The organism is Faecalispora jeddahensis (genome assembly GCF_000577335.1).
Classification (GTDB): Bacteria; Bacillota; Clostridia; order Oscillospirales; family Acutalibacteraceae; genus Faecalispora; species Faecalispora jeddahensis.
This window is the reverse complement of sequence record NZ_CBYL010000005.1, coordinates 57,672-115,342: the sequence shown is the minus strand read 5'-3', so window position 1 is coordinate 115,342 and position 57,671 is coordinate 57,672. Positions and strand designations below refer to the sequence as shown.

Genomic DNA, 57,671 nt, shown 5'->3' with positions numbered 1-57,671 from the left:
TGCGCAAGCTGGCGGCTGTGCCGTTCCATTTCTTTCAACTGCATCAGTTGAATTTTAAATTCATCGTATTCCCGCGGCAGAACAGGCAGAGTTTGATCCGAGATCAGAACCTGTCTCATGGCGTTCGAAATTTGGTTCATGATTTGCCTGGATTTTTTCTTTGCGGAACCGTAATAGATCAGACAGCTTAACAAAACGATCGCTGAGATTACGGCGATGGACGCAATATAGATGAACTTTTTCAAAGCAAGCCAGTTGAACTGTGTGTCGACAAAGGTACCGGAAATGCCCCAATAGGTATGTGTTTCTTCAATAATAAAACTTTTATAAATCCAATTGCTGAACATGCGATTGGCGATCCCGGTATCCAGAATATACAATACACTGAAGCTCAAAAAAATGGTGGCGATAACGATCAGAAATATCTTAGCCGGAGTATTCAGTTTATTTTTCAATTTTATAGCCGACCCCCCACACTGTTTTGATATATTTTGGATGCTCCGCAGAATCACACATTTTCTCGCGCAGGTGCCGAATATGCACCATGACCGTGTTGTTGCTGTTGCTGTAGTATTTTTCGCCCCAAACCTCCCGGAACAGCTCTTCTGAGCTTACTACATGTCCACGATTGGAACTGAGAACCCATAAAATTGAAAATTCCGTTGGCGTCAGTGACAGCGGCTTTTCGTTGAGCGTGCATTCGTGCGTATCCTGATTCAGGACCAGACCGGAAAAGGAGAGAACAGATTCTTCCGGTACCGTTTCACTGGAATTGTATCGGGTAAACCGGCGAAGCTGCGCTTTGATGCGGGCAACGAGTTCCAGGGGTTGGAATGGTTTTGTCACATAATCGTCTGCCCCAAGCGTCAGGCCGGTGATTTTATCCACTTCTTCCTCTTTTGCTGTCAGCATAATAATGGGGAAATTGTGTTTCTCCCGAATCTTCCGACAGAGGGAAAACCCATCGATGTCCGGCAGCATTACGTCGAGAATCGCAAGATCGATCTGTTCCGATTCCACGCTCCGGATGGCGTCCTCACCGTTATAGAATTTATGCACGGTAAATCCTTCGTTTTTTAAGTATACCTCTACTAAATCCGCTATGGTCTGCTCATCGTCTACGATTAAAATATCAGCGCCCATACGGTTCATCACTCCTTTTTCCGCCACGCTTTTATGATTTATCATAAGGTAAAGGGCAAAAGAGAGTCCTTTTGTTTTCCTTATGAAAGTCTTAAGATTTTATGAAGATAGTTTACATGATTGGACTTCTCTATTCACAATATATACGGAAGTGATGGAAAAAGCAATTTTGCGTGACTTAAATAATTCCCATATGGAGTATTACGCGAGAATGAACACGTTTGTGATTGCCTCCCATTCCGTTCAGAACCTGCAAATAGTTTACCACGGATTGTTTTACTATCGTTTCAGCATTTATTGAGCAACACCTGGGGCACAGAGTCACAATGATCTGCCTGACTGTCGGATTTGTTATCATGCTCAAGGGACTGCTGGTGCTGCCCTGATGCCCCTCCATCGACCAGATGTCTGGCAGAATTCGCTTCATTGACTTTTGCGGCGTTTGGTATTATGGTATCAACAGGTGTTAACGTTTAGAGATGGATAAAAGGGGAATTTGCCGCGATGAAAAAATCACTGCTGTTGCTTTGTTCCATTTTTCTTCTCAGTTTTGTTCTGAATGGCTGCACTCAGGGCGAATCCCCGGTTTCGTCTGCGGTTTTGAGCAGTGCGCCTGAAAGTTTCAGCGTCGTGCTCACAAAAGAAGAAATCTCAAAAGAGATTGTGTTTCGTAAGACTGCCGCTGCTGACGGAGACATTGTCTTGACTGGCGAACTGATTGAAAGAATTGAGGCGAAACACAGTCAAGGCCCATCCCCAAACGGATATGATATTACGTTTCATCTTACGGAAGAAGGCAGTAAACAGTTGGCCGAAGACAGTTCCGAAATCGTAAAAGAAGAACAGGAACTGTCTATTTGGGGAAAAGACGGAATTATTACCTCTGCGAAAATGACGGAACCGATTACAGATGGGACTTTTGTTTTGAGCGGTTCCTACGGCGAAGAGGAAGCGAGGCAGTACATGGATCAGTTTGCCAAATAATACTGAGCCAATCAGGTGGAATAAATAACCGCAATGAAAAGGGCGCCGGAGAATCCAGCGCCCTTTTTCATAGCAAAGGGATATCTTTTATTGAATGCCATTGACAATATATGAATTTTATGTTAATAATAAGAATGGTTTATACACATTGGTAGGATAATGTGTATAGTACTTTCGCGAATTTTCTCAATGAAGTTGTTCCAATATGAAATTCATTATTGGAGCAACTTCTTCTTTTTTGCCGACAAAGATTGCGACCAATAGAAGAATCAACAGTAATACCTCTAGAAATTTAATCACAGATTTTAAATTGAAGCTGGGAAGAAAATATTGAACTGTCTTGGTTTCGCTGATTTTTTCTTCATCCTTAGTGAACACGGTGTTATGGATTTTTTTGCAGATCACGATAGGATGAGAACTTGACTTCATAAAAATTCTCCTTTCTATGAGGAAGATGTTACGGGCTGACGTTTAAAAGAGTCCATGTTACTCACCTCCAATCCGATTTGATTTTTATATTTGAATAAAAATGACCAGTTCCTTTTTATTAGGAGTGACCTGGTCATGAATAGCACTCCGTACAGGAACAACTTGAGATTCATGGCTGTCAATACGGAGAATTTATTCAGTTTTTAGACTTGCGAATGAATCCCCTTACCAGGATTTTAAGCTTGACTGCTTTGAAAAGAGAACTCTATTTCATTTTTCAATAATAGAATCAGTATGCCTAAAGAGTATTATGTTTTCGAAATTATGTCAACGTGTATTCTGTCGAATTATGTTGACATAAATTTTTTTGTGTGCAAAAGAAAAAATGATTGACAAAATATGGAAATTAATTTATAATATACTTATATTCGCGGTATATCCGTTGTTATGGGTGTGTTCTCCGTAACAGGGGGCGGGGTGGTTGTACAGCCATCCCGCCCCTGTTTTTATATCTTAGAATGACAAACTCCCTCAGCCGGAATTCTTTCCGACAGAGGGAGTTTGAATTTGAAAGATGTTTTTACATTTGGGTAGCGCTGGATTGCGAAATGTTTTTAAGAGCCTCGCCCGCATTGTCCTGAAGATTGGGTTGAACAGAGATGTCCCCCAGTGCGACTACGCCCACTATAGTATTGTTCTCTACAATAGGCACTCTTCGAATTTGCTTTTCGCTCATCAATTTTGCAACCTCGTGTACATCCATTTCAGGGTTGCCTACCACAGGATTCTGGCTCATGATATCGCAGACCTTTTGCTGCTTTACATTCTGGCCTTTCGCAGCAGACCTTGTTGCGATATCCCTGTCGGTCACAATGCCAACTACCTTTTCCTGATCGCAGACAGGAATAGAGCCAATATTGTGCTGCTTCATCAGTTGAGCAGCTCTTTCGATGGAATCATCCGGATTCAGCTTGGTAACTTCTTTTGACATGATATTTCTAACTTTCATATCCATCACCTCTATCCTTATGTTTTCCACCAAATCTATTTTTATAATGGAATTGTAATTGCAACTGAAGAAATATTGAAAAAAAGAGGATCATCATGAATGATTTGAAGCTGCAGCTTGAGCGGCCCAATGAAAACTTTAATCTTCGAATAGCCATAAGAGCAAAAACGACTTCCTTTTGCCGGCCTGTTTTTTCTTTGCAAACACGATACAATCCGCTATAATAATCGTAGACAAACAGTTTGAAAATAGGCCCAATGAGTAGCTGCATAGATAGGATGTGATGTTGCAATGGTAATATATTATAGCTCAACAGGTAATTCCAAGCATGTTGCTTTCAAGCTGCACGAGGCATTTCATGGGGATTTCATAGACATCTGTGACTTTGAGGAGCCAACCTCATTTGACTTAGAAGATGGGGAGACACTGTTTCTGGTCACTTTCAATTGTTTTTGGGGAGTCTCAAACCGGATGGAATCCTTCCTTCGAGAAAGTGAATTTAGGAACGTCGGCAAAATAGTCGTAATCATGACATGCGGCGGATATCTGGGTGGCGGAGATGCCTCGGTAGAAAAGCTGTTTTTAGAAAAGGGGTTGCCGAAACCAACCGTTTACTCACTGGTTATGGTCACAAACTATTCTATACTGCATGATGTGCCGCCGTTGGATGCTCAAAAAAGGAAGCTGATGCATGCGGAAAATACCCTTCGTAACATCATTCAGGGGACACAAAAGCCCTATCACAGCAACTGGCTGATCCGGCAATTCACACCCATTGCTCGTGCTCAATACGAAAAATCTCGAATCACATCACCTTTCACTGTGGACAGCTCCTGCATCCATTGCGGACTGTGTGCGAAGAACTGTCCCTCTCATGCGATTGAAATGAAAGACGGAAAACCATTTTGGAAGCTCCCGAAATGTGATATCTGCTTACGCTGTCTGCATCACTGTCCGGTTGAAGCGATCAACTACGGTGATTCCACCCGGGATCGTTTGAGATATACTTATGATTCTTCTGTAGAAACTCCTATTACATAACTTATATTTTGTTTTGGAATAGAAGCATTTGAAATGATGGGATATCCGCTTGTTTGCGCCCCAAGACCCTGTTGTAAGCGGGTTTTCGCGTTTGTCCTGATAAGCACTTGCACCATTCGGCCCGCGAAATCAAATGATATCGCGGGCCGATTTTTACCTTCTATAAGGGATATTACCTGCAAATCAGCAGCCGACCCCGCTGTTTGCTTTATTTTGATAAGCGTTTATACGCCGTTTCTTTCACACTTCAGCCAATCAGATTTTTATAGTCAGCAGTTGACTTTTCGTGGCATGTGTGTTAAAGTAGACAGGTATTCAAAAATGTTACATTGCCTCACATGTTTTTGTAAGTCATTGATTCGTTTCATTGAGTTATAAAAGCGTGTGTTTTTTTGTGCGTTACAGATGCAATACTGACTCAGGTACCAGTGATAGAATAACGGTACGTCAGGTTCATTCTGAAAAAGACTGCGGCCCTGTTACAAATAGTGGCGGCAGCGGCGAAGTGCCTGTTCGTTTTCCTTCCATCGTTTCTGATCGCGAAGAGCCTGAACGAAGGCGGCAAGGTAATTTTTTAGTACGGAACGGAGTCTGAAAAGCAGCAGAAATCATGTGCTGTGAACGTCAGAACGTATAACGCAAACGGGATTCAAGGGCCGCCAATTTCAATGGGGTTGGCGGATTCTCTTGACACGAAGAAATATTAGATGAAATGGAGCTTTCATGATCACAAACTTTGAAAAATTTGGCTTTACGCCGGAACTGCTGCGGGGAATTGTAAAAATGGGATACTGTGATCCGTCCCCCGTACAGGAAGTCGCCATAGGGCCTATGCTGGAAAAACAGGATCTGTTGGTGCAGGCGCCTACCGGCACCGGAAAAACGGCTGCGTTTGGCCTTCCGATTCTGGAAAATGTGAATCCTGCCGACCGGCAGATTCAAGCTGTCATTCTTTGCCCCACGCGGGAACTGGCAGTGCAGACAACCGGTGTTCTGAAGCAGATGGCCACCTACAAGCAAGGGATTCGAGTTCTGGCGCTGTATGGCGGGGAACCGATTCAGCGTCAGATCATGGCGTTAAAACGCTGCCCGCAAATTATAGTGGCTACCCCCGGTCGCATGATGGATCATATGCGCCGCAGAACCACCCGGCTGAGCGGCGTCAATTGTATTGTGCTGGATGAGGCGGATCAGATGCTGGATATGGGATTCCGAGAGGATATCCATACCATTCTGCAGTGCGTTCCCACCGAACGGCAAACAGTGCTGTTTTCCGCAACCTTGTCCGATGAAATCAAAACGATCGCTGCACAGTATCAACAGGATACAAAGCAGATCTGCATTCAGCCCAATACTGCCAGCGCAAAGAAAGTGGAGCAGTTTTACTGCGAAGTCCGCGGCAACGCGAAATTTTCCGCGCTGCTGCAGCTGCTGCAAAAAAAGCAGTTCGATCTTTCTTTGGTTTTCGTCGCAACGAAAGTGATGGCCGGCGATCTGGCGTCTCAGCTGACGGAAGCCGGGTACCCGGCAGAGGCGATTCATGGCGACCTGCGCCAAAAGCAGCGGGATCAGGTCATGCGGCGCTATCGGGATGGCAAGGTAAATATTTTGGTCGCGACCGATGTTGCCGCCCGCGGCATTGACGTCGGGGGAATCGACGCGGTTGTGAACTACGACATTCCCGGCGATGCGGAAAGCTATGTACACCGGATTGGACGAACCGGCCGGGCAGATCGTACCGGGGTTGCATATACCTTTATCTACCCCAGAGAGCGAGGCAAGCTGCACGGAATTATCAGCAATACCAAAGCATCCATCGCACCCGTTGTACTGGATGTCAAGTCTGCTCTCCCTGAATTTTCAATGCTTCAAAAGCAGTATCAGAATGAGAGCCGGAACAAACGCAGAAACACGGGGAAGCCCTGGAACAAGAGCCGATCCTCGCACAGACCGGCATTTAAAGCCTGAATGTTTTGTCCCTCAAAATAAAAAAGCCTGCATCACAGCGAAAGCTCGCCGTGATGCAGGCTTTTTTGATTATAAATGGAATCTGCGCTGAATTTCCGTCCAGAGCGCTTTCCCTTCGAAAAACAGCAGGAATGCCAGAAAAACAATGGAGGCTCCAAAGCTGATGGCCGATGGGATGACGACACGAACCGCACCCGTCAGAATCAGGATAAAACAGACAATTCCCAGAACACAGTCGATAACAAGGTATAAAATATAATCCTGTGTATCGAGTCTGCGTGCTTTTGCCACGATCGTCATGGCGAGCAGGGCACAGGAGCAAAGAATGGGAAACACAAAATTCAGCGACCAGCCGCTGAAGCCCGTCAGAAAATCCCATAAAAACGCAATGAGCGTGACAATGATCACCTGCCAGAGGATATTCTTAGGCAGGTTCTTTCGCTTTTTGACGATGAGCGACACATCGATCCACAGACTTGCGATACCGGCGATCACAAACAGCGACCACCATCCGCCTGCAGGCATGATCAGGTTGATCATCACACAGATCGCCGCCGCGCACACACTGCCAAATGCGAGCCATGCAATAAGCACTCGGCTGACGGTTCGCCGGGGATTTGGCAGACGCGGGAACCGGTTGCCGGAGCCATCCGGAGTTCCGACCGGTTTGTTCTGGCAGAGCGGACAGCGAGTTTGCTCTCCGGGTAAATCCACTTTGCAATGTTCACACCGCAGCATATGCCGTCTCCTCTTCATTGTACTGTTCCAGATTGGAAACCACCTGTACAGAAATCCCCATCTCCGTCAGCTGGCGGAAAAAATGCCGCTGAATTCCGGTGTCCGCCAACTGCGAGGATACGCTGACAGCCAGGGTATCCCCAAAAGAGCAAAGACAGAGCTGCGGACGCTTGGTGCTGACGAACACATCGAATAATTGAATGTGTTTTGCTGCCTCTGCGGGTACCGCGACCCGGCCGATATTGGAGAAAGCCGCCGTGTCCCCGCCGTCCGCCCAAATTCCGCTGATGCGCAGGATCGGGATTTTCAACGGCAGGGGAATGGCCTTAATGAAGGGATTGTTTTCAAAGACCGAATACCGGCTGATGATCCCGTGCAGATTTTCCTGGGTCAGCTGCCGCCGGAAGGACTCGCGCACATTTGCCAGAACCTGAGCGAATTCCTGTCCGTCTTTTTGAAAATGGTGTGAAACCTGGATCACTCCAAAAAAATTTCGGGCCGTCTGTGCGGGAAAGAAGCGGCGAAGATCCACCGGCACGCTAATGATGACAGGGCGGTTTCGTTCCCGTACCGCCATTCCATCGTAAATGGAGCAAATCAGCAGTGTAACCAGGAATTCACTGAGTGTGGCGTCATTTTCATGGGCCTTTTGAAGTACTGCTTTGGCGGATAAAAATCCCTCTGTAATCCCGGTCCGGTTGCCGGGCAGGCGTTCCCCGCGAATCCGATAAGCCCGGTAATGTTTCATTTTCGGGACGGTTCCGGTTTTATCATAATATTTATAAAACGCATCCTGGTTTTTTTGATCGCGGGAAGCGTCATAATCGGCCAACCGTCCTGAAATTCGATACTTTTTTGCCAGATAAGCAAAGACCAGAGCGCGTAAAAACTGCATTGCGCCGGTACCATCTGCCAAAACGTGAAATACTTCCAGATTGATTCGCTTTTTATAATAGAGGACACGGAATAATAAGCCGGGCCCATCCTGATTGTAAATAGGGCTGCAAGCGGGAAGCGACTCCTTTTCGACCTGCGGACGGAGATTGCTTTCCTCCAGGTAGTACCAGAACAATCCTTTTTTCAGGATGGAACGGTATAAAGGAAACTCCTGAATGGTTTCTTCCAAAGCACTCTGTAAAATACCGCTGTCTACCGGTTCGGTCAGCTCACATACAAAGCGGAATACCTTCGTATCCCGCTTTGTACTGGTGGGCGGAAATATCTTGGCGGCGTTGTCCAGCCGGCTCCAATGTTTACGTTCTGCCATGGAGATTACCCTTTCGTAAAAAACCGTTGATGATCCGATAGGTTTGCTGCACCTGCTCAAACCGCGGCGGCAGCATCATATAAGCGTGAAGCGCATCCGGAATGCGGATGATCTGCACGTCATTCCCTGCGGCGCGCAGTTTTTCCCCATACGCTTCCCCCTCGTCCCTGAGCGGACAATACTCTGCGGTAATCAGCAGGGTACGGGGCTGCCGTGAGAAATCCGACGCCAGAAGCGGGGCAAAATAGGGATTGTTCAGATCGTCATCCAAGCTCCGATAAAGCTCGATAAAGCTTTGAATCCGTCTAGAGGTAAGAAGATAGTCCGTTCCGTTCTCCCGGATAGACGGAAAGGGAGACCGCTCACTGTGGTCATTGTACGTGGACGGATACAGAAGGATTTGCCGTTTGGGAAGAAACTCCCCCCGGTCCCGCGCCATCAAAGAAACGGCCGCGGCCAGATTGCCCCCGGCGCTGTCGCCGATCAGCGTGATGCTGTCCGGGTTCACACGCGGAATCCGGCCGAGAAAAAACTCGCGCGTTACCGCGTAGCAATCCTCTACAGCGGCGGGGAATTTGTGCTCCGGCGCCAGCCGGTAATCCACGGAGGCTATGGTGCAGTTGGTCGCTTTTGCAAGATCGGCACAAACGCCGGTATAGTTTTCGATTCCTCCGGTTACCCAGCCGCCGCCGTGAAAAAAGAGAAGAAGAGGGAGGGCTCTTTTTCTGCTCGGCGCAAAAAGGCGCACGGGAATAGCGCGGCCGTCGCAGAAAACCTTATGGTCCCACATCTTGTAATCTTTCGGTCTTCCCCGCAATCGGGAAGTAAGTATTTGAAACTGCCGTTCCATTTTATATGTTTTTTTCACATCCGGTTCTAAGGACGTAATTGCCTTAAGGGCCGCCCGCATTACCTTATTGATCGACAAGTATCTCACATCCCCCTATCAATGGCTGATCTGCGTCCGATGGTACCCGATTTCGAAATGTACCGGCGGCTCATGTCGTACAATCCACTTATAAACACAGCTTCGATATTGGAAATTATACCATAATTCGTATTTAATATCCAATCAGATGCCGCGCAAAAATAAGAATTACTGCTTAGGCTGTTTATGCTATACTAAATCTACAGGATAAGAGTCAACAAAATATCTGTTCAGAAATCGGTGAGATGCTTCTTCTTGAACTGCTGGCTGCCTCGGCCCCGGGCTGAGAGTATGAGGAATAGATGGATCACACCGGGATCATGATAAGGGAAATCGTAGAAAATCGGAAGGGGGATGGAAGCCCATGGTAGAAGTGTGTTTACCCGGAACAGGTGGGATGCTCCCGCTGGAAAATCGCTGGACGGCAAGCTGCTGGGGAGAGTTTCAGGGTACGGCGATCCTCATTGATTGCGGTGAGGGGACACAGATTGCCCTGAAAAAAGCGGGCTGCAAATTAAGCCGGCTGGAGCTGCTGCTCATTACCCATTTTCATGCGGATCATATCGCTGGATTGCCCGGACTGCTTCTGACCTTGGGCAACTATGGAAAAAAGACGCCGCTCACGATTGCCGGGCCTGCCGGGCTGGGGCAGGTGGTAGCGTCGCTGATGACCATAGCGCCGAATCTTCCCTATCCGATTGTGTTAAAAGAGTTGGATGGAGAGACTAGAGACTTTGATTTGTTCGGTATCCACTTTGCGTCCATGCATTTGCAGCATGGTATCCCTTGCCTGGGTTACCGCCTGACTTTGAAACGGAAGCCGATCTTTAACCCGGACAAGGCAAAGGAACTGGGCGTGCCTCTGCACTATTACAAAACCCTGCATGCCGGTCAACCGGTTGTACTGGACAACGGCAATCGAATTTTACCTTACATGGTGCTCGATGGGGAGCGTCGCCCGATCAGTATCTGCTACTGCACAGATACCCAGCCGATTGAGGAGATTTCCAGCTTCGCCCATGGTGCGGATTTATTTGTCTGTGAGGGAATGTATGGGGACGAGGCCATGAGCGAAAAGATGCAGGAAAAAGGGCATATGATCTTTTCGGATAGCGCCAGACTGGCCCAACGTGCTGAAGTAAAGCAGCTGTGGCTGACCCATTTCAGCCCTGCCATGAAAGAGCCGGAGCAGTATCTGGATGCAGCCATGTCCATTTTTGAACATACAGCGGTCGGCTATGATGGCATTCGCACAACGCTTGGGCCATAAAAAGGGAGTCAGAGAAGGATCAAGGCGGACAGTATCGGAACCAGCGAGGGTAACCGGTACGGCGCAAGAAAGAGGAAGCAGATGTTCATCTGCTTCCTCTTTCTTCTAGGTATGTTCTCTAACGATGATTTTTTGGACAGTCCGGCCCAAAAGAAACATCAAAATGAATACATTTACTGATGCACGGAAAACCAGGCCGCTTTGGCGAGCGGCCTGGTTGCTTTTTGGAAACTACATGTTGAAAAGATGCACACATCTTTATAAAGCTTCCCTGACTTTCGTGAAAAAGAAAAGGAAGCATGATGAAGTTCGGCGACATCTTGGAAAAGTACGGTCAATCGAATAAAAGCCTCGCTGCCCGCTGGTTTTTACCAGAGACAGCAGAGCTCTTTTTGTTATGCGATGCACTCTGGTCTGGCGGTTTGCCGTTCAGGTTCAGATGAAATTTATGATTTAGAATAACCGCTGTTGACAAATTGACTATTCTGCGTTACTATATAGCGGTAGTAAGCAATACTGAATACCGGTGCTGCTGAATAGCAAGGAGTGATTGTACTGGAAAACTTAACGGAAATGCTCAAAGGTGTGCTTGAGGGCTGCGTCCTTGAAATAATAAGCCGCAAAGAAACCTATGGCTACGAAATCACGCGGCGCCTGAACGCCCTCGGCTTTACGGATGTTGTGGATGGAACGGTATATACCATACTGGTTCGGCTTGAAAAAAACAAGCTGGTAGAGATCAGCAAAAAGGCCTCCGACGTGGGGCCGCCGCGAAAGTTTTTTACGCTCAACGACGCGGGGCGCGAGGAACTGCAGAAGTTTTGGGAGAAATGGGAGTTCGTATCATCGAGAATGAACGAGCTGAAGGAGAAAAAATAATGAATTTTTGGGATAGGATCACAGGAAACGACATGACGAAAGAAATGCGGGCTTTTGAATTGCGGGCCAAGAAGCTGCCGGCTGATTATCAGGAAGCATGGGAAAAAATTAATTTGAATCTTTGGCCGCACACGGATTTCACCGGCCGCAACCTCATGCCGATTCTTGACGGTGTGCTCGGCCTGCTCGAAGAAGGGGCGGCGAACGGCGAGAGTGTCCGGGAAGTCTTGGGCGACGATATTAAAGGCTTCTGTTCATCGCTGGCCGGCGAAGAAGGGGCAAAGTCGTTGCGCGACAGGTGGCGTGATCAGCTCAACCATACTATCGCCAAAAAATTAGGCAAATAGGAGGATATCATGAACATACAAGAGATTATCGAAAGCAAAAAAGAGTGGCGGGCGCACATGGCGCGTGTCAAAGCGCTCCCGCAGGAGTATCAGATCGTTTATAAAAAGATTCAAAAATATCTCTTTCGGGTCGGCCCTGTTGAGATGGCCGATGGGATAACCGACGGAACGGGCTTATTCTCGGGAATTGTCGATCTTTTTGAAGAGGGAGCGGCTTTGGGGAAAGGTGTTCTCGAAGTGACGGGCCGCGACGTAGCGGCTTTCTGCGACGATCTGATCCAAGATTCCAAAACGAACGCCGATATCTATCAGGAATCTGTCAACCGCGACGTTTATAATGCCATAAAAAAAGATATGGATAAAAAAGGGGGAGATCGGGGTGGAAAAAGCAATTGAAGTAAAAGGGCTGAAAAAGTCCTACAAACACCTCCCTGTACTGAAGGGTGTGGATTTTGAGGTGGAACGGGGTACAATTTTTGCCCTGCTCGGCTCTAACGGAGCCGGCAAGACCACGATTGTCAAAATCCTTACCACGCTGCTCAAACCAGACGGCGGCACTGCCGTCGTCAACGGCTTCGATGTTGCGGCAAAGCCGGATGATGTGCGGCAGTCGATCAGCCTGACCGGGCAGTTTGCCGCCGTGGATGAGATTCTGACCGGGAGGGAAAACCTTATCATGATCGCCAGGCTGCGGCATCTTGAAAATCCCCGTCAAATCGCGGATGATCTGCTGAAACGCTTTGGCCTGACCGATGCCGCGGACCGCAGGGTGTCTACTTATTCGGGCGGCATGCGCCGCAGGCTCGATATTGCCATGAGCCTGATCGGAAAGCCGCAGCTTATTTTCCTCGACGAACCGACCACCGGGCTTGACCCCGAGGCGCGCATCGAAGTCTGGAAGATCGTCAATGAGCTTGCCGACGGCGGTACGACGGTCTTTCTGACCACGCAGTATCTGGAGGAGGCCGAGCAACTTGCCGACCAGATCGCCATTCTGCATGAGGGCAGGATTATTGTAAGCGGCACGCTGGAGGAACTGAAAAAGCTGTTCCCGCCCGCCAAGGTGGAGTATGTGGAAAAACAGCCGACGCTCGAGGAGATTTTCCTTGCGATTATCGGCAAAAAGGAGGAAGCGTAGGAATGAAAAACCATTTTTTCAGTGACATGAATGTGATGATGGGACGTTCCATGCGCCACATCACCCGCAGCATGGATACCATTATCACGGTCTGTCTTACTCCGATCGCAATGATGCTGCTGTTCGTCTACGTATTGGGCGGCGCGATCCAAACCGGCACGGACAACTATGTGAATTATCTGCTGCCCGGCATCCTGCTGATGGCGATCGCGAGCGGCATCGCCTACACGGCTTTCCGCCTGTTTACGGATATGCAGAGCGGCATCTTCGAGCGATTCCACTCAATGCCGATTGCACGCTCAAGCGCGCTGTGGGGGCATGTGCTGACCTCGCTGGTATCCAACGCAATTTCGGTTGTCGTCATTATCCTTGTGGCGCTGATTATGGGCTTCCGCTCCTCGGCGGGGGTTCTGTCCTGGCTGGCCGTAGCTGGTATCCTCGTGCTTGTAATACTGGCACTGACCTGGATCGCGGTGATTCCTGGGCTGACTGCAAAATCGGTGGACGGCGCGAGCGCCTTTTCCTACCCGCTGATCTTTCTGCCGTTCATCAGCTCGGCGTTTGTGCCGACTGAATCGATGCCGGGCCCTGTCCGCGCTTTTGCGGAGCACCAGCCGGTGACCTCCATCGTCAACGCCATCCGCGCGTTATTATCTAATCAGCCCGTCGGCAATGATATCTGGAGCGCTCTTGTGTGGTGTTTGGGGATTCTTGTGGTGGCGTATGCTTTCGCCATGCTGGCTTATAAACGGAAAACAGCGTGAGAAATCAATCGGCACAATAGTGAATGAATCGGTTGAGGCAATCGCACCGCTTTTCGACGACGATTTCCGTTGTGGGAGAATCGAGAAATTAAAGATGGGCAGAAATGCAGTAAGGTATTTTAACATTTTTGATGGACTCCGTTGCTTATCAGATCATCAATAGTCATTACCTTGATCAAGAGAGGTCACCTGCAATAATGCCTTATAGCAGAACCCGCAGGGGAACACTGTAAAAAGTGTATCCAGCGGGTTTTGTTAGAATGGAAAATTTCACTCCTTTTGTGGTACAATGATTTTGGTTAGGTTCAGGGCAACTGCAAGGAATAAGTCCCCATCCTTTACAGAGGCAGGCAAACAAAATTTACTGAGGTAAGTATATGAACAATATTTATGATGATATGGACTTTTTTGATCAGTACGCGAAGATGTCGCGGAGCCGGCAGGGCTTATCCGGAGCAGGAGAATGGCATCAATTCAAAGCCTTGTTTCCGGATTTGAGCGGCAAAAGCGTACTCGATCTTGGGTGCGGTTACGGCTGGCACTGTAAATATGCGGTGGAATGCGGTGCAAAGCAGGTGCTGGGCATCGACTTGAGCGAAAAAATGATACAGGAAGCAAACGAAAAAAACGCTGACCCAAAAATCACCTATCGGGTCTGCGGGCTGGATGAATATGATTATCCAACCGATTCTTACGACTGTGTCATTTCCAATCTGGTGCTTCATTATTTTGCAGATATTGATTCTATTTTGAGAAAGATATATTCAACGCTGAAATCGGATGGCGTTTTTCTCCTTAATATCGAACATCCCGTCTTTACAGCGGGTGTGAACCAGGATTGGATTTACGATTCAGACGGCAAACCGCAGTATTGGCCGGTGGATGATTACTTTTATCCCGGAGAAAGAGTTACCCGTTTCCTTGGAAAAACGGTCATAAAGCAGCATCATACACTGACGCAGATTCTGATGGGGCTAATTAGAGCCGGATTTCGGCTGGAAGTGGTTGAAGAAGCGATGCCGAGCGCCGATAGCATAAAGATTCCGGGCATGTCCGATGAAATGCGCCGCCCGATGATGTTGCTGATCAAGGCCCTGAAACGGGGATAATAAAAAAGAATGAGGCAGACAATCGGGAATAATAATCGCAGGATTATATGGATCGAAGGAGGATTTGTGTGGACGTTCAGACAATATTGCAGGAACTGGAATCATTGGGTACGGAGCGAACAAAGAAGGTATATCTGCAGCAGGGGGCGCACGAGCCGCTTTACGGAGTCGCGACGGGTGCGATGAAACCGATTGTCCGGAAAATCAAGATCGATCAAGCGCTTGCGGAGGAGCTTTACGTGACCGGCAACTATGACGCCATGTATCTGGCCGGTATGATTGCCAACTCCAAAACCATGACGGAAGCGGATTTTGACCGATGGATGGAAAGCGCGTATTTTTACATGATCTCTGATTTTATCGTGGCGGTGACGCTTGCGGAAACGGACATTGCGCAGGCCGTTTCCGACCGGTGGATTGCAAGCGGCAAAGAATTGTATGTATCCGCCGGGTACAGCTGCTATTGCTGGCTGATCGGCAACCGCAAGGATGAGGAGTTCGACAGGGAAAAGCTGAACGCGATGCTCGAAACGGTGAAAAATACGATTCATGACAGCCCTGACCGGGCCAAATATGCGATGAACAATTTTGTTGCAACCGTAGGCGTTTCCTATCTTCCGCTGCATGAAGAGGCGCTGGCTGTTGCCGACGCTATCGGAGCCGTGGAAGGATTTGGGGGCAAAGCGAAATTCAATATCCCTGTGGCCGCAGAGGAAATCCGAAAGGCGGCGGCCAAAGGGCGGCTGGGCTTCAAGCGCAGGAATGTCCGGTGTTAGGCACGATTTCATCACTTGGTTTATCAGACATTGAAAGATACTGTGCAGATTATTTGGATGAATGGTTTAAAATTGATCATTGCAAAGCGGGAAAGGGTGATAGCGTTTGAAAATGGTATCATTTCATGGCGACGTTCATATTTGTACGGAAAGCTTCGGTTCGCCGGGCAATCCGGCGGTACTACTCATCATGGGCGCGGCAAGCTCCATGATATGGTGGGAAACTGAATTTTGCGAAAAGCTGGCGGACAAAGGCTTTTATGTCATTCGTTACGATAACCGGGACACAGGCAAATCTACCTGCTATCCGCCGGGCGAGCCGGGGTATACTTTTGAAGATTTGGCTGACGACGCAATAGCTGTTTTGGATGCTTACGAAATCGACAAGGCCATTATCATGGGCATGTCAATGGGCGGGATGCTGACACAGATGATTGCTCTCCGGTATCCGCAACGGGTTTCCGGGATCGTACTGCTTTCTTCTATGTACTTCGCAAATGGAGCGGAAAGCCTGCCGTATTCCTCTGATGAAGTAAATGCTTTTTTCGAGCAGATGGCAAAATCCGAGCCGCCCAAGGATACGGATGGACTGGTCGAAGTCGCGATCCGGCAGTGGCGCATTACCAATCAGAGCAGACGTCCGCATGATGAGGACCATATCCGCAAAATGAATCGAATGGACGTAGAGCGTTCGGATCATTTCGACTCCCGTATGAATCATTCATATGCACAAGTCACGGGGGATGAGCTTGGCAGAATTGCCGAGATCGCAGTTCCGGCTCTGGTGGTTCATGGAACCGACGACGTCGTTATTCCTTATGTACATGGCGAAATGCTGGCAAAAACCATTCCGCATGCGGCTTTGCTGACGATGAATGGTGCGGGGCATGAATTGCATCCGTTGGACTATGACAGTGTGATCGAAGCAATATTCAAACAATTTTGTTAGGCACTCTGCAAATAGGTTCCTGATTCTGTAATATCATTTGCTCGTGCTGACCAATTTATTTTGTTCGGATTTGTGAGTTTGTCTTTATGGATATTTAGAGCACTTCAAAAAATCGAATCGTCTTAATAGTCATGGAAGCAGATCAGCAATACACTGATCTGCTTCCGGTTTTATACAAAGGCTCATTTTTGAAAATGGTATGGATAAGGCAAAATCAGCTTACCAAACGATTTGTTTTTGGCACATGCTGAAAAAGTGCTGTATTTCAAATGAAACAATGCTGCAATAGGGCTGCGTTTTCATAGTGCTTGTTTCAGGGGCAAATAAAAGCAGCCCCCGCTTTATGGCAGGAGCTGAGAATCCCATTCCTCGTATCATAATTTGAAATTTGTGATTTCACCCTTATCGTTTTGTGTTCGGTCCTAATGCTGCCTTTTTGGTGTTATGGTTTTGGTTCTGATTTTCGGTCTTGCTCTTAGAAATGTCTGCGCTGATTCCTTTGTTGCTTGACCGTTCTTCGGTATTTAAAGGTTTGTTTTGATCATTCATGAAAATCACCTCAGGATCGGCTTATTAAAATTAACAAAGTTGATGGAAGGAATAAAAACGATAGGGGAATCAAAGCCGTATATTCGGCTGCAAGGATTTATTTACCGTCGACAATATCCTGTAAACACCTCATCAGGTCATTCATTGTATACAGCTTCACATCGCGGCCGAGAATTTCATTTTTCAAATCGATGGACAGAGATTCAAATTTATCGCGGATTTTAGGATCTACATAAGACATAAAAATCACCTCAGCACTAGTGTGTGCAGACTGACTGGCTTTATGAATCAATCGGAACTGTTAAAGTGTGGTTCGGCGGGCAGGTCGCTTCTGTTGCGTTGTTCCGGGCCTGTATACATTTTTAAAATTGTTTTTTAATAGGCTCAGCCGGCAGATTTTTGCTCAAAGTAACACATGAAAACAGAATTCATACCATAGCATTATACATCATGAAATCCGCTTGCTAGGAGGGCAATTATGTCGGAAGAATGCTATGAGTTCGAGTTAAAACCATTGCCGTACAGTTATGATGCTCTGGAGCCATATATCAGTACTCAAACAATGCAGGTCCATCATGACAGACTTTTGAAAGGATATGTTGACAAACTAAATGCGACGTTAAAAGACTGCCCGCAGCTACAAAAAGTAAACCTGGATTGTATGCTCAGGAATTTATTTCTGATCCCGCAAAAAATCAGAACGAGCGTAATTCATTTCGGGGGCGGGGTATCGAACCACAATTTCTTTTTTGAATCGCTCAGGCCATCGGGTAAAAAGGAAAACGTTCCGGTAGGGAAGCTGAAAAACGCGATCGAAACCCATTTTGGGTCCTATGAAAAGTTCAAAGAACTATTTAAAGAGAAGGCCATGGCCGTTTTCGGGTCGGGGTGGATGTGGCTTGTAAAAGACCGGAATGGAAGGCTTATTATCTTTCAGACCGCCAATCAGGATTCCCCCTTGTCGTCAGGGTTTTGCCCGTTGATGGTCATCGACGTCTGGGAGCATGCCTATTTTCTGCAGTATCTAAATTTGAGAGATCAATATATCGATAATTGGTTCCATGTCATTGACTGGGATCGGGCCAATCAGCTATATGAAGTTCATGCTTAAATGGAATAGAATGGTTTAGGAGCGGCTTTCGGGCCGTTCTTTTTATTTTCGGGAAGCTGTACGTTTCAAATTTTTGGGAGGATTACAATAAGGCCGCCGCATGCATTCAAATTCTCATACATTTATTTTTAAAAATGTATGCTTGACATCCAATTACAATTATTGTATGCTATGCATACGTTAGTTAGCTTAGTCTAACTTTTAGATGAAGAACGAAGCAATTGCTCTGCTGGGGGAAAGGCGTTGAGAAATCAGCCGATCCCTTTGTACGAGCGCGATGTATCAGCAGCTTGATGATGAGGCCTTTCTGCGGAATGGATTGATGCGGTAGGGCTGACAATGGTACCGATAGGAGTTGATCACTGTGATGAATGGTTTTATCCCGGATTATCTGGACTACTATAACATGTTGGAACAACACCAGAGGGCGCAGCTTTTTTTCGCGGCCATCCGGCTGGACATCTTTTCGTATCTGAACGAATGGACGGACGCACACGGCGCTGCGCTTCAAAGCGGATACGACGAAAATGCGCTGAAGCACTGTTTACTTGCGCTGAGCGCACTCGATTTGATCGAGAAAGAGGGGGATGCCTATCGGAATACGCCTGCCGCAAAGAAGTATCTGACAAAAGAATCCCCTCATTACCTGGGTGAAACCTTGCTTTTCCGTGAATCGATGACCTCTCTGGCGGATATGGACGCGCTGGTGACCGGTGCAAAAAAGGGAGAGGCAAAGTATGATTTCGCAAAGCTGGCCGAGGTGACAGTTCCCGAAATGTATGCTACCGGCAGGGTGAGCCTGTTCCTTTCAGAAATGGATCGGATTTTTCCAAACAGAGATGATTCTGTAAATATTCTGGATTTGGGCGGCGGCTCGGGTGTGCTGGCCATGGAATTTGCAAAGCAGTTTCCGCACAGCTCCGCGGTGGTATTTGAGCATCCGGATGTGACTCCCGTAAGCAGGAAAATTCTGCGGGAACATGGCGCGCCGGATCGCGTCCGGGTTGTGGAAGGCGATTTCAACACGGATGCACTCGGCGGCCCGTATGATCTGATGATCGCGTCCGGAATACTGGATTTCTCAACCAATGGTCTATCGGATTTTATTCTGAAAATTTCAGAGGCGCTTTCAAAAAACGGATATCTGCTGCTGATCGGGCAGTTTGCAGATGATTCAGGCCAGAGTTCGCGCCGGACGATCAGCTGGCTTTCAGGCTACCTGAACGGCCTGCCCCTTCCTCCGTCCGGGGAAGACGTACGGCGGGCTCTGCAGAATGCAGGCCTGTCAAAGCTGCGGGAGGTCAAAGCCGGGAGGTTCCATGGGCAGATTTATCAAAAGGAGGAAGTAAGGGATGGACAATTTGCCAAGAGAAGTGATTAACGCCTTTATCGGCCTGACCGAAAGGATTGCCAACAGCAAAACCAATGTACTGGATTTTGGCAGCGAGGAGATGACCTTTTATCGGGGAGAAATCCACATTATTAAGATGATTGGGGACTATCCGGGAATATTCAGTTCCGAAATTGCGCGCAGGTTCGGTATTACCAGAGCGGTGGTTCATAAAACGCTTCTCAAGCTGGAGGAGCGCGAGCTGGTCACGAAAACTCAGAACGATGCGGACAAAAAAAGAGTTCCGCTCTTTTTAACGGAAAAGGGCCGGCAGGCCTATCGGTTTCACGAGGAATACCACAACCTGCACGATAAGGCTCTTTTCGAATATGTGGGCAGCCTGTCTCAGCCGGAGCTGGAAGCCGTCAAGAAATTTTTGGAGCACGCAAACAATCTGATTGAAAACCATGCATGAAAAACAGAACAGGAGGAAGCAGAATGATTCGTAAAGCAACTTTGGCGGCGGCCGCATTCTTTCTTTTGTCTGCCGCAGCATGCGGCGCTCAAAACACTACTTCCACAGCAGCGGGCGAAAGCACCGCTTCGCAAACCAGCGTGTCGGCTCCGGCGGAAAAGAAGGGCCCAAGGCTGATTACCGACCTGGGCGGCAATCAGGTGGAAATTCCCCCTGTATCGGAAATCCAGAAGGTGGTAATCATTACGCCCCCGGTTACCTCCGTTCTGCTGGAGGTCATTCCCGATAAAAATATGATCGTGGGCTTGAGCCCCAAATCATTTGCGTTTTCCAACGCGGAGGTGATGGCAAAGCTGTTTCCGAAATTTAAAGAGGTAGATACGTCTTTCATCGGGGATAATTTTGCCGTCAATGCAGAAGCGCTGCTTCAGCTTGATCCCGATATTATTTTGTATTATGGAGAGAATCAGAAAAAGGGCTTAACCAATACCGGTCTTCCCATCATCGATTTCTTCCCGAAGGGAAAGACCGACCCTAAGGATGTTTCCATTGCCTGGGACAACCTGCTCCGCGAGATATTTGAGAAGGACAGCAGCGAGGGGCTGCAGTCGGAATGGACAGCCTCGGATCAAAAATCCAAGGAACTGCTGGAAAAGCGGACAGGAGAAAGCAAAAGCGCCCTGTGCATTTTCAGCAATGCAGGCGGAAGCCTTGTTGTATCGGGAAGCAGCTCTTTTGATTCCTATGCGCAAAGCTTCTTTGAAAAGGCAGGTTTGCGAAATGCGGCTTCCGGGATCAGCGGTACCGCCGAGGTCAGCATGGAGCAGATTTACCAGTGGAATCCCGATATGATCTTTGTCTTCCATAACGCTCCGGCACAGGCCATTCTGAACAATACCATCGAAGGGCAGGACTGGTCGCTTTTAACAGCCTGGAAGAACAAAGCAGTTTACGATATTCCGCAAACCGCTTATTCCTGGGTGACGCCCTGCGCCGATTCCCCGCTGATGCCGCTGTGGCTGATCTCGAAAGCGTATCCCGAACTGTACAGCGAAGCAGAGTTTCGTTCGGAGCTTTCCGCTTACTATGAAAGGCTGCACCGTGTCACCTTAACACAGGCGGAGATGGATTCCGTTCTGGCGCTGAGAAAGCTGGAGCAGTGAGAGAATACATAACCTGATACCGTTTTAAAATGGAGAAGGCTTCTCCTTTTAGCCGATCACGATATGCTTCATGCAAAAGAAAGAGGATGCCGCTGCGGCATCCTCTTTCTTTTGCACATTACGGTTCTGCTTGTTTCAAGACTTTGGTCGGTCGCCAGTTCGTTGTAATCGCTGTGCCCGTCAGCCTCTGCCTGGTGGCTGCGTTCATCAGGCAAGACGGTCGGTGTATTTTCGGCATGGCTTTTACAATGGTGATGTACCAAAAGTCATGGCAGCTTTCTTTCAGGCTTTTTTCTGATAATGGCAGTCGCAGCAAGGGCCGCCGCCGGCCAAGGTGTTCCGCCGCGTGAAGACGGAACCGCTCAGTTCCGCCATGTCATAGTCATAGGTGCACATTGCGGGTGTGATTTCCGGGATACCGAGCGTTTGAAACAGATGCCAGATCCCGCAGGTATCGAAATAGCAGGAATAGCTGTTCCGGTCTGTTCCAGGCTCATACCGGAATTTCCAGGAATACGGATTCTTTCTTGCCTGGCTGGCTGCGGCTTGCCGGGCCAGCTTTGCCTGCGCTTTTTCAGAATAGGAATCCGAGTGCTTTAAAAAGTGCTTCATCACCGTGTTTTCCGTCATGGCCTTATGGTAGTACGTCGTCATGACAGAAAGCTCGGGCTTTTCCTGCAAATTCAGGTATACGGCGGCCAGCATGGCAGCGCTGAGAATATTGACAAGAAAGCGGTCGTCTTTATCAAAATCGGGAATATCGAAGAGAATGCTTCGGTAAGCAGTTCGGGCTTTTTTCATCACAGCCTGCGGGTCCTCCCGTGTGATCAGATAGAGCTGCCTGCGGAATGATTTTTGGAAAACCAGCCACATCCCTCTGGGAAGAAGTCCATATTTCATTCTGACACACCGCCCTTTGCACAACGCTGTTTCCACTTGCAGATTCATTATACTACCGGCTGTATCTCTTTACAAACAAAGAGATACAGCAATATTTCTGTTCGCGCTGCAAACCAAATGGATTGGCAGGGGCGAGCTTTTTTCACAGAAGCGCCTGAAAAATGGGGGCGGAAGAGATTGCAGAATGCAGGTGTTTTCTTTGTGCCGATCATTCCATTTTCCCAGCCGGCGGCAAATGGCCCCCCTTTAACGCTGTGAACAGGCGCATTAAAAAAACATTTCTCTGCCGCGCGTTCCGCAAGAGAGCAAATATGCTTTTGAAAGATAAGATTCTGACCGAATGGAGCAGAACAGAACCTTTCAGAGTAGACGAAAAAGAGCCTGATTCGCTACAATAGAATAGATTGAGGATCAAACGGCGCCCAATGGGCGCCTAAAAACGAGGACTATGTTAGTTTTTACTAACTTGCAGGAGGAACTTTATGTCTCAAAGTACGATCTCAAACAAAAGACTTCAGGGAAAAGACCTGATCAACGTAGGCATCTTTACCGCCATGTACTTTGTCATTGTATTTGCGGTGGCCCTGCTTGGGTACATACCAATCTTTATGCCGCTGCTCTGCGTGCTGGTGCCGATCGTCGGCGGAATCCCGTTCATGCTGTTTTTGACCAAAGTGAAAAAGTTCGGAATGATCTGGATCATGAGCGTCATTATGGGGATTTTGATGCTGCTGACCGGTATGGGCTTTTATTCTATTTTGGTAGGAGCGGTTTCCGGCCTGATCGCCGAGCTGATCTACAAAAGCGGCGATTACAGGAGCGCCTCCAAGGCGGTGCTGACCTCCGGCGTGTTCAGCATTTGGGTCTGGGGGAATTTTATCCCGCTGTTCCTGAATATCGATGCATACTTCTCTACCCGCCAAGGGTATGGCCAGGAGTATATCGATGCTTTGACCAGACTGATGCCCCCATGGATGTGCCCGGTTTTACTGATCGCTGCATTCATCAGCGGACTGATCGGCGGACTGCTTGGAAAAGCCGCCCTGAAAAAGCATTTTCAAAAGGCGGGGATTGCGTAATGCCCGCTTTTCTGCTGAATTCCAGCACGGGAAAACGAGCCCTGGTGCTTGACCCCAGAACAAAGCTGCTGCTGCTCGTTACCATGGCCGTCTTTGTTCTGGGGGGCCTGGGCGGGGTGCAGATGGAGAATTTCCGGCTGGCCCTTTCGGTCGTGCCGGTGTTTTTCCTTCTGTTTTCGATGAAATGGAGGGCCGCTTTTGTCTTTACCTTTCTGTTTTCCGTTTTCTATCTGATGCAGATTTTTCTGATCCCGGTCACCAGCGGCGTTGTCAATTTTCTGGTGATCGCAATGACGGGAATCGTCACCCGCTTTATGCCGAGCATCGCGATGGCGTACTTTGTGATGTCCACAACGACAGTCAGCGAATTCGTCGCCGCCATGGAGCGGATGCACCTTCCCAATCAGATCGTGATTCCCATGTCTGTGATCTTTCGCTTTTTCCCAACGGTCGGGGAGGAGTTCACCGCTATTAACGACGCGATGCGCATGCGGGGCGTCCGCTTCGGCGGCGGGAAGGTGACCGCCATGCTCGAATACCGGCTCATCCCCATGATGATCTGCTCGGTGAAAATCGGCGAGGAGCTCTCTGCCTCTGCGCTGACGCGGGGGCTTGGCGCGCCGGTCAAAAGAACGAATATCTGCAGAATCGGATTCCGCTTTCCGGATGTGCTCGCGCTGGCTCTGTGCCTGCTTGCGTTCGGAATGTGGATTCTGAATTCTTTTTTTGCGTAAAACGATTTTATATGAAACAGCAATCTTGCCCCGCCGGAGGCGGGGGCAAGATTCAACCGCTTTTTTTAAGTGAAACGGTACGATGGGGATGGACAATGATTGAGTTAAAGAATGTCTCTTTTCAGTATGAAAATGCCGATTGCGCCAGCAGCGTCAAAGACATCTCGCTGAAGATTGCCGACGGCGAGATGATTTTACTTTGCGGGGAGTCCGGCTGCGGCAAAAGTACGCTGACAAGGCTGATCAACGGCCTGATTCCGAACTTCTACGCGGGTCGGCTGAGCGGCAGCGTCTGCATCGACGGGGAAGCGGTGGAAAACCAGCCTCTGTATGAAACGGCCCGAAAGGTCGGCTCCGTCTTTCAGAATCCCCGCTCTCAGTTTTTTAATGTGGATACCAAAAGCGAGCTGGCCTTTGCCTGCGAAAATATGGGCATGCCGGAGGAAGAGATCGAGCGGCGCATTGACCGCACCGTGGAGAGCTTCGGCATTCAAAAGCTGATGTACAAAAGTATCTTTGAGCTGTCGGGCGGCGAGAAGCAGAAAATCGCCTGCGCGTCGGTTTCCGTCAGCTCGCCGGAGGTGATCGTGCTCGACGAACCCTCCTCAAACCTGGACGTGTTCGCCATCAGCGATCTGCGGCGTATCCTTCAAATGTGGAAGGCCGAGGGAAAAACCGTTATCATTGCCGAACACCGCCTGTACTATCTTCGCGAGCTTGCGGACAGAGCGGTTTATCTGAAGGACGGCAGAATCCGCCGCATTCTGAGCCGCAGCGAGCTGAACGCGCTCAGCAGCAATGAGCTGGCAGAGCTGGGGCTCAGGCCCCTTACGCTGGAGGGCCTTGCGGAACGCCGAACAAGGACGGCGAACGACGGGCAGACGGTCTGCATCCGTGAGCTGGCCTTTGCCTATGAGAGGCGAAAGCCATTTTTGAACATAGAACAGCTTTCTGTGCCCAAAGGCGGCTGCATCGCCGTGATCGGCCATAACGGTGCGGGGAAGACCACCTTTTCCCGGTGTCTGTGCGGGCTTGAAAAGCGATGCGGCGGAGCGATTCAGGATGGCGAACGGCACCTCAGGCGCGGAAAGCGGCTGAAGCACTGCTACATGGTGATGCAGGATGTCAATCATCAGCTGTTCTGCGAAAGCGTGCTGGACGAGGTTCTGCTCAGCATGCAGGAGGAGGACCGGGAGCGGGCCGAGCAGATCCTTTCGGCGCTCGATCTGCATGCGCTGCGCAATGTTCACCCGATGGCTCTTTCGGGCGGGCAGAAGCAGCGGGTCGCAATTGCCTGCGCGGTTGCGTCGCAGCGGGAGTACATCCTGTTCGACGAGCCCACCAGCGGGCTGGACCTGCGCCACATGAAAGAGGTGGCAAATCACATCGATGAGCTTAGGAACGCAGGGAAAACGCTGTTTGTCGTTTCGCACGACCCGCAGTTTATTCTGACCTGCTGCTCCTATGTGGTTCATATTGAGCGGGGCCGTGTAGAGGCTCAGTATCCTATGGATGCCGAGGGCCGAAACCGGCTGCGCGATTTCTTTGCCTGTTCTGTTGAGCAGAGTGTATAAGGAGGGAAATAATTTGAAACAACAGTCAAGCATATCGCGGCTGTTTGTGTATGCGGGCGGGTTCCGATACCTGACAATCGCGTCATGGATTTTATCTGCGGTCAGCGCACTGATGGCCCTGGTGCCGTTTGTGTACATCTGGATGATCATCAAAGAGGTGCTGGAGGTCGCCCCGAACTTTTCGTCGGCGCAAAATCTTGCGCACAATGGGTGGATGGCGGTGCTGTTTGCGGCGCTGTCGCTGTTTGTGTATGTCGGCGGTCTGATGTGCTCTCATATTGCCGCGTTTCGCATCGCGGCCAATATCCGCAGTAAGGCCATGCACCATATCGTTACGCTGCCGCTCGGGTTTATGGACGGCTTCGGCAGCGGCAAAATGAGAAAGATCATCAACGAATCCAGCGCCGCCACCGAAACATATCTGGCGCATCAGCTGCCGGATAAGGCGGGCGCCATCGCCACGCCGATCGGCCTGCTTGGGCTTCTCTTCTTCTTTGACTGGCGGCTTGGGCTGCTGAGCATTGTTCCGGTGATTCTCGCTTTCCTGATCATGATCAAAATGACCGGCGAAAAGATGCAGCAGAAGATGAAGGAATACCAGAACGCGCTGGACGATATGTCGAACGAAGCGGTGGAATATGTACGCGGAGTCCCGGTGGTGAAAACCTTTGGGCAAACGGTGTTTTCGTTTAAGCGCTTCAAGGCCTCGATCGACAATTACGGCAAGTGGGTCATCTCTTACACAAAGCAGCTTCGCATGCCGATGATGGGGTACACCACGGCGATCAACGGTGTGTTTGCCTTTTTGATCGGCGCTGGCCTGTACTTTACGCAGGGCGGCGTGACCAATACGTTTTTGATCAACCTGATCTTCTATATCATCATCACCCCGGTCATTTCCATCACGCTGACAAAGATCATGTTTTCCAGCGAGAACGCCATGATCGTCAAGGACGCTCTGGAGCGCATCGACAGCGTTTTGGACATCCAGCCGCTGAAGGAAGAAACGGAGCACCCGGTTCACCCGAAGAATGCTTCCGTAGAGCTTCAGAATGTGCGCTTCAGCTATGACGGAACGCATCAGGCGGTGGACGGCGTCACCCTGAAAATCGAACAGGGGAAAACCGTTGCGCTGGTCGGCCCGTCCGGCGGCGGCAAATCGACCCTCGCGGCTTTGATCGCGCGGTTCTTTGACGTCAACGAGGGCAGCATCCGCATCGGCGGGGCTGATATCCGCGAAATCCCGAAGGCAGAGCTGATGAAGACGGTGTCCTTTGTCTTTCAGGACAGCCGGCTTCTGAAGGCATCCATCCTCGATAACGTCCGCCTTGCAAAGCCGGACGCCACCCGGGAAGAGGTCATGAAAGCACTGAAAGCGGCGCAGTGCATGGACATCATTGAAAAAATGCCCGACGGACTCGACACGATCGTCGGTACCAAGGGTGTGTTTCTCTCCGGCGGCGAGCAGCAGCGGATCGCCATTGCGCGCGTAATGCTGAAAAACTCGCCGGTCGTGATTCTGGACGAAGCGACTGCATTTGCCGATCCGGATAACGAAAGCCGCGTACAGGCCGCGTTTGCCGAGCTTTCCAAAGAAAAAACGGTGATCATGATTGCCCACCGCCTGACTACGGTAGTGGATGCGGATGAAATTTTCGTTTTAAAGGACGGGAAGATCCTCCAGAACGGCACGCATCAGCAGCTTTTGGCTGAGGGCGGCCTGTATACGGAAATGTGGAACAACTACCAGACCTCCGTCAAATGGAAGGTTGGGAAGGAGGCTGTATCATGCTGAAAAAAATTCAAAGAGCCTTTGCGCTGTCGGAACAGGGCGCAAAAGACTTGATCAAGGGCAGTGTGGCCTGTGTATTTCGCGATCTGGCGCTGATGTTCCCGGTTGGACTGCTGTATTACCTGGTTCGCGATCTGCTCACCGGTACAGCGCCGAACGGCACTTTTTATGTGGTTGGGGTTCTGGTCTGCCTTGCACTGATTTTTATCACTACCTATTTTCAGTACAACGCCACCTTTTTTGCCACCTATACAGAAAGCGGCGTACGCCGCATTTCTCTGGCGGAAAAGCTGCGTAAGATTCCGCTCTCCTTTTTCGGCAAAAAAGACCTGGCCGATCTGACCAGTACCATCATGGCGGACTGCGCCTATCTGGAAACCTCGTTCTCGCACTATATCCCCGTGCTGTTCGGGTCGATCGTTTCCACCGTTGTGGTTTCTCTCAGCCTGTTTGCGTTTGACTGGCGCATGGCGCTGGCCTCTCTATGGGTGATCCCCGTTTCGTTCCTGATTGTTGCTTTTTCGGTCAGGGTACAGGACGCGCTGAGCCAGAAGCAGATGGATGCCAAAATGGCCTGCGCGGACGGAATTCAGGAGTGCCTGGAATCGGTGCGCGATTTAAAATCGAATAACGCGGAGCAGGATTACCTGAAGGGCTTGGACAAAAAAATCAAGGCGGTGGAAAAGCGCGCCATTGTTTCCGAGCTCGGTACAGCGGTGTTCGTCGTAACGGCCCAGCTGGTGTTGAAGATCGGCATCGCGACCGTTGCGCTGACCGGCTCCGTCCTCCTTGTGGACGGTACGCTCGATGTGCTGACCTTCTTTATGTTCCTGCTGGTAGCCTCCCGGCTGTACGATCCCTTCCAGGCCGCGCTGCAGAACTTTGCAGCGGTTCTTGCCACGCGTACGCACGTGGCCCGCATGAATGAAATTCTGGATCATCCGGTGCAGTCCGGCTCCTCAGAATTCCACCCCGACGGGTGCGATATCACCTTCGATCATGTTGCGTTTGCCTACAATGGGGAAGAGGATGTGCTCAAAGATGTTTCCTTTACTGCAAAGCAGGGAGAGGTGACCGCGCTGGTTGGCCCCTCCGGCGGAGGAAAGACCACGGTGTCGCGCCTTGCGGCCCGCTTCTGGGATGCCAGCCAGGGCAAAATCACGCTCGGTGGGAAGGATGTATCGCAGGTTGACCCCGAAACGCTTCTTTCCATGTATGCCATTGTATTTCAGGATGTCACCCTGTTCAACAACACGGTGATGGAGAATATCCGCATCGGACGGCGCAACGCCACCGACGAGGAGGTCATTGCGGCGGCAAAGATGGCCCGCTGCGACGAGTTCGTGTCGCAGATGCCGAAAGGCTACCAGACGATGATCGGCGAAAACGGCACGGCGCTTTCCGGCGGCGAACGCCAGAGAATCTCGATCGCCCGCGCCCTGCTCAAAGACGCCCCGATCGTACTGCTCGATGAGGCGACGGCTTCTCTGGACGTGGAGAACGAAACGCTGATTCAGTCGGCGATTTCCGAACTAGTGAAAAACAAGACCGTGCTCGTGATTGCGCACAGAATGCGCACAGTGGCCGGTGCCGATAAGATCGTCGTTCTTTCTGAAGGGACGGTGGCCGAGCAGGGAACACCGGCGGAGCTGATGAAACAGAACGGCATCTACCATCACATGGTGCAGCTGCAGACAAAGCAGGCTTAGGCCAGTCACCTAAAATCCGGCGTTTTTTCCGCCGACGTCACAAGCTTTCCCATTTCGGGCCTTCCGCCAATTGGCGGAAGGCCTGTTTTGCGTTTTGGTTCTGGTTTTCAGTTTTCTGGGGCAGGCGGTGTGTCGGACGTTTTCTGAAATTCCGTAAACTGCCGCAGAATCTCAGGGTGATCGGTGAAAAAACGGTTGAGCAGGTCGATGTCCGAAACGGTCGAGGGGCTCAGCGTGTGCTCGATCAGCTCGGTTTCCTCCAGCGGATTGGAGCTGCCCAGCAGCTTTAAAAAGGTTTCGATCGTCCGGTGCCTGGCCAGAAGATATTCTCCCATTGTTTGGCCCTCTTCCGTGAGCAGAATCACCTCGTAGCGGTCGTATTTCAGGTAGCCGAGGGCGGCCAGCTTCGAAATCATTTTAGAAGCGGACGACGGCTTGACATGGAGCAGTTCAGAGAGCTGTCCCACACGGGCGTAATGATTTTCCAGATGAAGCCTGTACGCCATCTCTAAATAATCCTCCAGCGCCGGGGTCAGCTGGCCGTCCTGATGGTTCGCCAGCTGGTACCCCCGCACGGTTCTGAAATCTGAATTGCTGCTGTTATTCATAGAATCAAACCCTTAACTGTATTTTCTGGTCATTTCAGGATGGAAATAAATCTGTAAAAAGGTTGATTTTCTCCCCCGCCGAAGGCGGGGGAGAAAATTGCCGGATTCCTGTGAGTATTACATTATATTCGTAACACAATTTATTTAGGCATCATATATTAGCGCAGGGAAACAATTTTGCCCCGCGCTGACTAGGCCTTGTTGGAAGGCCTGTTTTTAGGAGGAAATTTTCATGAATCGAAACCAGATCACTCTGGATCAGCTGCCGGTAGGCAGTAAAGCGAATGTCACAATGCTGACATCTGACGGAACCACCAGAAGGCGTATGCTTGACCTCGGGGTCGTGAACGGAACCGAAATCGAGCCTCTTTATAGAAGCCCCTCCGGCAATCCGGTTGCATACCTGATCCGCGGCGCGGTGATCGCGCTGCGCTCCGACGTATCGGAGAAAATTGTCGTTTCAGTATCGTAATGAACGTGAGGAAACGGGAAGCGCGGCCGCCGTGCGGAATACGAGACGGCAGGCTTCCCGTTCCGCTGATTCTTATTTTGGGAGGATTTTTGCATGGGATTAACAAACGCATCTACGGGTGCCGGCGTGCTGAATCACTGCGGTCTACATATTGAAAAGGAGACTGAGCAGGATCAAATCATCGCGCTGGCCGGAAATCCAAATGTCGGGAAAAGCACCGTTTTCAATGGCCTGACCGGTATGAATCAGCATACGGGCAACTGGCCCGGGAAAACGGTTGTCAATGCGCAGGGGCAGTACCACCATAACGACACCAATTACATCATGGTGGATATTCCCGGGACGTATTCGCTGATCGCCAATTCCGCCGAGGAAGAGGTCGCGAGGGACTTTATCTGTTTCGGTGGGGCCGACGCGGTGGTTGTGGTGGCCGATGCCACCTGCCTGGAGCGCAATCTGAATCTGGTGCTTCAAACCATGGAGATCACCGATCGTGTTGTGCTGTGCGTCAACCTGATGGATGAGGCGAAGAAGAAGAAAATCAAAATTGATCTCCCCCGCCTGTCTGAGCGGCTTGGGATTCCGGTGGTCGGCATGAGCGCGAGGTCGGGCAAGGGGCTCGATAAGCTGATGGACACCGTAGCGGCGCTCACGCGAACGGAGGAAAGAAAAAATCCGCTGCGCATCCGATACAGTGACGAGATCGAAAACGCCGTTTCTTTGATCGAGCCTGTGGTCGAAAACGCTTTACAGGGGGCTGTCAACAGCCGGTGGGTGGCGCTGCAGCTGCTTGACAACGACGACAGCCTGCTTCGCTCCATGAAAAACTACCTTGGCCATGATCTGCTGGAGTCGGAAGAGGTTCTGCAACAGGTTGCGCAGGCCAGGCAGGAGCTGGAGGCCGCCGGGATTCCGCAGGAGGAGTTCCGGGATGAGGTGGTTACAAGGATCGTAAAGACCTGTGAGGAGATCAGCCATGAAACAGTACGGTTTGAGCTGGAGAAATACGCCGAACGCGACCGCCGGATCGATCGGATTTTGACCTCCAAGCTGACGGGGATCCCGATCATGATCGCGATGCTGTTTGGGATCTTCTGGATCACCATCAGCGGCGCGAATGTACCGTCGGCCCTGCTTTCCGAGGGACTGTTTTCCCTCGAGCAGCCGCTTAACGATTTCTTTCTTTGGGTATCGGCGCCGGATTGGCTGCGCGGAATTGTCGTAGACGGCGTGTTCCGGACGCTGGCCTGGGTCATTTCCGTCATGCTGCCGCCCATGGCGATCTTTTTCCCGCTGTTCACACTGCTGGAGGATTCCGGGTATCTGCCGCGCATCGCGTTTAACCTCGACCACTTTTTCTGTAAGGCGTGCGCACATGGCAAACAGGCTTTGACCATGTGCATGGGCTTTGGCTGCAACGCCTGCGGCGTGATCGGCTGCCGGATTATCGATTCCCCGCGGGAACGCCTGATCGCGATTCTGACCAATAATTTCGTACCCTGCAATGGCCGCTTCCCGACACTGATCGCGATTATAACGATGTTCTTTGCAGGCGCGGTCGGTGGAGCGTTTCAGTCTGTCGTTTCTACTTTGATGCTGACCGGGGTGATCGTGCTCGGCGTTTTCATGACGCTGATGATTTCCCGTCTGCTTTCAAAGACCATCCTCAAGGGGATGCCGTCGTCCTTTAACCTGGAGCTTCCTCCTTACCGCCGTCCGCAGGTTGGTAAGGTGATCGTGCGCTCCATTTTTGACCGCACGCTGTTTGTGCTGGGCCGCGCCGTAGTCGTTGCCGCGCCCGCAGGCCTGGTAATCTGGGTGCTGGCGAATATCTCCATCGGCGACACGAGCATTCTTGCACATTGTGCGGCGTTTCTCGACCCGTTTGCAAGACTGATGGGGCTGGACGGATATATCCTGATGGCGTTTATTTTGGGCTTCCCGGCAAATGAAATCGTTGTGCCCATTATCATCATGAGCTATATGGCGACCGGGTCGCTGACCGAACTAGAAAGCCTCTCCGAGCTTCACACCCTGCTCGTCAGCCACGGCTGGACGTGGCTGACGGCCGTCTGCGCCATGCTGTTCTGCCTGCTGCACTGGCCCTGCGGCACCACCTGCCTGACCGTTCGCAAGGAAACGCAAAGCCTGAAATGGACCCTTGCATCCTTTGCCATCCCTACGGCTACGGGAATCATCTTGTGCATGATCGTGGCAAATACCGTGCGCCTGCTGGGGCTGGTATAGTAAAAGAGGAAAACGGTAAAGCCCGAAATAGCCCTCACTCCATTATGGCGTGAGGGCTATTTTTTTAGATTATATGGTTATATATTTAGAACTAAAGCAAACGGATGGACTTTGGCGCAGCACTTCTGCTGCGATATGGACCGCCCGGTTATTATCCGGAAAATCAATCGGAAGAATCTTAGGGCAGGGAATGAATCGGATTGGGAACCGGCAAGGCCCTGTTTTTTAATACAATAAAAGGAAAGTCATCCCTTATGAGTTTTTTTGCTCCAACAAATTGCTTGCAATCATATAATTGAAAAAATTTTAAAATACCTGTTGACTCTCACACAGTGAGATACTTTATACTGGGAGTGAGCTCAAAAAAACACATATATGTGAGGGAACGAACATGCTGAAAATAGGTGATTTTTCAAAGCTGTCCAGAATCAGTATCCGCATGCTGCGGCATTATGATGAAATCGGTTTGCTCGTGCCGGAAAGCATTGATTCCGCCACAGGCTACCGGTATTACAGCGAAACGCAGCTTCCGATTGCAAACCGGATCCACGCGCTCAGAGAAATGGGCTTCGGCCTTTCGGTAACGGCTGAAATCCTGAAAACGTATCGTGATCCTGAGGCCTTCCGGCAGTATCTTCTGCTCAAGCGGACAGAAATGCTGGAACAGGAGGAGAAAATCGGCAGACAGCTGCTGCTTCTGGAAACAGCCATCACCCGACTTGGAAAGGATGAAAATGTGATGGAATATATGGTGACACTCAAAGAAATTCCTGAAAGAACTGTGGCAAGCGTCCGAAAAATCATTCCCGCTTATGATCAGGAGGGAATCCTCTGGGAACAGCTCCGGCGCGAGCTTGGCCCGCAGAACGTGCAGTTTGCCACCCCCTGCAACGCAATGGCAATATTTTATGATGAAGGATACAAGGATATCGATCCGGATGTGGAAATTCAGCTTTCCGTACAGGGCAGCTATCAGAATACGGAAAACGTCGTGTTTAAAACCGTTCCGCCTATCCAGATCGCCTCTGCAACCTATCAGGGAAGCTATGAGCAGGTGAGCGATGTTTATCAGGCTGTCGCCAATTGGGTAAAGGACAATCAGTATGATTTCGATGGGCCGATGTTCAGTATTTATCATGTCAGCCCCGCTCAGACACAGAACCCGGATGAACTGGTCACAGAGGTTTGCTTCCCCGTAAAAAAGAAATAAATTCTGCTAAGGCCGCCCGTTCTTTCAAAACGGGCGGCCTTGTTTTGCTGAAAAGCGGATGTACATCTGAAACGCGCGTGGAAAAAATAACAGATTGGGATGCCTTCGGGTATTCTCATGTGGGCAAAATCATGGTAATATAGGGCTGTACCCGCCAAACGATGAGAAATTATTTGCTCCAGGGAACGGGCCGCAATGCTTTGGGCAGTTCTTTTGGGCTTTCTGGTATATCAGGCATTTGGATTTGATAAGATACTGCAAAAGCATGAAAAGGAGAAACAATTATGAGAAAAAGAGGGGTATTCCTGCTTGTGGCCGCTATGCTTTCCCTGTTCTTTTTGGCCGCATGCGATTCCGCTAAGCCTCCGGAGAAAACGGAATATACGACCTATACAGACCCGGTAATGGGCATCAGCATTGATCTGCCGCAAAAGGAACTGACCAGCCGCACGCTTTCCTACAGTCAGATGGATTTGAGCGGAAAGACTGGAAATTTCATTCCCAAAGATGGAACCTCCCTCGTTTTTCAACCGGAAAAATCGGCGGTTTCCCTGTTTGTTCTTCAGTACTACGATGAAAACGAGTGGGACGCCTGGGAACAGGAGGGCCATACTGCGGATGAAATTACCGGCATCGCCAGTTCGCAGGAGCTGGGAAGAAAGAGCGGTGTGGTGTATGTTTACGCGGCTCCCGCGCCCAATGAAGCTGGGATGGATGACGACACCAAGGAAGAGTATCAGCGTGTTCTGAAAATGCTGCCGACCATCCGGCAGAGCATTGCGCTGATGGTTCGGGAGGCCGCAAACACGGGAACCTTTCCGAGTTTCTCCACAAAGGATTTAAATGGCAATCCGGTCGACAGCAAATCGTTTGAAAAGTATCAGCTTACGATGGTGAATTTCTGGGGGACCTTCTGCAGCCCGTGTGTAGAGGAGATGCCGGATTTGGAAAAGCTGAGCAAAGAGATGCCGGAAGGAACGCGCCTGGTCGGAGTGGTAACGGACGTTTCGGAAGAACAAAACAAGCAGACCGCACAGCAGCTGATTTCGAAAACCGGGGTCACTTATGAAAATTGGGTGCCGGATGATTCCCTGATGGAATATATGAACGGTCATATTTCCGGAGTGCCGACCACCTTATTTATTGACGGCAAGGGGCAGATCGTCGGCGAAGCCGTGATCGGCAAGCGCGACATTGAGAAATACAGGGAAGAGCTGACCTCGCGTCTGAATTCGCTGAGCACCGCCGCGGTTTCCTCCGCGGAACAGAGCGCCGCAGAGAGCAGCGCGACTTTGACATCTGAAAAATAAGTTTGAGATATGACGGAATTTCAAATCAAGGGAATTTTGTCTGGGCAGGAGGAGTGCACGCCATGGAACAAACAGACAGAAACAGCCGATTGCTGCGGTGGGGAATTGTCGCGGCAGCAGTGGTGATGATCGGTGTCGGCCTGTGGAACGGAGAGAACCGCATCGTTTTGGCGAAGGCAGTTCAGATTTGCCTGGAGTGCATCGGAATTGGATAAGAGAAAATGGATACAGGCCCTTTTTGCCTTTACGACAAACTCGAATGTGCAGGGATTTTTCAGCGGCAAGATCTACAGGGGGAAACTGAAAAACGTGTGTGTGCCGGGGCTGAACTGCTACTCTTGCCCCGGGGCGCTCGGTGCGTGCCCCATCGGCGCCATGCAGGCGGTAGAAGGCAGCACACGCTACGGCGTGTCGATGTATGTGCTGGGCTTTCTGGTCTTCGTCGGCATTCTGCTGGGGCGCTTTGTGTGCGGCTGGCTGTGCCCCTTCGGCTGGATTCAGGAGCTGCTGTACCGGATACCAAGTCCGAAACGAAAGGTTCCCAAACGAGTCAACAATGTTCTGAAATGGTTGAAATACGGCATTCTGCTCGTGTTTGTGATTCTTCTGCCGATTCTCACGGTGAATGAATTCGGTCTGTCTACGCCGTATTTCTGCAAATATATCTGTCCGGCCGGCACGCTGGAGGGCGGTGTGCCGCTGCTGCTTGCCAACAAACCCCTGCGCAGTGCGGTTGGCCTGTTGTTTACGTGGAAGATGGCGATTCTGATTGCGGTGATCGTCGCCTCAATTCTGATTTTCCGTCCGTTCTGCCGCTATTTGTGCCCCTTAGGCGCGTTCTACTCGCTGTTTAACCCCATCAGCTTTTACCGCTATTCGGTTGATCAGACAAAATGCACCCGGTGCGGGCGGTGCGCGAAGGCCTGCAAAATGGATATCGACGTGTTTCAGACGCCCAACGCTCTGGAATGTATCCGCTGCGGCGAGTGTGTGAAAGCGTGTCCGGAGCAGGCGATTTCCTGCGGCTTTGGAAAAGAGAAGCCGAGACAAACGAAGCGCGTGCAGAGCGAATGAGGGAAAAAACGCATGAAAAAAATCAACAAATAGGATTTTAACAGATGAAATATACCAAACGTATTGAAATTTCATCCTGAAAAGACAGAATCAGTAGGAAAAAGCAAAGGAGAAATACCATGCTGACGCGAGAACCAACCAAAGAGTTATTGCAGGAATACAAATCCATATGGATGCAGTATAAAGATCAGCTCAGGCCAAACAGAAAATCCGGCAGGGAATTGCTCGATTATCTTCAACAGAAGTATATCCTGACCGAGATATGGGACAAGGAAGCCGCTGATGTGGTAGTCTTGAGTGTTACCAAAAATCAGCCGTACAAAGAAAAACTGCCCGTGGGTATGGCTCCGGTTCCAAGAACATTTTTCCTTGAAAACGCAGGGAATGGCGAAGTCTTTTATACAAGCGAAAATAAAGATCCGATCGATATTTGGGGTGGGGATATCACCAGAATTTTTATCGGAATTGATTTGACGACGGGTTATTTTACAGCGGAAGGCAGTACCATGCTTTGGGATGAAATGTATGCTTTTCGCGGTCTGGATGAAGAGGACCTGAAAAACTATGTCCGTGTGGCTCAATACATTTTGGCCCTGAAAAGATTTGGGCTGTTACAACAAACTGTGTTTTGAGAATGATGGGTTCTTTCTATCTCTCAAAACGCAAAAGACAGGCGATCGGCTTTCTGCCGATCGCCTGTCTTTTGCTGTTCCGCTTGCCCAACTGTCTGGTCTGATGGTTCTTTGAACTTCTTTACCGAGCTCCGGCAAAAGCGAAACGCCCTTTGTTTTGTAGTGGATAATTTGCTGCCGTTTACCGGAAAGACTCCTGCAAAATGCGGATGCTGTCTTCTCTGGAAAGCCTTACGGGGTCGGCCAGGAACAGACCGCCCATGGTTTGTCTGGCGTTGTCCGCGTATTTTTCCAGATTGGCTCCGTCGATCCCATAGTCGCTCATTTTGAGCTCCGCCACGCCGCAGGCAGACTGCAGGTCGCAGAGCGCCTGGACAAAATCCATAGAGGAGGACGCGTCGGTTTTGCCGAGGGCCTTTGCCATCGCGATCAGCCGCTCGTCGCAGGCGTGGGTATTCGCGAAATGTGTATAGTACGCCTTGCTGATCATAATCAGCCCGGCTCCGTGGGGAAGCTCGTGGTGGAACGCGCTGAGCGCGTGCTCCAGACTGTGCTCCGAGGTGCAGGAGGAGAGGGATTCCACCATGCCGGAGAGGGTATTGGCCAGCGCGACGTCGGCCCGGGCCGCCTCGTCTGTTCCGTCTGCCACCGCTTTTGCAAGGCTTTTGCCGACCAGCTCGATCGCTTTCAGCGCAAACAGATCACTGATCGGGTCGGCGGTTTTGGCAAGGTAGCCCTCCGTACTGTGGAACAGCGCGTCAAAGCCCTGGTATGCCGTCAGGTGGGGCGGCACCGTCAGCATCAGGTCGGGGTCTACGATAGAGAGAACCGGGAAGGTCTTTTCATACCCGAACCCGATTTTTTCGTTGGTGTCTTCCTTGGTGGTCACGGTCCAGGGGTCGGCTTCGGTTCCGGTGCCCGCCGTTGTGGTGATCGCCACGATCGGCAGCGGATCGTTCGGCACGGGTTTTCTCTGGCCCGAGCCGCCGGAGACATAGTCCCAGTAATCCCCCTCGTTCGCTGCCATTACCGCAATCGCCTTGGCCGCGTCGATGCTGCTGCCGCCGCCGAGGCCCACCACAAAGTCGCAGCCCTCGGTGCGGGCAAGCGCCGCGCCCTCCATTACGTGCGATTTGATGGGGTTGGGGAGGATTTTGTCAAACACGGCGTGCGACACTCCGGCCAAATCCAGCTGCTCCTCCACTCTGGCCAGGTAACCGTTGGAGCGGGTGGATTTGCCGGAGGAAATCACGATCAGCGCCCTTTTTCCGGGCAGCTTCTGGCTGTGCAGGCTTGAAAGCCGGCCCTTTCCGAATAGAATTTTCGTGGGGACAAAATAATCGAATTGCATTTGAATACCTCCATTTTCTATTGTATCATTTACTTTTGAATAGCCTGACGCAAGTGCGGCGATTTCTTTTCCTGCCTGCACAGGAGAAGGAAATCAATCTCTTTTATTACTATAATCCTTCGAGTATGCTCAAAGTCAAGCCCTTTGCGGCAAGAATTTTTATTCTTGACTTTGAGAGCGCTCTAAGGTATAACGGGAGCAGAGAAACCGACAAATTTCGGATTGTGATCAGGAGGTATTTTCCATGGGAGATACGATTGCGGAGGCATCAAAACACACGGGCCTGAGCGAGCACACCCTACGGTATTATGAAAAGGAGGGGCTTTTGCCTTCGATCGGGCGCGATTCCTCCGGATGCCGTTCCTTTCAAGAGAACGACTACGAGTGGATCGAGGTGATCTCCTGCCTGAAAAACACGGGCATGACGATCCGGGAGATCCGCCAGTTTATGGATTGGTGTAAAGAAGGGGATTCCACGCTGCAAAAGCGCCTGGAGCTGTTTTTGGAGCAGAAGCGCCGGGCCGAGCGGCAGATGCGCGAGCTGGAGCAGCATATTCAGAAAATTGAGAAGAAAATCCGGTTTTATGAAACGGCGGTAAAGGCCGGCACGGCTGCGGTACATATCGGGAAGAGCTGCGACGGCTGCGACTGAGCCATTTTGTTCAAAGGCTCCCCGCGGATGATTATTTTCCATATTTTTGCACAGCCTATCCGTGAGGTGAGCTTTATGCAGTCCATTTGGAGAGAAACATCCGATTTTCGGGAACGCCCGGCCCTTTCCGGGGATATCACAGTGCCCGTCGCCGTCATCGGCGGCGGCCTTGCGGGGATTTTAACCGCCTGCCTACTGCGGCAGAAGGGGATCGAATCCGTCGTGCTCGAGGCGAACCGGATCGGGAGCGGACAGACACAGAATACCACGGCGAAAATTACTTCTCAGCACAATCTGATCTACACAAAGCTGTTTCAGAATTTCAGCGAGGAGGAGGCGAAGCAGTATGCCTCCGCCAACCAGCAGGCCATCGGGCGCTACCGGCAGATGATTGCGCAGGAGCAGATTGACTGCCAGTTTGAGGAGCGCCCCGCTTACCTGTACTCCGTCGATCGGGAGGATATTCCCGCTCTGGAGATGGAGGTGGAGTATGCCTGCAGGGCGGGAATCCGCGCGGAGCTGACGAGAAAGACCACCCTTCCCTTTGAGGTTGCGGGGGCGATCAAGTTCGGCGGGCAGGCACAGTTCCACCCGCTGAAGTTTTTACAGGCGATTTCAGAACCCCTTACAGTGTATGAGAAAACCAAGGCTCTGTCGGTGGAGGGGAAAAACGTCGTGACCGACCGCGGCACCGTAACGGCGGAGCATATCGTTTTTGCGTCGCACTTTCCGTTTGTCAACGCGCCGGGCTATTACTTTATGCGCATGTATCAGGAGCGCAGCTATGCGCTGGCGCTGCGGAACGCTGCGGAGCTCGACGGCATGTACCTCGGCATTGGGGAAAAGGGTCTTTCGATGCGCAACTATGGGGATGCCCTGTTGCTGGGCGGGGGAGATCACCGCACGGGCGAGAATAAGACCGGGGGAAAATACGACATGCTGCGCGAAGTGGCCGCTTTGTTTTATCCGCAAAGCAAAGAGCTGGCCCATTGGTCCGCGCAGGACTGCATGACGCTGGACAGCGTCCCGTACATCGGGCAGTTTTCTTCCTCCACACCGAATTGGTATGTTGCCACCGGTTTTGGCAAATGGGGGATGACTAGCAGTATGGTTTCCGCCATTCTGCTCTCCGACCAGATTGCAGGGGTTGAAAATCCGTTTGCACCGGTGTTTTCGCCGGCGCGCTTTACGCCGAGCGCTTCGGCGAAAAATTTTCTCTCCGGAATGGGGCAGGCCGTGAAGGGCCTTGCCAAGCAAACGTTTTCGCTGCCGGATGCGGACGCGGCCGAGCCGCAGACGCTGCCGGACGGCCACGGCGGCATGGTGATTGCCGACGGGAGAAAGGCGGGCGCCTATAAGGAGGAGCAGGGGGATGTGACGGCGGTTTCGATCAAGTGCCCGCATCTCGGCTGCCAGCTGGAATGGAATCCCGATGAAAAAAGCTGGGATTGCCCCTGCCACGGCTCCCGCTTTGACGCAAAGGGCGGCCTGCTTGAAGGCCCTGCCCAGACCGATCTGGAGGAGATTCCCACATGAAAGCGGCAGGCGGTTTTCAAAAACCGCACGGGTATTTTAAGGGATGGTATTTCAAGCAGCAGAACGGCACCGACACCGTCGCACTGATCCCGGCATTCCACACGGATGACTGCGGGAACTGCTCGGCGTCGCTTCAGGTGATTACAAACGATCGGGTGTTCCACGTGGACTTTCCGCCGCAGGCGCACGAGGCGTCGCAAAAAGAGCTGCCGGTTCGGCTGGGCAAATGCCTGTTTTCAGAACAGGGGATCGGGCTCGACGTGCAAACGCAGGACTGCATTCTGCGCGGGGTACTTTGGTTTGGGCCTCTGACGCCGCCCGCCTGCGACATCATGGGGCCGTTTTGCTGTTTGCCGATGATGGAGTGCCGCCACAGCGTTTTCAGCCTGTTTCATCAGGTGGACGGTTCCCTTTCCATCAACGGCAGGGAATATGTATTTGAAAACGGAACGGGTTATCTCGAAGGCGACCGCGGCGTGTCCTTCCCCAGGCGTTACCTGTGGACGCACTGCGCGTGGGGGCGGAACAGCATCATGCTTTCGGCGGCGGACGTGCCGTGGGGCGGGATGTGCTTTACGGGCTGCACCGGCTTTGTGTACCTGAACGGAAAAGAATACCGGATCGCCACGTACTGCGGCGCGAGACTGCTGTATCTCAGTGAGGATACGATTTTGCTCCGGCAGGGCGATTTGCAGCTGAAAATTCAGCTTCTCAAAAGCCGCGCGCAGCCTCTGCGTGCGCCGCAGAACGGCGGCATGATCCGGCTGATTCACGAGAGCGCCGCCTGCACGGTGCGGTATACCTGCTCTAAGGGAAGCCGGTTCCGGATCGATTTTGTCAGCGATCAGGCCAGCTTCGAGAGCAATTGGGAAGAACGTGCCGCCCCATAACGGCAGCCGAAGAGAGAGGATAGAGCGGCGTCGCTTTAATATCCGGTGTTCTTTTTTCTCTGGGCAAAACAAAACCTCCTATCGTAGTTTCTGTTCTACGACAGGAGGTTCTTTTTGTCATTGTCCGTATTAGGCGGTTCATTTCAAGATGACGCCGGCCCTTTTGGAAATCACTCTTTGGTTATGTCAGGGAATCAGAGGCTCTTCTCAATCAATCAGTTTGGCGAGCTCACCGGCCATTTCTTTAATGTCCAGCCCTTTGGTAAACTGCAGGCAGGTGCCGGTGGGATACCGCGTTTTCTCCACCCAATGAGCCGGTATGGAAGAGGCGCCGTATTTCGCGCCCAGAATGGCCCCGGCCACCGCGCCGATTGTGTCCGCGTCGCGGGCAAAATTGGCGGCCAGCACAACGCCCTCGCGGAAGGTTTCGTTTCGCATGCGCAGGCACGCGAAGGCGGAGGGGAGAGCCTCGGCCGTCGTGGCCCAGCTGCTGGTGTAAAGCTCGTCGTGCAGCGGCATCCAAGCGTCCAGAATGGAACCGTTTGCGTTATCCACAATCTCGAAGGCGCGGTTCATCGCGTGGTAGAACCAGGATTCCTCGGGGATCACCTTCATGATCGCGTCGAAAATTTCTTCCATGCTCGCGTCCGCCATCGCCATAGATACCGCCACGGCCACAGCCTGCGCGCCCCAGATGCCGTCGCGGTAATGGCTGACCGAAGCGTCGATTTCCGCCATTGCGGCGGCGCGCTCCGGGTCGCCCGCGCAGATGATGCCCACCGGGCCAATCCGCATGGCAGAGCCGTCGCTCATGTGAAACGCGTTGTATTTTCCTGAAAGCGGTGGACGGATTCCCTTGCGCAGGTTATTGGCCGCTTCAATCTCACTGGCGCCGCCACGTTTAAATTCGTCCTGCACTGCCACATCCTCCAGCCAGGCCTGCACCACAATGTCGCTGGTCAGGTTCCCGCCGCAGCCGATGAGGGTCTTTGCGGTAAGCAGTGCGAACTCCGTATCGTCTGTGCTCCAGGAAGCACCCTTGTTAAAGTCGGTAGTGATACCGTAATTGGCACGATTTTCCGGTTTGCGTGCGGCATCTCCCAGCGAATCGCCGATTGCAAGGCCCGAAAGAGCCCCGTATGCTTTGTCAAACGCTTTGGCCGGGTTGCCGGCCAGTTCAGATCTTGTTATCATAAATCCTCCATCACTTGTCAGTATTCCTTTAGCCGAGCTTTTCCTTCAGGTATTCCGCAAATTTGTCGCCCCCGGCCTGATTCCATTTCGCCACGAATTCGTCAAAGGCAGAAATCGGCTTGGTTCCGCGAATGATATCGGCGGAATACTCGTCGTACAAAGATTTCATGGCATCCCACTGCGGCGCCAGCTCTTCGGGGATCAGCACGTTGACATCTTCTACGTAGTACTGGTTTGCCAAATCGAGAGAGCTCTGGGCCGCCTCGGTGTAAACCGGCCGCGCCAGAGGCGGGTCGGGGTTGAACTTGTTCGTGGTCACCCAAATGCGCGACCACCACTCGGGGTATTTGTCGGTAAAGACGATCTTGCCGTTTTCAACGTTGTAGTGCTTGCCCTCGATGCCGCACTTGTCGATGATGCGGCCCTCGGGGCTGGCCATAAATTCAAGGAAGGCCCATGCGGCAGCCTTGTTCTTGCTGTCAATGTTGATGCCGAAGCCGCGCTCCTCCTTGGTGACGTCAACCGCCTGAAAGCCCTGCGCCACGCCCTTTGCAGGGGGGAGAACCACAAGGTCGCTGCCGGTGGTCGAGGACATCTTGTTGTTGTAAATCTGAATGACGTCGCCTATTGTGCCGGAGATGACGCCGGCCTTGCCCTCATAGAATTTCTGCTCCAGCACATCCCAGGTGTTGGTCAGGTATTCCGGGTCCAGCAGGCCCTCTTTGTACAGGGCGGCATAGAATTCCAGCTTCTTCTTTTCCGCTTCGGTCGCTCGGGAGAAAGCCCAGCGGCCGTTTTCCTTTACCAGAGTGGCGCTCACGCCGAACGCCTGATTGAAGAAGGCGTTGAGACGGCGCATGTTGCCTTCGCCCGCGTTGTTCGAGTCGTCGGCGGTAATTGCGTACTGCACAAGGCCCTTTGCTTTCATCTCGGTAAACAGAGCGTGGTAATGGTCGATGGTGGGGTCTTTGACGAGGGCGTCATAGCTGTCGAGCTTCTCTGTCAAATCCTTTCTCATCACCGGAACATAGGTGCGCGCCGGGGCCAGCCACAGCAGGTACGGGTAGTTTTTCATGCGGGCCTGGTTGACGGGCAGCATCAGCTCCTTGACATAGGTGGAGCCTTCGATGTACGGGGTCAAATCCTCCAGCAGCCCCTCCTGAGAGATGGCCAAATCTCCGCCGCCCTGAAAATAGATGATGTCCGCGTCGATGTCGCCGGTGCGCATCGCGAGCGGCAGAGCGGTGGCGTAAGAACCGGCCGGGGGCTCGACGAACTGAAGATCGATGTACTGCCCGTGGCCTGCCATTTTCTTTTCGACGGCGTCGCACATGGCGATCACATCTTCCTCTGTGGGCAGAACGTCCTTGATCAGAGCCTTCACCGTTACGGGAGCGTCCTTGCTGCCGATTTCCGGCCAGGGGCCGCTGCCCGTGGGCGCCGACTGCGGTTCGGAGGCGGTGCCGGACGCCGTGTTTGCGGAGCTTCCGCAGCCGGTAAAGGCTGTAGCTGCCATTGTCATGGCCAATATAAGCGCAATACTCTTTTTCATGATTCTCCTCCTAATGATTGTTCTTGATTCCCGGTTAGAACGCTGAAAAGATCAGCCTTTCACCCCCCCTGCCATCACGTCTTTCGTGTAGTACTTCAGTACCAGAGGGAATAATACGAGGATTGGAATGATTGCGATGACAATGACTGCATAGGACAATGCCGTATAGTCAATCTTGGCCAGCTCGTTGTAGTTGAGCAGATTCTGCGCGCCGATCAGCGTGGTGGTATCGCCCTCCACCAAAAACTTTCGCAGAACCACCTGCAGCACGCTGTCTTTGAGCTTGCTGATGTACACGCCGGAGCGCAGGTATTCGTTCCAGCGGACGACGGCGTAAAACATGGTGAGCGTTGCGATGCCGGAGCGGCACAGGGGAGTCGCGATGGAAAAAAGGGTGCGGATATGGCCCGCGCCGTCGATTTTGGCGGCCTCGTAAATCGAGGGGGGAATTTCCTCAAAATAGCGCATCATGATGATCAGGTAATAGACGTTGACGGCCAAAGCCAGAATCACAGACCAGCGGCTGCCGATCAGGCCCAGATCCTTTACCACGAAATATTCCGGAACCAGGCCGGGGTCGAACAGCATCATGATGATGAAGAAAACCATAAAGGCCCGTTTGCCCACCAGATTCGGGCGGGTCAGCACATAGGCTGCCGAAATGGTCAGCAGCATGTTCAGCGCGGTGCCCACCACGGTGATAAACACGGAGGTAATCAGGGACGGCACCAGCACCGGGTTGCTCATAATGATCTGATAGTTGATGAAGCTGAACCCCCGCGGAAGAATCTCCAGCCCCTTCATCTGGGCGGACTGAGCGGGGTCGGAGAGAGACTTTGCGACGATATGCAGCAGCGGGATCAGAATGGTCAGGATAAACAGGCCCATGATGAGGATCAAAATCAGCTGACCAACGCGGAATTTTTTACGCAGCTTTGCTTGTTTCAATACAGACACCTCCAACTGAAATGCGCGTTCGGGTGTTACCAAACGCCCTGCCCGGTCAGGCGCTTTGACGTGACGTGGGTCAGCAGTACCAGAATCAGCCCTACTCCGCCCTTGATCAGGCTGACCGCGCAGGCCAGCGAGTATTGGCCGTTATCGAGGCCCAGGCGGTAAATGTAGGTATCCAGAATATCCACCACGCTGTTGACCGCCGGATTGGTAAAGTTAAATACCTGGTCAAAGCCCGCCGTCATAAAGAACCCCAGATTCAGGATGAACACGGTGGTCATGGGGATGACCAAAGCCGGCAGAATGATTGCGCGGATGACCTGCGCACGGTTTGCGCCGTCCATGTCTGCGGCTTCAAACAAGTCGGGGCTGATATTGATGATCGCCGTGAAGAAAATGATCGAATCCCAGCCGAGGCTGCGCCACGCTTCTGAGAAGAAGAGTACCCACCGGATCGCGCCCTTGCTCGTCATAAAATCGTAGGGCCCGGCGCCGAACCAGCCCAGCACCTGATTGACCGCGCCGCTGGATGGATTGAGGAACGAAATCCAGATGCCTGCAATCACGACCCATGACAAAAGGTGGGGCAGGTAAGACACCGCCTGAATGGTATTGCGTGCCCGGCGGCTTCGGATTTCGTTGAGCAGGATCGCAAACAGGACAAAGAAAGGGAATAACAGTATGTATTTCATGAAGCTGATGATCAGTGTGTTTTTCAGAATATCGGTAAACGCCGACGTGCTGAACACCATATGAAAATATTTGAGTCCCGCCCACTCCCAGGGGCCTCTGGCTTTGTAATTGAAGAAAGCCATGCGCATGTTCCAGATTGGCCACACCCGGAAAATGATAAAATAGAGGATAGTGGGCGCGATCAGCACATACAGGATTTTGTCGGTGCGCATCTGTTTTAAGGCCGCTTTCCATCGATCACGGCGAGACACCGACAGTTGTCGGTCGTTCATAAGGGGAACCTCCTTTAACCATCAATCGCAGACATCATACCAGGGGCGCTTGTAAAATCATTGCAATGATTCATTTTGGGTAAACAGGCCGCGGCTGCGTTAAAAATCCCCGGAACCAATCCATACACGTGCCCTTTGGGGATTCCTGCGGTGCCGCCTTGCCTCATTTTTTCTCAAAATATCCGGCATCTTTGAATTTACAAACAAGACCTGATCTTTTCGTAAAAACAGGGAAAGAGAACCGTGCGTTTCTTTTGTCGCAGATCCGTATCGATCATTGAAGCAAAAGGGAAGAATGATATGTAAAAGCAGTTTAAGAAACCGGTTTATCTGATGGATTTCATTATACAAGGTTTGTTTTACACACGCAATCATTTTATTGCACAAAAATACAGCGGATTTAATATACAATTTACATTAACGCACAAAAATACGTCAATAAATTGATATTTGATCCGCTGTAAAAAGTCGTTTTATTAGGAACCGGTTACTTTCTGGTTGTTTCCCGAAGAACTAAAGTAGGCTGAATGGTCATGTGCCGCATGCTCCCGATGGTACCATTGATAATCGAAACCAGCATGGTGGCGGCCTGCTCGGCCGCTTCCCGCCTGGGTTTCAGCACGGTGGAAAGCGCCGGATCGTATGTTTCAGAGATTTCGATTCCGTCGAAACCGATTACCTCGATTTCGCTCGGCACATGCCTGCCGGCTTCCTTCAGTGCCTTCAGCGCGCCGATGGCGATCATATCGCTGCCGGAGAAAACGGCGGTAAAATCAAGCCCTTCCCGCAGCAGTCGGGTCACGGTTTCCTGGCCGAAATGTGCGGAAAATTCCCCGAAATGAACGAGCTGCTCATCAATTGGAATCCCGGCTTCTTTCAGCACCTGCTCATAGGCCCGGTGCCGCTGAACAGCGCCGGAAACGCCTGCGTTGCCGTCCATATATAAAATGCGGCGGTTCCCGGTGGATAGCAGCTGGCGCATGGCCTGCGCGGCGCCGTATTCGCTGTCGCTGGCGATGCTGGCATCGCATACGTGGTGGTCAAAATTGCGCCCCATCAGCACAAGGGGAATATTGTATTTGGAAAACTGCGCCAAAAACGTGTCGTTCGACACGCCGGAGCAAAGGATGATGCCGTCCACCCGGCGGTCAACCATTGATAATAAATGATGCTTCTCTTTTTCCGGGTCAAAATCCGAATTGCCAAGATACATGGAATATCCGTTCTTGTCCAGTACGTCGCTGATCCCGCGCACCTGGGCGGGGAAAAAATGATTCAGAATATCCGGAACCACAACCCCGATCACGCCTGAGCAGGAGGTCGCTACGCTGCGGGCCAGGGTATTGGGGCGGTAATTCAGCTCTTTTATGGTGGTAAGCACCCGCTTTTTGGTTTCTTCACCCACGCCGGTGGCTTTATTATTGATCACACGGGAAACAGTCGCTTTCGAAACTCCGCAAATCGCTGCAATATCTGCAATACTGTACTTTTGCATGCTTTTCCCTCCAAACGGCCATATCAGGCGGCTCAAATCTTTGCGCCTGCACTTCTTTTGTCCTATTATAAACAAATTGAGAAACAAAAAGCAAGCGGTTTCTTTTTTATTCCCGATTCCCACAGAATTTTAAGGACAATAACCATAGAATTATCGTATTTTTATGGATAACGCCTCTTGAAAAGCAACAAAAGAATGAGTATAATACTGAGTAACCGGTTTCTTAAAGTGTGTCCGCTTTGCAAAGGAGTTTACGTAAAAACAACGGCTTTTGAAGCGGCATTGCTATCAATAAGTGAAACGATTGGGAGGCTAAAAAATGATCAAGGATTATCTCGAAAAGGTTTATTCCGGCTTTTTAGGAATGAACATCGGCATTCGGCTCGGCGCGCCAGTGGAACCGACCATTTGGACCTACGATCGCATCCGAAATACATATGGTGAAATTACGGACTATGTAAAGGACTTCAAAAACTTTGCGGCCGACGACGATGTAAACGGCCCTGTTTATTTTTTAAGAGCGCTGTACGATGACGCGTCTGACCGTCCGCTTGAGCCGCAGGATGTGGCGCGGGCCTGGCTCAATTATGCGCGCGAGGGCGTGGGCATGTTCTGGTGGGGCGGCTATGGCCGCAGCACCGAGCACACTGCGTACCTGAATCTGAAAGCGGGCATCCCCGCTCCGCGTTCCGGCTCGATCCAGCAGAACGGCAAAACGATTGCCGAGCAGATCGGCGGACAGATTTTCATCGATACGTGGGGGCTGGTCAATCCCTGCGAGCCGCACCGCGCGGCGGAATACGGCGCGGCGGCCGCCAGCGTTTCTCACGACGGCGAGGGCGTTTACGGAGCGCGCTTCTTCTGCGCCGCGATCGCAAAGGCGTTTGAGACCAGCGACATCAACGAGATCATGAACGCCGGATTTGCGGAAATCCCGGAGGACTCCCTCTACCGGAAGGTAGCCGACGCGGTGCTCAGTTTCCACGCGGCGCATCCGGACGACTGGCGTGCCTGCCACCAGATGCTGGTAGACGACTGGGGCTACAACAAATACGGCGGAGTATGCCATATTATTCCGAATGCCGGTGTGTGCATTCTTGCGATGGCATACGGACAGGGCGACTTTGCGCGCACGGTGGAGATCGCCACCATGTGCGGGTGGGATACCGACTGCAACGCCGGGAACGTCGGCACTGTGCTGGGTGTGGCATGCGGCATCGATGGGCTGCCGGAGCGCTACCGCGGCCCGATCAATGACGGTCTTGTGCTTTCCGGTATTTCCGGTTACCTCAATATTCTGGATGTCCCCACCTACTGCAAAGAGGTCGCTGCTTTGGGCTACCGCATTGCGGGGGAAGAGATGCCCGCCGAAATCAGCGATTCCTATCGTCTGGGCGAGGTTCATTTCGATTTTGAGCTGCCCGGCTCCACGCACAATATGCGCGTGTCCGACCCATTCTTCTGCCGCACCTGGCATTCCACCGAGCAGGCGGCCAGCGGCACCGGCTCTTTGAAAGTTCTGGTAGACCGCATGGAGCGCGGCCATCAGTGCAAGCTGTTTTATAAACCGTTCTACCGCCGCGACGATTTTTCAGATGAGAGGTACAGCCCCGTCTTTACGCCGACTGCCTACCCCGGCCAGACCGTTTCCATGAAGCTGTATCTGGACCAGTGGAACGGCTGGGAGACCATCGGCATCGCGCCCTATGTGCGTACCACCAGCGACAAAAAGGATCATCTGCAGGGCTACATCAAGCTTCAGCAGGGCAAATGGCTGGATGTCTCCTTCCAGATTCCGGACACCGACGGGGACATGGTGGATGAGGCCGGTATCGTGATTGAGGGCTACTCCCCGGCAAAATCCAAAACGCTCGGCATGCTGTATCTGGATGATTTCTCGATCACCGGGAAGAGCGAGTACCGCGTTGCCCTTGCAAAGCAGAAAACGGAGTTCGGCTGCGTGACGCCCTTCTCGTTCGACCACGGCGCGTGGGATTTGGATGGCAGTCAGCTGTTCCTGATGCGCTGTGAACCAGCCTTTGCCTATGCGGGCAATTACTACGCGGCGGATTACACCGTCACGACCCCGGTCACGCCGCTCAATGGCGACAGCCACCTGCTTACCATTCGCGCGCAGGGCGCGATGCGCGGCTATGCCGGGGGTCTTGCCGCGGACGGAACCGTGAAGCTGTACAAAAATGATTTCGGCTACCGCGAGCTCAGCAGCGCCGCGTTCGAGTGGGAACAGGAGCAGGCTTATGAGCTTTCGCTGAAAGCCGTTGGGGATACAATTACCCTCTTGGTCAACGGGAAAGAAATGCTTTCCGCCAAAGACGACTCTTACCAATACGGCATGTTCGGCTGCGGTTCGCTGAGCATCGGCCGCACCGCCTTTGGAGATTTCACCGTAAAGGAGGAATAAACATGAAAGAGCTCAGGCTGCTTTCCCCATGTGGAATCCTGGGGTATGGATTCCCGGAAAGCTCTTTTCTGAACGGGATGGCAATGAATCCCGACGCGATTGTGGTAGATGCGGGCAGCACGGACGCCGGCCCCCACAAGCTTGGGGCGGGGGTGGCGATCGTCAGCCGCCGCGCCTGCAAAAAGGATTTGGAGATCATGATCACAAACGGCGCCAAGGCGAAGATTCCGGTTGTGATCGGTTCGGCCGGTGGAGCGGGGGGCCGCGTACACGTGGAGTGGACGCTTTCGATCATTGAGGAAATTTTGAAGGAACACGGGCTCCAGCATCTGAAGCTTACCGTCATTTGGGCCGATATAGAGAAAGAGATCGTCAAGCAGCGCCTGAGCGAGGGGAAAATCGACCCGCTTGGCCTGACCGTGGGCGAGCTCACCCCGGAGCGCATTGAGAAAACAACGGGGATCGTGGCGCAGATGGGCCATGAGCCGATTGTGCGGGCGCTGGAACAGGGAGCGGACATCATCGTCTGCGGCCGTGCCTACGACCCTTCACCCTTTGCTGCTGTGGCCGTGTTCCATGGGTTTGATATGGCCTATGGCTACCACGCGGGCAAAATTCTGGAATGCGCGGCGCTGTGTGCGCAGCCCGGTACCACCAAGGACTGCATGCTTGGCATTATCCGAGAGGACGGTTTTATCGTGACTCCGCTTTCCAAAGACCGGGTCTGCACAAAAACGTCGGTTGCGGCCCATACCTTTTATGAGAAGGATCATCCCTACCTTCTGCACGGCCCCGGCATTGTGCTGAATCTGGAGCACTGCACCTTTACCGAGCTCGAGGACGGGCGAAGCGTTTTTGTCACCGGCAGCCGGATCGAAAGAACCGATCCTTACCGCATCAAGCTGGAGGGAGCCATGCCGGTAGCGTTCCGCACCTTTGTCGTGGCTGGTATCCGCGACCCGCTTTTGATCGGCCAGCTGGAAGAGGTGCAGGATAAAGTAAAAGCACAGGTGCGCGACTATTACAGCGATGTGGACGAAAAGGATTACAAGATCAACTTTATCAATTATGGCATCAACGGCGTGATGGGCGAGATGGAGCCCTGTCGAGATCTTCCGCATGAGGTGGGCGTAGTGTTTGAGGTGATCGCCAAAACGCAGGAGCTGGCCGACACCGTCTGCTCCTCGGTTCGCTCCACGTTCCTGCATTACGGGTACGAAGGCCGTAAATCGACAGCGGGGAATCTGGCGTTTCCGTTTGCCCCGAGCGACGTGCCTTTCGGCAGGGTATACGAATTTTCTCTGTACCACCTGATGGATGTGCGGGACGGGGAAGAGATGTTCCCCGTGGAAGAATGGAAAGGGGGCGGCGCACGATGAAAAAGCGGCTGTATGAATGCGCGAAGGTGCTGCGCTCCAAAAACAGCGGGCCTTTCGAAATCACGCTGGATTGCCTGTTTGACGACGAGCAAATCTACCGGAAGATCAAAGAAAGCGGTATCATCAACCGTGCGTTGGTGGCAGAGCTGTATCACATTCCCGAAGATTTGATTACCAACATCGTGTTCTTTGACCCCGCACTCGGGTTCAAAATCACATTTGCCCGCCGGATTTCGTCCGGTACCAGCTTCGACAGGGACGTATACGGCGCGCAGCAGCACGCCCCGCTGATGGAGCTGCTGGTAGAGGTATAAGGGCTGGCTTACCTGCTGCGTCTTTTTAGGAAGTGAAACGGAAAGAAAGGAACGCCGCACAGTAGCACGCGCTTTAAAACAATCATCGGTTTCTTCCCCGCCTGCGGTGGGGAAGAAACCGTCGTAGTTGTATCGGCCCATTCTAAAGTGAATCGACGATAAAACAGTGCTTTGCCGGAAAGGAAGGAGGAAACCGAATGAAAATCCTGAACTTCGGTTCGCTCAATATTGATTTTGTCTATTCTGTGGATCACATCGTTGCCCCTGGCGAAACGATCTCCTCCACGCAGCTGAATGTCTACCCTGGCGGGAAAGGGCTGAACCAGTCGGTCGCGCTGGCCCGGGGCGGCGCTGCGGTGTTCCACGCGGGAATGCTGGGGGAAGACGGCGGAATGCTCCGCAAAACCTGCGAGGAAAATCACGTGGATTTCTCCCTGATCCGTACTGTGGGGGAGCGCAGCGGCAACGCGATCATTCAGGTGAGCGCCAAAGGGCAGAACAGCATCGTTCTGTTCGGCGGGGCCAACCGAAAGAATGAGAAAGCGTATGTCGACGAAGTGCTCTCTCATTTTGGAGCGGGCGATCTGCTGCTTCTTCAAAATGAGATCAACCTGCTTAATTATCTCATCGAGCGCGCGGCACAGCGGCAGATGAAAATCGCGCTGAACCCTTCCCCGTACGACGATGCAGTGCAGCAATGTGATCTTCACAAGGTACACTGGCTGATGATGAACGAGGTTGAGGGAAGCCAGATCACAGGCGAGCGTGAGCCCGATGCCATACTGGAACAGATTCAAAAGCGCTACCCGCAGGTTCACACTGTACTGACTCTTGGAAAAGACGGGGTGATCTACCAGGCCGGCCGGCAGCGCTTTCACCACGGTATTTACGACGTTCCCGTGGTGGATACCACAGCGGCGGGGGATACCTTTACCGGTTATTTCTTCTCCGGGGTTGCAAGGGGCGATTCCCCGCAGGAATGCCTGCGGCTTGCGTCCATCGCATCCTCTCTGGCGGTTTCCCGCAAGGGGGCGATTCCCTCCATCCCATGGCGGGAAGAGGTGCTCAGCACAGAGTTATCCCCCGTAACATGAGCCGAATCGCTCATTCTTTTCTTTGCCATAAAATTTGGAGCCCATCGTTGCTCCATACGCTTTCACGGGATGTGAAAGCCTGAAAAAGCCTCCTCAAAATAAATCAAATAGAATCAATCGCATGGCCGGCAACCGTATTTCGGTTTGCCGGCCATGCGATTTTAATTGGTCTGCATATTTCAAAAAGAATTGGTCTGGTGTTATGATTCACAGTCCTCAAACATCGGCTCGATATCCTTTTTTATCAGTTCTATCCGGTCCTTAGCATCCGGTATAAAGGTAGAGGCGATCGAAACCACCATTTTTTTCTCAGCATTGACGTAAATCACATTTCCACCATCGCCCATAGCAGCATAGGTGTGTTCTTTATCATCAATAATCCACCAAAGGTAGCCATAGGGCAGATTGCCCCATTGGGCGCATCGGCTATGTTCCCTGGTGCTCTCTGTTATCCACTCAGCCGGTACGATTTGCTTCTGGTCCCACATTCCGCCGTTTAAATACAGTTGGCCTATTTTTGCCATGTCCTCAGGTGTCAGAAAAAGGCCCCAGCCTGCCGTGTTGATCCCTTGCGGGTCAACCACCCAGCCACTGGTGTTTTTATCGTTCATAACGGCGAAATGCTCTTCTTTATTACGCAGCACCACATTGTGCGGAACACGGATTCCAAGTGGTGAGAATAAATTTTTCGTAGCAAAATCAAGGATCGGCTGGCCCGTTGCTTTTACAAGAATCCCCGATAGAATGTGGGTTCCTCCGATGGCAGAATAATTGAATTCACCGATCGCTTTCTCCCCGCCCAATAGATCGAGCGCATCTTGAATCGGATTCTGGCTGGTGAAGAACATTTCGTATGGTTCCGTCTGATATTTATAAGGAGCTGTCATAGTAAGCAAATGCTGAATGGTAATGCGTTGTATCGTTTTTTCCCCTGCCTTCACAGTGTAATCCGGGAAAAAGTCCAATACCTTCTGGTCAGCATCGTCAATATAGCCTTGATCAATGGCGATACCGATCAAAGCAGAAAGAACACTCTTTGTCACCGAAAACACATGAAGGGCATTATCGGAGGTATATTCGCGAAAGTAGTTCTCGTATACCGCTTCACCGTTTTTCAGAATCACTACGCCGGTAATATTGTCATAATCACTATTGATCGCCTCTTCAAGCTCTTTCCAGTTTTTCTGATTCATACAATTCATTTTCTCCTTTCAGTGAAAGAGGATATCCTTGAAATTAAGGATAAGTCCATTAAAAATGATTTGTAACCCCCATTTAAAATAAAATAAAAAAATAGATTAGCTGTATTTCAAGCTAATCTATTCCTTTTGATTTACGGCGCTGCACCTTACTTGGGATGGCATTTTTTTCAGCAAACGTATGATAAAACAAAACTTACGCTTTCGCTTTTTGCGCTTCCGTGCGCTTCATTGTCAGCGAGATGCGATTTTTCGCTTCCTCCACACCGAGCACCGTAACCGTTACAACGTCACCGACCTTCACCAGATCGGACGGGTGTTTGATAAAGTGATCCGACATCTGCGAGATGTGTACCAGCCCATCCTGATGCACGCCGATATCTATAAACGCGCCGAAATCAGTCACATTTCTCACCGTGCCGGTCAGTTCCATCCCGGCTTTCAGGTCAGACAGACTCATGATATCCGTTCGCAGCAGCGGCGGCGGGAGCTCGTCGCGAATATCGCGCCCCGGCTTTTGCAGCTCGGCGATGATGTCGGTAAGCGTGGGAATGCCGACTCCGCAAGCTTCGGCGGCTTTCTTCCAGCCGATCTTCTCAATCTGCTGCGACACCGTACCCACTCCCTGCATCGTCAGGTCGGAGGGCTTCATCCCGAGCAGTTCCAAGAGCTTTGTAACGGCGTCGTACGATTCCGGGTGAACAGAGGTATTGTCTAAAATGTTCTTTCCCCGCGGAATCCGCAGAAAGCCCGCGCACTGCTCGTAGGCCTTCGGCCCAAGCCGCGCCACCTTTTTCAGCTGGCTGCGGTTCTGGAACGGGCCGTTGTCATCCCGGTAGGCAACCACATTTTTCGCAACCGTTTCATTCAAGCCCGAAATGTGAGTCAAAAGCGAGACGGACGCCGTATTCAAATCGACGCCCACGCTGTTGACGCAGTTTTCCACCACGCCCTCTAGGGCGCTGTCCAGCTCAGCGGGCGGCATGTCGTGCTGGTATTGGCCGATCCCGATGGCTTTGGGGTCGATTTTCACCAGCTCTGCCAAAGGGTCCTGCAGCCTGCGTGCGATAGACACCGCGCTGCGCAGGGAAACGTCGAACTCGGGGAATTCCGCGGCGGCCAGCTTTGACGCTGAATACACCGAGGCCCCGGCCTCACTGACGACCATATAGCTGACCGGCGCTTCCAGCTCGCGGAGCAGCTCTGCCACAAAGATTTCGGATTCCTTGGAGGCGGTGCCGTTCCCGATCGAAATAACGGTGACCCCGTGCTTTTCAATCAGGCGTTTCAGCTCCTTTTTGGCCTCTTCCGTCTTTTTATGGGGAGGGGTGGGGTATACCACAGTGGTATCCAGTACCTTGCCGGTTGCATCCACCACCGCGATTTTGCAGCCCGTGCGGTAGGCGGGGTCAAAGCCCATGATCACCTTGTCCTTCACCGGGGGCTGGAGCAGAAGAGGCTTTAAATTCAGTGCAAACATCGAGATAGCCTGCTTGGCTGCCCGCTGCGTCAATTCGTTCCGGATTTCCCGCTCAAGGGAGGGGAAGATCAGGCGCTTCCAGGAATCCTCCACGGCCTCCTTTACGCAGGCAGAGGTGACGCTGCCGGGTTTTACAAACCGGTCGCACAAAGCCGCGAGTGCGGGCGCATCGTTCAGCTCCAGTTTGACTTTCAGACATTCTTCCTTTTCTCCGCGGTCGATTGCCAGAATCCGGTGGCTCGGTATTTTGCTGATCGGCTCCGAATACTCGGCGTACATTTCGTAAACAGGGTTTTCCCGAACGGTACGAGATACCACAAGCCCGTCTCTTCGTATGATCTGGCGCAGCTTTTTCCGCATCTCTGCATCGTCTGAGATCTCCTCGGCCAGAATATCCTGCGCTCCCTGAACCGCATCCTCCCAGGACTCCACACCTTTTTGTGCGTTGACATAGGGGACGGCGAGCTTTTCCAGCGTGGTGCCGCGCTGTGTTTGCGCCATGATCAGGTCTGCCAGCGGACGCAGGCCTTTTTCCTGCGCGATGGTGGCTCGGGTACGGCGCTTAGGGCGGTAGGGGCGGTACAGGTCCTCCGCTTCCGCGAGTGTTTTCGCGTTTTGAACGGAGAGAGAAAGCGCATCGGTCATTTTGCCCTGCGCCGCAATGCTCTCCAGAATTTCTTCCTTGCGCTTTTCCAGGTTCCGCAGGTATTGCAGGCGGTCCGACAGCTCGCGCAGAACCTGGTCGTCGCAGGAGCCGGTCATTTCTTTGCGGTACCGCGCAATAAACGGGATGGTGTTCCCGTCGTCTATCAGTGCAATCATATTTCCCACATGCTGCTGGTTCAGGCGGAATTCCTTCGACAGCTCCGCGATCATATCCATACATTTCCCTCTTCCTGCTTTTTCATTTGCTCCGTATTGATAATGGTATTTTACCATAGAATGGCTGAAAATTCACAGGAAAATAAACGGCCGCAGTTCAGACGATCCATCTTTCTGCGAAAATCTGGCCAGATAGCCCTCCAGCTCGGCAGTCAGGCCAGAATAAACAGAAGCGTTCTTCCAATAAGAAGGGCATGACAGTCTGACGACCGTCATGCCCGGAATAGTCTGATAGATATTCAGCGGCCAGAGATATGATAAACACCGGAGCTTTTTTCCTGCAGTTCGATCTGCTCCAGCCGCGCGTTTACATCGGGAATCTTTTTGGCCGCGTCCCGAAAGACAAGGTTCATAAAAACCATGGGGGTGCTGTAAATGTCGAACAGCGAAGCTACGGTGATGGGAACCACATTGGTGGCGTCTGCGATTTGGCAGATGGGGGAGAGCTGGCTGTCCGTAACGGCAATGATCCGAAAGCCGCTGTCTTTGAGCTCCCGCGCTTTTTTCAGCAAAGCATCCGGATAGCGGGGGAAAATCGGCAGAACGATCCCCGTGTCCTTGGGGTCGCGGTATTCCAGCGTGTTCCATGCCGGGGTTTCCGGCGTTACCGTATAGACATTGTTGCGCAGCTTGTTCAGAATATATTGCATATAGGGCAGCAGGGTGGCGGACATTCTGGACGACAGCAGAATCAGGTCCCGCGCGTTTGCCACCATATCCACCAGAGCTTCATACGCGGGCCCGCCTATGGAGGCTTCCAGCTCCACTAAATTATTCACTTCGCTCGACAGAATGTCGCCGACCGCACTCTGCCGATCCTTTGATACATAATTCAGTCGTTGGGGCCCGGTCATTTTTTCGCCGACGCTTTTTTGCAGCTCGCGCTGAAACTCATTATAGCCGTTATAACCGAGCGCCATGCAAAAACGCGAAACGCTGCCCTGGCTCACCTTGGCTTCCAGCGCCACGTCTACGGCGGTCATGAAAATAACGCGCATATAATTCTTTTCTATATAATAAGCCAGTTTTTCGTAGGTGGCAGACTCCTTTGCCGCGGCAGACAGCTTGGTAATTAAAAATTGAATCGGTTCCGTCTCTGCCGCTTTTTGCAAAGCTGCCCTTCTATTTGTCATCAAGCTCCACTCCCGTCATGATCAGATACTGCTCGCAGAGCGTATCTACATGAATTATCATACCTTCTGCGGGATTGGAAATCAACAAGAAATCATTTTTTTCTATGGAATAGCTGGAATCCTCGGCCATTACGTGCGCCGAACCAGATGGGAAATACAGCCCGGTAAAGCGGCTTTGCGGCGAAAACTGCCACGCCTTTTCGGGGCGGAGCTTTATCGCTTTGAGAAATCCTTTGGCAGATGGGGAAAAAATCAGATTGAAATTTACGCCGGTTCCCCGGCTGAGGGTATGCCATGTGCCGGAAAATGCGGCGCTCTGCATTGGCGTCAAACGGATGCTTTCTCCCCCGCGGAAGGTCAGCGTGATGTCCCCCTCCAACAAAAGCAGGATTCGCTGCTTTTGCGGGAACAGGGTAAAATCACTGGCGCCGCAGGCAACAGAGGCGGTGCTGATCCGAAAGAGAAAATCCT

The 57,671-nt window shown here is 51.6% G+C and carries 55 protein-coding genes (2 of these 55 cut by a window edge); 35 read left to right on the top strand and 20 right to left on the bottom strand.

Going from position 1 to position 57,671, the window contains the following annotated elements; translation table 11 throughout:
- Positions 1-455, bottom strand: partial view of a sensor histidine kinase gene (locus TY09_RS03525; RefSeq protein WP_243267334.1) — the beginning only. 682 nt of this gene lie to the left of the window's left edge; 455 of the gene's 1,137 nt are visible here — the first part of the coding sequence; it begins with the start codon at positions 453-455; its stop codon lies off the left edge, out of view.
- The gene (gene vanR, locus TY09_RS03520) at positions 445-1,143 is read right to left on the bottom strand and encodes a VanR-ABDEGLN family response regulator transcription factor (protein WP_042431260.1); all 699 of its coding nucleotides are present in this window, start codon (positions 1,141-1,143) and stop codon (positions 445-447) included. The genes TY09_RS03525 and vanR overlap by 11 nt, the downstream gene beginning before the upstream one ends.
- A 504-nt stretch (positions 1,144-1,647) precedes the next feature.
- Here vanR and TY09_RS03515 point away from each other — a divergent pair.
- Entirely contained in the window at positions 1,648-2,127 is a 480-nt protein-coding gene (locus TY09_RS03515; RefSeq protein WP_042431258.1) for a SecDF P1 head subdomain-containing protein, read from the top strand.
- Positions 2,128-2,313: 186 nt separating this feature from the next.
- On the opposite strand, the gene TY09_RS03510 is transcribed toward TY09_RS03515, so the two are convergent.
- Together TY09_RS03510 and TY09_RS03505 are read right to left on the bottom strand one after the other, a co-directional pair.
- A complete protein-coding gene (locus tag TY09_RS03510; RefSeq protein ID WP_042431256.1) occupies positions 2,314-2,556 on the bottom strand; it encodes a hypothetical protein in 243 nt (80 codons plus the stop codon).
- Positions 2,557-3,136: 580 nt separating this feature from the next.
- Positions 3,137-3,565, bottom strand: a complete 429-nt coding sequence (locus TY09_RS03505; protein ID WP_035317037.1) for a CBS domain-containing protein — start codon at positions 3,563-3,565, stop codon at positions 3,137-3,139.
- Between the two features lie 291 nt (positions 3,566-3,856).
- Between TY09_RS03505 and TY09_RS03500 the strand changes: the two genes are divergently transcribed.
- Positions 3,857-4,606: an EFR1 family ferrodoxin gene (locus tag TY09_RS03500; RefSeq protein WP_042431254.1), complete on the top strand. Its 750-nt coding sequence runs from the start codon at positions 3,857-3,859 to the stop codon at positions 4,604-4,606.
- Positions 4,607-5,329: 723 nt separating this feature from the next.
- Entirely contained in the window at positions 5,330-6,574 is a 1,245-nt protein-coding gene (locus tag TY09_RS03495; RefSeq protein WP_052335546.1) for a DEAD/DEAH box helicase, read from the top strand.
- 69 nt (positions 6,575-6,643) lie between these two features.
- On the opposite strand, the gene TY09_RS03490 is transcribed toward TY09_RS03495, so the two are convergent.
- From TY09_RS03490 to TY09_RS03480, 3 genes are read right to left on the bottom strand one after another with little or no spacing between them, the layout of a single operon-like run.
- Positions 6,644-7,312: a DUF6320 domain-containing protein gene (locus tag TY09_RS03490; RefSeq protein ID WP_042431252.1), complete on the bottom strand. Its 669-nt coding sequence runs from the start codon at positions 7,310-7,312 to the stop codon at positions 6,644-6,646.
- Entirely contained in the window at positions 7,299-8,579 is a 1,281-nt protein-coding gene (locus tag TY09_RS03485; protein ID WP_042431250.1) for a hypothetical protein, read from the bottom strand. Before TY09_RS03485 ends, TY09_RS03490 begins: the two co-directional genes overlap by 14 nt.
- On the bottom strand, positions 8,566-9,507 hold the full coding sequence (locus TY09_RS03480) for an alpha/beta hydrolase (RefSeq protein WP_081759588.1): 942 nt from the start codon (positions 9,505-9,507) through the stop codon (positions 8,566-8,568). Before TY09_RS03480 ends, TY09_RS03485 begins: the two co-directional genes overlap by 14 nt.
- A gap of 364 nt (positions 9,508-9,871) precedes the next feature.
- Between TY09_RS03480 and TY09_RS03475 the strand changes: the two genes are divergently transcribed.
- The 9 genes from TY09_RS03475 to TY09_RS03435 all read left to right on the top strand — a co-directional run bounded on the left by TY09_RS03475 (position 9,872) and on the right by TY09_RS03435 (position 16,739).
- Positions 9,872-10,777: a ribonuclease Z gene (locus tag TY09_RS03475; protein WP_042431248.1), complete on the top strand. Its 906-nt coding sequence runs from the start codon at positions 9,872-9,874 to the stop codon at positions 10,775-10,777.
- Between the two features lie 555 nt (positions 10,778-11,332).
- A complete protein-coding gene (locus tag TY09_RS03470; RefSeq protein ID WP_194955926.1) occupies positions 11,333-11,656 on the top strand; it encodes a PadR family transcriptional regulator in 324 nt (107 codons plus the stop codon).
- A complete protein-coding gene (locus tag TY09_RS03465) occupies positions 11,656-12,003 on the top strand; it encodes a DUF1048 domain-containing protein (RefSeq protein ID WP_042431246.1) in 348 nt (115 codons plus the stop codon). Before TY09_RS03470 ends, TY09_RS03465 begins: the two co-directional genes overlap by 1 nt.
- A gap of 9 nt (positions 12,004-12,012) precedes the next feature.
- Complete coding sequence (locus tag TY09_RS03460) at positions 12,013-12,399, top strand: DUF1048 domain-containing protein (RefSeq protein ID WP_042431244.1); 387 nt, start codon at positions 12,013-12,015, stop codon at positions 12,397-12,399.
- Complete coding sequence (locus TY09_RS03455; RefSeq protein WP_042431242.1) at positions 12,383-13,141, top strand: ABC transporter ATP-binding protein; 759 nt, start codon at positions 12,383-12,385, stop codon at positions 13,139-13,141. The genes TY09_RS03460 and TY09_RS03455 overlap by 17 nt, the downstream gene beginning before the upstream one ends.
- 2 nt (positions 13,142-13,143) lie before the next feature.
- On the top strand, positions 13,144-13,905 hold the full coding sequence (locus TY09_RS03450) for an ABC transporter permease (protein WP_042431240.1): 762 nt from the start codon (positions 13,144-13,146) through the stop codon (positions 13,903-13,905).
- A 377-nt stretch (positions 13,906-14,282) separates the two neighbouring features.
- Entirely contained in the window at positions 14,283-15,014 is a 732-nt protein-coding gene (locus tag TY09_RS03445; RefSeq protein WP_042431238.1) for a class I SAM-dependent methyltransferase, read from the top strand.
- Positions 15,015-15,082: 68 nt separating this feature from the next.
- Positions 15,083-15,790: a DNA alkylation repair protein gene (locus TY09_RS03440; protein WP_042431236.1), complete on the top strand. Its 708-nt coding sequence runs from the start codon at positions 15,083-15,085 to the stop codon at positions 15,788-15,790.
- Between the two features lie 112 nt (positions 15,791-15,902).
- Positions 15,903-16,739, top strand: a complete 837-nt coding sequence (locus TY09_RS03435; protein ID WP_042431292.1) for an alpha/beta fold hydrolase — start codon at positions 15,903-15,905, stop codon at positions 16,737-16,739.
- A gap of 646 nt (positions 16,740-17,385) precedes the next feature.
- Here the strand turns inward: TY09_RS03435 and TY09_RS18545 are convergent.
- Complete coding sequence (locus TY09_RS18545) at positions 17,386-17,529, bottom strand: hypothetical protein (RefSeq protein WP_009064506.1); 144 nt, start codon at positions 17,527-17,529, stop codon at positions 17,386-17,388.
- A 237-nt stretch (positions 17,530-17,766) separates the two neighbouring features.
- Here TY09_RS18545 and TY09_RS03425 point away from each other — a divergent pair, with 237 nt between their 5' ends.
- The 4 genes from TY09_RS03425 (at position 17,767) to TY09_RS03410 (ending at position 21,367) form a co-directional block, all read left to right on the top strand.
- A complete protein-coding gene (locus TY09_RS03425) occupies positions 17,767-18,399 on the top strand; it encodes a superoxide dismutase (RefSeq protein WP_042431234.1) in 633 nt (210 codons plus the stop codon).
- A 367-nt stretch (positions 18,400-18,766) separates the two neighbouring features.
- On the top strand, positions 18,767-19,780 hold the full coding sequence (locus TY09_RS03420; protein WP_042431232.1) for a methyltransferase: 1,014 nt from the start codon (positions 18,767-18,769) through the stop codon (positions 19,778-19,780).
- A complete protein-coding gene (locus TY09_RS03415; RefSeq protein WP_042431230.1) occupies positions 19,752-20,204 on the top strand; it encodes a MarR family winged helix-turn-helix transcriptional regulator in 453 nt (150 codons plus the stop codon). Before TY09_RS03420 ends, TY09_RS03415 begins: the two co-directional genes overlap by 29 nt.
- Positions 20,205-20,227: 23 nt before the next feature.
- Complete coding sequence (locus TY09_RS03410; RefSeq protein WP_042431228.1) at positions 20,228-21,367, top strand: ABC transporter substrate-binding protein; 1,140 nt, start codon at positions 20,228-20,230, stop codon at positions 21,365-21,367.
- Positions 21,368-21,649: 282 nt separating this feature from the next.
- Here TY09_RS03410 and TY09_RS03405 read toward each other — a convergent pair whose 3' ends face one another.
- Positions 21,650-22,267: an L-2-amino-thiazoline-4-carboxylic acid hydrolase gene (locus tag TY09_RS03405; RefSeq protein ID WP_042431226.1), complete on the bottom strand. Its 618-nt coding sequence runs from the start codon at positions 22,265-22,267 to the stop codon at positions 21,650-21,652.
- 482 nt (positions 22,268-22,749) lie between these two features.
- Here TY09_RS03405 and TY09_RS03395 point away from each other — a divergent pair, with 482 nt between their 5' ends.
- The 5 genes from TY09_RS03395 to TY09_RS03375 all read left to right on the top strand — a co-directional run bounded on the left by TY09_RS03395 (position 22,750) and on the right by TY09_RS03375 (position 29,155).
- A complete protein-coding gene (locus TY09_RS03395; protein ID WP_042431221.1) occupies positions 22,750-23,346 on the top strand; it encodes an MptD family putative ECF transporter S component in 597 nt (198 codons plus the stop codon).
- Positions 23,346-24,080, top strand: a complete 735-nt coding sequence (locus TY09_RS03390) for an energy-coupling factor transporter transmembrane component T (protein ID WP_042431219.1) — start codon at positions 23,346-23,348, stop codon at positions 24,078-24,080. The genes TY09_RS03395 and TY09_RS03390 overlap by 1 nt, the downstream gene beginning before the upstream one ends.
- A 95-nt stretch (positions 24,081-24,175) precedes the next feature.
- The gene (locus tag TY09_RS03385; protein ID WP_042431217.1) at positions 24,176-25,654 is read left to right on the top strand and encodes an ABC transporter ATP-binding protein; all 1,479 of its coding nucleotides are present in this window, start codon (positions 24,176-24,178) and stop codon (positions 25,652-25,654) included.
- A gap of 13 nt (positions 25,655-25,667) precedes the next feature.
- Positions 25,668-27,449 carry an ABC transporter ATP-binding protein gene (locus TY09_RS03380; protein WP_042431215.1) on the top strand — a complete coding sequence of 594 codons (1,782 nt, stop codon included), beginning with the start codon at positions 25,668-25,670 and terminating at the stop codon, positions 27,447-27,449.
- Positions 27,443-29,155, top strand: coding sequence for an ABC transporter ATP-binding protein (locus tag TY09_RS03375; RefSeq protein WP_042431213.1), 1,713 nt, complete (start codon positions 27,443-27,445; stop codon positions 29,153-29,155). Before TY09_RS03380 ends, TY09_RS03375 begins: the two co-directional genes overlap by 7 nt.
- A gap of 107 nt (positions 29,156-29,262) precedes the next feature.
- Here TY09_RS03375 and TY09_RS03370 read toward each other — a convergent pair whose 3' ends face one another.
- Complete coding sequence (locus TY09_RS03370) at positions 29,263-29,763, bottom strand: metal-dependent transcriptional regulator (RefSeq protein ID WP_042431210.1); 501 nt, start codon at positions 29,761-29,763, stop codon at positions 29,263-29,265.
- A 232-nt stretch (positions 29,764-29,995) separates the two neighbouring features.
- On the opposite strand from TY09_RS03370, the gene TY09_RS03365 reads away from it, so the two are divergent.
- The 7 genes from TY09_RS03365 (at position 29,996) to TY09_RS03340 (ending at position 36,708) form a co-directional block, all read left to right on the top strand.
- Positions 29,996-30,235, top strand: a complete 240-nt coding sequence (locus TY09_RS03365; protein WP_042431209.1) for a FeoA family protein — start codon at positions 29,996-29,998, stop codon at positions 30,233-30,235.
- Positions 30,236-30,328: 93 nt separating this feature from the next.
- Complete coding sequence (feoB, locus tag TY09_RS03360) at positions 30,329-32,482, top strand: ferrous iron transport protein B (protein ID WP_042431208.1); 2,154 nt, start codon at positions 30,329-30,331, stop codon at positions 32,480-32,482.
- A 391-nt stretch (positions 32,483-32,873) separates the two neighbouring features.
- Positions 32,874-33,692, top strand: a complete 819-nt coding sequence (locus TY09_RS03355; protein ID WP_042431206.1) for a MerR family transcriptional regulator — start codon at positions 32,874-32,876, stop codon at positions 33,690-33,692.
- A 284-nt stretch (positions 33,693-33,976) separates the two neighbouring features.
- A complete protein-coding gene (locus TY09_RS17550; protein WP_052335545.1) occupies positions 33,977-35,002 on the top strand; it encodes a TlpA family protein disulfide reductase in 1,026 nt (341 codons plus the stop codon).
- A 62-nt stretch (positions 35,003-35,064) separates the two neighbouring features.
- A complete protein-coding gene (locus TY09_RS18540; RefSeq protein ID WP_187119573.1) occupies positions 35,065-35,217 on the top strand; it encodes a CD1871A family CXXC motif-containing protein in 153 nt (50 codons plus the stop codon).
- A complete protein-coding gene (locus TY09_RS03345; RefSeq protein WP_042431203.1) occupies positions 35,210-36,076 on the top strand; it encodes a 4Fe-4S binding protein in 867 nt (288 codons plus the stop codon). Before TY09_RS18540 ends, TY09_RS03345 begins: the two co-directional genes overlap by 8 nt.
- A 119-nt stretch (positions 36,077-36,195) precedes the next feature.
- Positions 36,196-36,708: a hypothetical protein gene (locus tag TY09_RS03340; RefSeq protein ID WP_042431201.1), complete on the top strand. Its 513-nt coding sequence runs from the start codon at positions 36,196-36,198 to the stop codon at positions 36,706-36,708.
- Between the two features lie 181 nt (positions 36,709-36,889).
- Here TY09_RS03340 and TY09_RS03335 read toward each other — a convergent pair whose 3' ends face one another.
- On the bottom strand, positions 36,890-38,059 hold the full coding sequence (locus TY09_RS03335; protein WP_042431199.1) for an iron-containing alcohol dehydrogenase: 1,170 nt from the start codon (positions 38,057-38,059) through the stop codon (positions 36,890-36,892).
- A 244-nt stretch (positions 38,060-38,303) separates the two neighbouring features.
- Between TY09_RS03335 and TY09_RS03330 the strand changes: the two genes are divergently transcribed.
- From TY09_RS03330 to TY09_RS03320, 3 genes are all read left to right on the top strand, one after another.
- Positions 38,304-38,711 (top strand): MerR family transcriptional regulator, encoded by a 408-nt coding sequence (locus tag TY09_RS03330; protein ID WP_020072177.1) that lies wholly within the window; start codon positions 38,304-38,306, stop codon positions 38,709-38,711.
- Between the two features lie 75 nt (positions 38,712-38,786).
- On the top strand, positions 38,787-40,247 hold the full coding sequence (locus TY09_RS03325) for an FAD-dependent oxidoreductase (RefSeq protein WP_042431288.1): 1,461 nt from the start codon (positions 38,787-38,789) through the stop codon (positions 40,245-40,247).
- Complete coding sequence (locus TY09_RS03320) at positions 40,244-41,137, top strand: hypothetical protein (RefSeq protein ID WP_020072175.1); 894 nt, start codon at positions 40,244-40,246, stop codon at positions 41,135-41,137. Before TY09_RS03325 ends, TY09_RS03320 begins: the two co-directional genes overlap by 4 nt.
- A gap of 207 nt (positions 41,138-41,344) precedes the next feature.
- On the opposite strand, the gene TY09_RS03315 is transcribed toward TY09_RS03320, so the two are convergent.
- From TY09_RS03315 to TY09_RS03295, 5 genes are all read right to left on the bottom strand, one after another.
- Complete coding sequence (locus tag TY09_RS03315; protein ID WP_020072174.1) at positions 41,345-42,331, bottom strand: ADP-ribosylglycohydrolase family protein; 987 nt, start codon at positions 42,329-42,331, stop codon at positions 41,345-41,347.
- A 28-nt stretch (positions 42,332-42,359) separates the two neighbouring features.
- The gene (locus tag TY09_RS03310) at positions 42,360-43,883 is read right to left on the bottom strand and encodes an extracellular solute-binding protein (protein WP_020072173.1); all 1,524 of its coding nucleotides are present in this window, start codon (positions 43,881-43,883) and stop codon (positions 42,360-42,362) included.
- 51 nt (positions 43,884-43,934) lie between these two features.
- On the bottom strand, positions 43,935-44,840 hold the full coding sequence (locus TY09_RS03305) for a carbohydrate ABC transporter permease (RefSeq protein ID WP_242841427.1): 906 nt from the start codon (positions 44,838-44,840) through the stop codon (positions 43,935-43,937).
- A gap of 26 nt (positions 44,841-44,866) precedes the next feature.
- Positions 44,867-45,802: an ABC transporter permease gene (locus TY09_RS03300; RefSeq protein WP_042431196.1), complete on the bottom strand. Its 936-nt coding sequence runs from the start codon at positions 45,800-45,802 to the stop codon at positions 44,867-44,869.
- A 487-nt stretch (positions 45,803-46,289) separates the two neighbouring features.
- Positions 46,290-47,297: a LacI family DNA-binding transcriptional regulator gene (locus TY09_RS03295; protein WP_042431194.1), complete on the bottom strand. Its 1,008-nt coding sequence runs from the start codon at positions 47,295-47,297 to the stop codon at positions 46,290-46,292.
- Between the two features lie 319 nt (positions 47,298-47,616).
- Between TY09_RS03295 and TY09_RS03290 the strand changes: the two genes are divergently transcribed.
- The 4 genes from TY09_RS03290 (at position 47,617) to TY09_RS03275 (ending at position 52,506) form a co-directional block, all read left to right on the top strand.
- Entirely contained in the window at positions 47,617-49,719 is a 2,103-nt protein-coding gene (locus TY09_RS03290; protein ID WP_042431192.1) for an ADP-ribosylglycohydrolase family protein, read from the top strand.
- 2 nt (positions 49,720-49,721) lie between these two features.
- Positions 49,722-51,098 carry an acyclic terpene utilization AtuA family protein gene (locus TY09_RS03285; RefSeq protein WP_042431190.1) on the top strand — a complete coding sequence of 459 codons (1,377 nt, stop codon included), beginning with the start codon at positions 49,722-49,724 and terminating at the stop codon, positions 51,096-51,098.
- Positions 51,095-51,412, top strand: coding sequence for a DUF4387 domain-containing protein (locus TY09_RS03280; protein WP_009064556.1), 318 nt, complete (start codon positions 51,095-51,097; stop codon positions 51,410-51,412). The genes TY09_RS03285 and TY09_RS03280 overlap by 4 nt, the downstream gene beginning before the upstream one ends.
- Positions 51,413-51,609: 197 nt before the next feature.
- A complete protein-coding gene (locus TY09_RS03275; protein WP_042431188.1) occupies positions 51,610-52,506 on the top strand; it encodes a ribokinase in 897 nt (298 codons plus the stop codon).
- A 200-nt stretch (positions 52,507-52,706) separates the two neighbouring features.
- Here the strand turns inward: TY09_RS03275 and TY09_RS03270 are convergent, their stop codons facing one another.
- From TY09_RS03270 to TY09_RS03255, 4 genes are all read right to left on the bottom strand, one after another.
- A complete protein-coding gene (locus TY09_RS03270) occupies positions 52,707-53,699 on the bottom strand; it encodes a serine hydrolase domain-containing protein (protein WP_042431186.1) in 993 nt (330 codons plus the stop codon).
- Positions 53,700-53,901: 202 nt separating this feature from the next.
- On the bottom strand, positions 53,902-56,067 hold the full coding sequence (locus tag TY09_RS03265; protein ID WP_042431184.1) for a Tex family protein: 2,166 nt from the start codon (positions 56,065-56,067) through the stop codon (positions 53,902-53,904).
- A gap of 239 nt (positions 56,068-56,306) precedes the next feature.
- Positions 56,307-57,200: a MurR/RpiR family transcriptional regulator gene (locus tag TY09_RS03260; RefSeq protein ID WP_042431181.1), complete on the bottom strand. Its 894-nt coding sequence runs from the start codon at positions 57,198-57,200 to the stop codon at positions 56,307-56,309.
- A protein-coding gene (locus TY09_RS03255; protein WP_042431179.1) for a HutD/Ves family protein crosses the window boundary here: on the bottom strand, positions 57,190-57,671 show its 3' portion. 103 nt of this gene lie beyond the right edge of the window; the window shows 482 of its 585 coding nt (coding positions 104-585); its start codon lies off the right edge, out of view; it ends in the stop codon at positions 57,190-57,192. The genes TY09_RS03260 and TY09_RS03255 overlap by 11 nt, the downstream gene beginning before the upstream one ends.

Bases quoted from the DNA above. Each gene is read 5' to 3' on its own strand.
- vanR (WP_042431260.1), bottom strand. From the start codon at position 1,143: ATGGGCGCTGATATTTTAATCGTAGACGATGAGCAGACCATAGCGGAT.
- TY09_RS03515 (WP_042431258.1), top strand. From the start codon at position 1,648: ATGAAAAAATCACTGCTGTTGCTTTGTTCCATTTTTCTTCTCAGTTTT.
- TY09_RS03510 (WP_042431256.1), bottom strand. From the start codon at position 2,556: ATGAAGTCAAGTTCTCATCCTATCGTGATCTGCAAAAAAATCCATAAC.
- TY09_RS03505 (WP_035317037.1), bottom strand. From the start codon at position 3,565: ATGAAAGTTAGAAATATCATGTCAAAAGAAGTTACCAAGCTGAATCCG.
- TY09_RS03500 (WP_042431254.1), top strand. From the start codon at position 3,857: ATGGTAATATATTATAGCTCAACAGGTAATTCCAAGCATGTTGCTTTC.
- TY09_RS03495 (WP_052335546.1), top strand. From the start codon at position 5,330: ATGATCACAAACTTTGAAAAATTTGGCTTTACGCCGGAACTGCTGCGG.
- TY09_RS03490 (WP_042431252.1), bottom strand. From the start codon at position 7,312: ATGCTGCGGTGTGAACATTGCAAAGTGGATTTACCCGGAGAGCAAACT.
- TY09_RS03485 (WP_042431250.1), bottom strand. From the start codon at position 8,579: ATGGCAGAACGTAAACATTGGAGCCGGCTGGACAACGCCGCCAAGATA.
- TY09_RS03475 (WP_042431248.1), top strand. From the start codon at position 9,872: ATGGTAGAAGTGTGTTTACCCGGAACAGGTGGGATGCTCCCGCTGGAA.
- TY09_RS03465 (WP_042431246.1), top strand. From the start codon at position 11,656: ATGAATTTTTGGGATAGGATCACAGGAAACGACATGACGAAAGAAATG.
- TY09_RS03460 (WP_042431244.1), top strand. From the start codon at position 12,013: ATGAACATACAAGAGATTATCGAAAGCAAAAAAGAGTGGCGGGCGCAC.
- TY09_RS03450 (WP_042431240.1), top strand. From the start codon at position 13,144: ATGAAAAACCATTTTTTCAGTGACATGAATGTGATGATGGGACGTTCC.
- TY09_RS03445 (WP_042431238.1), top strand. From the start codon at position 14,283: ATGAACAATATTTATGATGATATGGACTTTTTTGATCAGTACGCGAAG.
- TY09_RS03435 (WP_042431292.1), top strand. From the start codon at position 15,903: ATGGTATCATTTCATGGCGACGTTCATATTTGTACGGAAAGCTTCGGT.
- TY09_RS18545 (WP_009064506.1), bottom strand. From the start codon at position 17,529: ATGTCTTATGTAGATCCTAAAATCCGCGATAAATTTGAATCTCTGTCC.
- TY09_RS03425 (WP_042431234.1), top strand. From the start codon at position 17,767: ATGTCGGAAGAATGCTATGAGTTCGAGTTAAAACCATTGCCGTACAGT.
- TY09_RS03420 (WP_042431232.1), top strand. From the start codon at position 18,767: ATGAATGGTTTTATCCCGGATTATCTGGACTACTATAACATGTTGGAA.
- TY09_RS03415 (WP_042431230.1), top strand. From the start codon at position 19,752: ATGGACAATTTGCCAAGAGAAGTGATTAACGCCTTTATCGGCCTGACC.
- TY09_RS03410 (WP_042431228.1), top strand. From the start codon at position 20,228: ATGATTCGTAAAGCAACTTTGGCGGCGGCCGCATTCTTTCTTTTGTCT.
- TY09_RS03405 (WP_042431226.1), bottom strand. From the start codon at position 22,267: ATGAAATATGGACTTCTTCCCAGAGGGATGTGGCTGGTTTTCCAAAAA.
- TY09_RS03395 (WP_042431221.1), top strand. From the start codon at position 22,750: ATGTCTCAAAGTACGATCTCAAACAAAAGACTTCAGGGAAAAGACCTG.
- TY09_RS03390 (WP_042431219.1), top strand. From the start codon at position 23,346: ATGCCCGCTTTTCTGCTGAATTCCAGCACGGGAAAACGAGCCCTGGTG.
- TY09_RS03385 (WP_042431217.1), top strand. From the start codon at position 24,176: ATGATTGAGTTAAAGAATGTCTCTTTTCAGTATGAAAATGCCGATTGC.
- TY09_RS03375 (WP_042431213.1), top strand. From the start codon at position 27,443: ATGCTGAAAAAAATTCAAAGAGCCTTTGCGCTGTCGGAACAGGGCGCA.
- TY09_RS03370 (WP_042431210.1), bottom strand. From the start codon at position 29,763: ATGAATAACAGCAGCAATTCAGATTTCAGAACCGTGCGGGGGTACCAG.
- TY09_RS03365 (WP_042431209.1), top strand. From the start codon at position 29,996: ATGAATCGAAACCAGATCACTCTGGATCAGCTGCCGGTAGGCAGTAAA.
- feoB (WP_042431208.1), top strand. From the start codon at position 30,329: ATGGGATTAACAAACGCATCTACGGGTGCCGGCGTGCTGAATCACTGC.
- TY09_RS03355 (WP_042431206.1), top strand. From the start codon at position 32,874: ATGCTGAAAATAGGTGATTTTTCAAAGCTGTCCAGAATCAGTATCCGC.
- TY09_RS17550 (WP_052335545.1), top strand. From the start codon at position 33,977: ATGAGAAAAAGAGGGGTATTCCTGCTTGTGGCCGCTATGCTTTCCCTG.
- TY09_RS18540 (WP_187119573.1), top strand. From the start codon at position 35,065: ATGGAACAAACAGACAGAAACAGCCGATTGCTGCGGTGGGGAATTGTC.
- TY09_RS03340 (WP_042431201.1), top strand. From the start codon at position 36,196: ATGCTGACGCGAGAACCAACCAAAGAGTTATTGCAGGAATACAAATCC.
- TY09_RS03335 (WP_042431199.1), bottom strand. From the start codon at position 38,059: ATGCAATTCGATTATTTTGTCCCCACGAAAATTCTATTCGGAAAGGGC.
- TY09_RS03330 (WP_020072177.1), top strand. From the start codon at position 38,304: ATGGGAGATACGATTGCGGAGGCATCAAAACACACGGGCCTGAGCGAG.
- TY09_RS03325 (WP_042431288.1), top strand. From the start codon at position 38,787: ATGCAGTCCATTTGGAGAGAAACATCCGATTTTCGGGAACGCCCGGCC.
- TY09_RS03320 (WP_020072175.1), top strand. From the start codon at position 40,244: ATGAAAGCGGCAGGCGGTTTTCAAAAACCGCACGGGTATTTTAAGGGA.
- TY09_RS03315 (WP_020072174.1), bottom strand. From the start codon at position 42,331: ATGATAACAAGATCTGAACTGGCCGGCAACCCGGCCAAAGCGTTTGAC.
- TY09_RS03310 (WP_020072173.1), bottom strand. From the start codon at position 43,883: ATGAAAAAGAGTATTGCGCTTATATTGGCCATGACAATGGCAGCTACA.
- TY09_RS03300 (WP_042431196.1), bottom strand. From the start codon at position 45,802: ATGAACGACCGACAACTGTCGGTGTCTCGCCGTGATCGATGGAAAGCG.
- TY09_RS03295 (WP_042431194.1), bottom strand. From the start codon at position 47,297: ATGCAAAAGTACAGTATTGCAGATATTGCAGCGATTTGCGGAGTTTCG.
- TY09_RS03290 (WP_042431192.1), top strand. From the start codon at position 47,617: ATGATCAAGGATTATCTCGAAAAGGTTTATTCCGGCTTTTTAGGAATG.
- TY09_RS03285 (WP_042431190.1), top strand. From the start codon at position 49,722: ATGAAAGAGCTCAGGCTGCTTTCCCCATGTGGAATCCTGGGGTATGGA.
- TY09_RS03280 (WP_009064556.1), top strand. From the start codon at position 51,095: ATGAAAAAGCGGCTGTATGAATGCGCGAAGGTGCTGCGCTCCAAAAAC.
- TY09_RS03275 (WP_042431188.1), top strand. From the start codon at position 51,610: ATGAAAATCCTGAACTTCGGTTCGCTCAATATTGATTTTGTCTATTCT.
- TY09_RS03270 (WP_042431186.1), bottom strand. From the start codon at position 53,699: ATGAATCAGAAAAACTGGAAAGAGCTTGAAGAGGCGATCAATAGTGAT.
- TY09_RS03265 (WP_042431184.1), bottom strand. From the start codon at position 56,067: ATGGATATGATCGCGGAGCTGTCGAAGGAATTCCGCCTGAACCAGCAG.
- TY09_RS03260 (WP_042431181.1), bottom strand. From the start codon at position 57,200: ATGACAAATAGAAGGGCAGCTTTGCAAAAAGCGGCAGAGACGGAACCG.